Here is a 56838-nt window from a genome sequence, read left to right as displayed (position 1 = left end):
TGGGCTTTAAGAAATTTCCAGAAGGCATACGGAATGCCTGTTGACGGCCTCGCCGGCCCGGGCGTCAAAGCGAAACTCGTCAAAGCGTCAAAATACGATGCGGCATACGTAAAGTCCATGGTTGCAAGCGGGAAAAAATTTACGTATTACGGCGGCACAAAAAAGCAGGCACCGAAAACGGCAGCCAAAAAATCCGCCCAAACCGCAACCAATGTGCCAAACGGCTTTTCGCAAAACGATATCCGCCTTTTGTCGCAAGCGGTTTACGGGGAGGCGCGCGGCGAACCGTATGAAGGGCAGGTGGCCGTGGCGGCTGTGATCTTAAACCGTATTGACAGCCCGTCTTTTCCAAACACCATCTCTGGGGTGATTTTCGAACCGGGTGCGTTTACCTGTGTTTCTGACGGGCAAATCTGGCTTGCGCCGAATGATACGGCAAAAAAAGCCGTCCTCGATGCGATCAACGGCTGGGATCCGTCCGGCAATGCGCTGTATTATTTTAATCCGGCGACCGCAACAAGCAAGTGGATCTGGTCAAGGCCGCAAATCAAACGAATCGGCAAACATATTTTTTGCAAATAAGAGGGGGAAATGAATATGCTGAAACGGGCAATGATTGTTGTGCTTGCCCTCGGGCTTTGCGGGACTGCTGCCTGGGCATATAAAGAGCACCGTGAAAAAGAGGCGGTCTTGTTAAATGCAGAAAGCACGTATCAAAGGGCTTTTCATGACCTTGCATACAGAGTGGACCTTTTGCATGATGAAATTGGAAACACCCTCGCCATGAATTCGCGCAAGTCCCTTTCACCGGCACTGGCTGAAGTGTGGCGCCTGACATCGGAAGCGCATGCGGATGTCGGCCAGCTGCCGTTATCGCTTCTGCCTTTTCATAAAACGGAAGAATTTCTGACTGATATCGGGAATTTCAGCTACCGGACGGCGGTGCGCGATTTGGACAAAGAACCTTTATCCGATAAAGAGTATGCTTCACTGAAAAAACTGTACGGCCAGAGCGCGGATATCCAGGACCAGCTCCGGGGCGTGCAAAATAACGTTTTACAGCACAATCTCCGCTGGATGGACGTGGAACGCGCCCTTGCCCAAGGAAAAGAAACGAAGGATAACACGATCATCGACGGCTTTAAGACGGTCGAAAGGACGGTCAAAGGCTATGACAATGCTGATTTGAACAGCCCGTCTTTTACGAGTTTCCAAAACCGCGATGACCATTATGAGCACCTGGAAGGAAAAATGATCAGCAAAAACCAGGCGGTCGCCACTGTAAAACAATACGCCGGAGTCAAAACGGCCCGAAAGGCGGAAGCCAAGCCAAATCAAAAAGGCGCCCGTTTTTCTTTTTATACTGTCCGTTTAAAAGACAAAAACGGCCATGAAACAACCGCGGATGTTACGCGGAAAGGGGGATACCCGGTCTGGTTTTTCAACAAGCGCCCAGTGGGGAAGCAAAAAATCAGTTTAAACGGGGCCCAAAAGAAAGCGGCGGATTTTTTAAACCGGCATCATTTTGAGAAAATGGACATGTTTGAAAGCACGCAATATGACAATGTCGGTGTTTTTTCTTTCGCTGCGAAACAGGGGAATGTCCGCATTTATCCGGAAACGGTCAAATTAAAAGTGGCGCTTGACAACGGCCAGGTGATCGGGTTTGTGGCAGATGATTTTCTGAAAAGCCATCAAAAAAGGGATATTCCAAAGCCCGCCATCAGTGAAAAAGAAGCAAGAGCCCGTGTGAACCCGAAGCTTGACATTATGGAAAGCCGCCTTGCGATTATGACCGGCGACATGAACCGGGAAGTGCTTTGTTATGAATTTCTCGGCGTGTTGCATGATGAAACGTACCGGATCTATATCAACGCGGAAAACGGCAACGAAGAAAAAGTGGAAAAGCTGAAAAACACGGAAAGAGCATACGGCAAGTCCATATGAGCATTGCCCGGCATACAAGCCGGGCCTTTTGGCAAAAAATGAAATGAAACGCGAAAAAAGAATACAAAACTGCCCAGCCTGTGTCATAATAAGATTGGAATCTATAAAAGGGGTTTGGGAAGATGTTAAAAGTCGGGCTGGAACTCACACTGGAAGATAAAGATACAGGTAAAAGATATAGATGTAAAATTGCGGATATAAAAGAGGATAAAATTTATATTGATTACCCGATCGACCTGGAAACAAACCGGACCGTATTTTTGCTGATTGGCCAGGGGCTGCTCGTTGATTTCGTTTCGGACGGCCAGATTCCTTACCGGTTTTCATCAAAAGTCACCGGCAGGGAACTCGGCAATATCCCGATGCTTATTTTATCCGCACCGGAGCCGGAAGATGTGCGCAAGATCCAGCGGCGGCAATATGTCAGGGTAGATGCCGCGCTCGATATTGCCCTCACCTTTCCGGAATCCAATTTGAAAACAACGGCAGTTACAAAAGACATCAGTTCGGGCGGCTGCGCCGTCTACTTGCCTCGCAATATCCGCCCGGGGGAGCATGAAACAGGAAAAGCGCTTCTTGTCCTGCCACTAAAAGAAGGCTACCAGTACTTGCAGCTTCTTTTTTCCGTCGTCAGGCTGTTTGAAACCGGCGGAAAAACGGGGGCCTCGCTCCAGTTTAAAGATACAAGCGCAAAAGAGAGGCAGTATATCCTGCGTTTTTGCTTCGAGCAGCAGCTTTTGCTCCGTAAAAAGGGGCTTCCCGGATAAAACTTGCATTTCATGGATAGGAGGATTCACCATTTTATGGTACACTATAAAGAGGGTGTATCCTTTTATCTACTCAAAAAACGGGTATATGCAACAAGAGAGAATAGGGTGAAATCGTTGTATGAAAAAAATCAATATTGCCATCGACGGTCCTGCTGCTGCAGGGAAAAGCACGGCGGCGAAAAAAGTTGCCGAGCAGTTGCAATATATTTACATTGATACAGGCGCAATGTACCGGTCGCTTACTTATAAAGCGCTGCAGTACGGAACGGACCTTGAAGACGGCAATGCGCTTGCCAAACTTTTGTACAAGACAAATATCCGCCTGGAGCCGGGGGAAAACGGCCAGATTGTTTTTGTCGACGGTGAAGACGTAACCGGCAAGATCAGGGAAAGGGAAGTGACGAGAGCAGTTTCAGCTGTTTCAAAGCATGCCGTTGTCCGTGAAGAAATGGTCAAGCGGCAGCGGATGCTCGCCCGTGGCGGCGGCGTTGTCATGGACGGCCGGGATATCGGGACAAAAGTATTGCCGGATGCCGAATTGAAGATTTTTTTGCTGGCCAGCGCCGATGAGCGCGCAAAGCGGCGCCATGCCGAAAATGTTGCAAAAGGGATCCCTTCAGACCTCAGCCGTTTAAAACAGGAGATTGAGGAAAGGGACAGGCTGGATTCCGAACGGGAAGTTTCACCGCTCTCTAAAGCGGCGGACGCCGTAGAACTGGACACGACAAGCATGGACATTGATGAAGTTGCCGGAAAGATTCTTGCGATGGCAAAAGAAAAAATCACCCAGCAGCAATCGGCTTCTTTACTTGACAAAAAGTAAAAGATGTTAGAAATTTGATAGGAAAGCGTTTCTTTTTGAATTATACGAATTAATTTGAAAAGAACGGGTATATTCAATGGTAGTTGAAGCGCCGGATAAGGAGGAAGTACATATGCCAGACGAAATGAATGAAATAGAAGTACGGTCCCTTTCTGTAGGGGATAAAGTGAAAGCATCGGTTGTCAAAGTGGAGGAAAAGCAAGTGCTCGTTTCCATTGAAGGCAGCAAAGTGGACGGGATTATTCCGATCAGCGAGCTTTCCAATCTCCATATTGAAACCGCATCAGATGCCGTGAAAGAAGGGGACGAGCTGAATCTCGTCGTTACGAAAGTGGAAGAAGACGCCGTCATTCTTTCCAAACGGAAATATGATGCTGAAAAAGCATGGGATGAGCTGAAGGAAAAATTTGAAAACCAGGAAATCATCGAAGCGGAAGTTAATGAAGTGGTAAAAGGCGGCCTTGTTGTCGATTTGGGCGTCCGCGGCTTTGTCCCTGCATCGCTTGTCGAGGACCACTTTGTTGAAGACTTCTCCGACTATAAAGGGAAAACATTGCCCTTTTTGATCGTTGAACTGGACGAGGACAAAAACCGGTTGATTTTATCACACCGGGCTGTGGTGGAAAAAGAAAAAGAAGAAAAACGCCAGGATATTCTTGACCATCTCGAAGCAGGCCAGGTGCTGGAAGGGACCGTGCAAAGGCTGACGAATTTCGGCGCTTTTGTCGATATCGGCGGAATTGACGGCCTTGTCCATATTTCCCAGCTTGCGCATGAACGGGTGGAAACGCCGTCCGATGTCGTCAAAGAAGGGGAAAAGGTCAAAGTGAAAGTGTTGTCGGTGGACCGGGACAACGGGCGGATTTCCTTGTCCATCAAGGATACACTTCCGGGCCCCTGGGAAGGCATTGAACAGAAAGCACAGAAGGGGACTGTCCTTACCGGGACGGTAAAACGCTTGGTTTCGTTCGGGGCATTTGTGGAAGTATTCCCGGGCGTTGAAGGGCTTGTCCATATTTCACAAATTTCCCATAAGCATGTGTCCACCCCTCATGAAGTGTTAAGGGAAGGTCAGGAAGTGCAGGTGAAAGTGCTCGATGTCAACGAACAGGCGCACCGCTTGTCCTTAAGCATGAAAGAACTGGAACAGGCTGATACAGCAGCTTCTGATTATGACCTTCCAGAAGAAAATACCGGGTTCCAGCTTGGGGATATGATCGGGGACCAGTTGAAGAAATTTAAGCAGTAAAAAAGCCCGTCCGGTTGGAATGAAAAAGCTGAGAGGCGCCCGTGTAGCCGGTGCCGCTCAGCTTTTTTGCGCTTTGTCTTGCCTATTAACCGCTCATTTTACTGCCGTTTGCGTGCTTCATCAGCGCTTTCAAGGCGGGTTGCCCCTCCGTAGTGGAGCGCCTGGTCACGGTCGCTTTCCACACGCCCGCTTTGGCGTAGTTTTTTCTCCTGGCGGTCTTTTCCCATTGCCCATTCACCCCCGTTTGTAGTATGCCTGAAAAAAGCGAAAAACTTGCGGTTAACCCGGTGCAATCTTTCCCATAATGGAGATAAAGGAGGGTGCACCGTGGAAGGAGCATTTTTTTTGGGGGTGATGTGGGCGGTATGGATTTGGGCGACATTTTTGCTGGACAGGCATCACCGTTTACGGTTTCCGGCAGCACTGGTTGCTTTGCTGCTCGTGATCAGCTTTCCGCATCAAGCGGCGGTGGGCCGTCTCGATATCAGTTGGGCGCTCATCGTCATCATGGCTGCCGGTTATGGGTACTTCGGCAAATTTTCGAAATGGGCGCTTTTGGCCCGGCTCGCCGGCGTCTTTATCGTGATGGCAGGCTATGCAGGCCTGTTGTTATTTGAACTGTACGATCCGGTCTGGATGTTTGCCTGGCGTACCATTTGCTACAGCCTGTTTTTGTTTATCCTTGTCCATTTGCTTTTTCGTTCAAAAATGGATGCCGTTGCCGCCGCACTGACCGGTACGGCACAAGGGGAAATTCTGTATGCACTGGTGCTTGCAAAATGGGATTTCCATGTTACGGCAGGCTCTGCGGCATATCTCGATATCGCCGGGCTTTTTCTCCTCTATGCGTACGGCTGGCATATCATGGATGCCGCCTTGAATCTCATATCAGAAAAAGCAGCAAAAAAGGAAAGGCCGGGATGATTTGTGGGATATTGCCTGAACAAGAAAATATTGATAAACTACTAAAGTTGATTTGTTTTGCGAAAACGGAACAGAAAGGGTGAATCGTATGGCAAAACCGGTTGTGGCAATTGTCGGACGCCCGAATGTAGGCAAATCTACCATTTTTAACCGAATTGTAGGAGAGCGGGTTTCTATTGTGGAAGATGTTCCGGGAGTGACAAGAGACCGTATATACAGTCCGGCAGAATGGCTGACACACGAATTTAACGTGATTGATACAGGCGGCATTGATATCGGGGATGAACCGTTTCTCGAGCAGATCCGGCAGCAGGCTGAAATCGCCATCCAGGAAGCGGATGTGATCATTTTTATTACAAGCGGTAGAGAAGGCGTGACTTCTGCGGATGAAATGGTCGCCAAAATATTGTACCGGTCAAAAAAGCCGGTCGTTCTGGCAGTGAACAAGGTTGACAATCCCGAGATGCGCACCCAGATTTATGATTTTTACGCCCTCGGTTTTGGCGATCCTTTCCCGATATCCGGCGCGCACGGCCTCGGCCTTGGCGACCTGCTCGATGCAGTTGTCAAACATTTTCCTGAGAAAGCGGACGAGGAGTACGGGGAAGATGTCATTAAATTTTGTTTTATCGGGAGGCCGAACGTCGGAAAATCTTCCCTGTTCAATGCGATTCTCGGTGAAGAGCGCGTCATTGTCAGTGAAATAGAGGGAACGACGAGAGACGCGGTGGATACCGTCTATACTTATGAAGGCCAAACTTATGTTATGATTGATACAGCAGGGATGCGCAAAAAAGGAAAAGTGTATGAAAACACGGAAAAATACAGTGTGCTGCGCGCATTGAGGGCCATTGAGCGTTCCGATGTCGTCTGTGTTGTTTTAAACGGCGAGGAAGGGATCCGGGAACAGGATAAGCGGATTGCCGGCTACGCCCATGAAGCGGGCCGCGGCGTGATCATTGTGGTAAACAAATGGGATGCCGTTCAAAAAGATGAAAAAACAATGGATCAGTTTACGCAGAAAATCCGGGACCATTTCCAGTTTCTTGATTATGCGCCGGTCATTTACGTGTCGGCAAAAACAAAAAAGAGGCTGGACCAGCTGTTCCCGCTGCTTAAGACGGTCAGCGAGAACCATGCGATGCGCGTGAAGTCCAGCGTGCTGAATGAAGTCATAACAGATGCGGTTGCGATGAATCCGACGCCGACAGACAAAGGGCGGCGGCTGAAAATCTTTTATGCGACGCAAGTCTCCGTCAAACCGCCGACGATCGTTGTGTTTGTCAATGATCCCGAATTGATGCATTTTTCGTACGAACGGTTTTTGGAAAACCGGATCCGTGATGCGTTTGGTTTTACCGGAACGCCGATCCATATCATCGCCCGTGCGCGTAAATAAATATAAAGAGGGTGTTTTATTTGTCCAAAAAAACGATCGCAGTGCTCGGCGCGGGGAGCTGGGGCACTGCCTTGTCGATTGTTTTGGCTGATAACGGCTTTAAGGTCAGGTTGTGGGGAAACAAAAAAGGCCAGATCGATGAAATCAATACATCCCATACAAACGCTTTTTATTTGCCGGGCATCAAGCTGCAACCCGCAATTACCGGCACCTTTTCACTTGAAGAAGCGTTAAACGGCATTGATACCGCTGTACTGGCGGTCCCTACAAAAGCGGTGCGCGATGTATGCAGGCAAGTGAAAGCGGTGCGGAAAAGCCCGCTTTCCATCATCCATGTCACCAAAGGGATTGAACCGGGTTCCCTGATGCGCATTTCGGAAATGATTGAAGAAGAAATTCCGGAATCGTTGCTGCGGGATCTGACGGTTTTATCGGGGCCGAGCCATGCTGAAGAAGTCAGCCTGCGCCACCCGACAACCGTAACCGTTTCATCGAAAAAAATGGCAGCTGCCAAAAAAGCACAGGACATTTTTATGAACTCGAATTTCCGCGTCTATACGAATCCCGACATCATTGGCGTCGAATTGGGCGGTTCCCTGAAAAATATTATTGCACTTGCAGCCGGCATTTCGGACGGCCTCGGCTATGGGGACAATGCGAAAGCCGCTTTAATGACGAGAGGGCTTGCGGAAATCGCCCGGCTCGGCACGAAAATGGGCGCAAATCCGCTGACATTTTTAGGGCTTGCCGGGATTGGCGACCTGATCGTGACTTGCACGAGCGTTCACTCGCGGAACTGGCGGGCCGGCAATATGCTCGGCAAAGGCAAAAAGCTCGATGATGTGCTGGAACAGATGGGAATGGTCGTGGAAGGCGTCCGGACAACAAAGGCGGCGTACCAGCTCTCCAGCCGGTACGAAGTCAAAATGCCGATTACCGATGCCCTTTACCATGTCTTATTTGAAGGACTTGACCCGAAAGAAGCAGTCGACAATTTAATGGGCCGGCTGAAAAAACATGAAATGGAAGGTTTGATGGATGTGCTGGGGGAACAGTACTAGCTTTCCTTGGCAAAAAAGTCCCGGTAGGCTTTCGGATGATACCGGACGGAGGCATGCTGCATAAACTGCAAGGAAAAAGAATTCGCTTTAAACTGCGCAGGCTGGGTATAGTCAACCTTTTCTCCGGGGCAGACGTTTGCCCCGGCCTTTTTTTATGCCGTAAATTGAAACATTTCAAAAGCTTATGATATAATGTCCGAAGTCCGAAAGGTTTACGAATTTTACAAAGGAGAAAGGGGAGATTGTTTTGTCCCGGGGGATGGCGAATATGTGGATTTCGCTTTTCGGCATGGGCCTGCTCTGTTTGGCGATGGTATTGATTCTTGCCAGCAGATATAGGCTGAAACAAAAACTGTTCAAATGGGCGGCTGCTGTGATTGCGTATGCCTGCCTGGCGCTGGGCGGCCTGATTATGGCTTATATCGTGCTGAGCGGGCCGGCAAATTAACCGGAGGGGGAGATCATTTTGCGCTTCAAAAATATGCTGCTGCTTCTGACCGTTTTCTTCTGCATCAGTTTAGGCGGCTGCCTTTATCCGGGGGCACAGGAAAAAGAAAGCAGGCTGCCGGATGACATGCAGCTTCAAATGGTGCAAAAAGCGGTAGATGCATACCGGAAAGACAACGGCGGCCTGCTCCCGATCAAGACAAAGCCGCAAAATACGCCGGTTTACGTAAAATACCCGATTGATTTCAATAAACTGAAAAGCCCGAAAAACTACCTGCCCGATCCGCCGGCAAATGCGTATGACAACGGCGGCACCCTGCAGTATGTGCTGCTTGATCCGGAACATCATCCGGTGGTAAAAGTGTTTGATACGAGAATACCCGATAAAATAAGAGACTTGCAAATCCGGATTGCGTCCCAGGGCTATCCGCCGTTTAAAAAAGAGATTACAAGAAATGTATACGCTTTAGATTTTAAAAAGCTTGGTTACAAAACAGATCCGTACGTGGTGTCACCGTATACCGGCCGGAAACTGCCGCTTGTCATTACCGGCAGAGGCGGCATTTATGTCGATTACCGGGCTGATCTGGCAAAAGCGCTCAAAACGGGCAAGCGGGCGTTTAAACCCGGGGAAGATATCCGCGTGCTGTTAACCGAAGGCTCTCCGTTTGTACCGGCTTATTCCCTTCCCTGTACCGTAAATCAAAAAAATGAACCGGTATTTATGGCAAAATAGTCATAACCCTTTCTCATCCCAATATATTGTTAGAGAAAGGGTTTATTTTTTAGGTCCCGCGTCTCTTCGCAAGGAAAAATTTTGAAAAAATAAACAGGAGGCAAATCCTGTACAGCGACTTTTTGAAAATCTATAAAAAAATCATTTTATAGACATAAGGCGGTCGGACAACATCATACACATATAATGTCTTATCATCAGCGCGAATGATGGTGTCCCGGGAACGAATGTGGGGAGGGAAACAAATTGGAAAAAGTTGATATTTTTAAAGATATTGCAGAACGTACGGGCGGCGATATTTATTTGGGGGTCGTGGGCGCCGTCAGAACGGGGAAATCCACTTTTATTAAAAAATTCATGGAACTCGTTGTGCTTCCGAACATTACAAACGAAGCGGACAGAAACCGGGCGCAGGACGAACTCCCGCAAAGCGCGGCCGGGAAAACGATTATGACGACAGAACCGAAATTTGTGCCGAACCAGGCGGTTGCTGTCCATGTCGATGAAGGGCTTGATGTGAATATCCGGCTTGTCGACTGTGTCGGCTACACGGTTCCGGGCGCGAAAGGATATGAAGATGAAAACGGCCCGCGCATGATCCATACGCCGTGGTATGAAGAACCGATTTCCTTCCACGAAGCGGCGGAAATCGGCACGAGAAAGGTCATTCAGGAACATTCAAGCATCGGGGTTGTGATCACAACAGACGGCACGATCGGCGAAATTCCGCGTGAGGATTACGTGGAAGCGGAGGAAAGGGTTGTTGCCGAGTTAAAAGAAGTCGGAAAACCGTTTATCATTGTTGTCAATTCGGCAAAGCCGCACCATCCGGAGACGGAAATACTGAGGACGGAATTGCAGGAAAAATATGATCTTCCGGTGCTCGCCATGTCAGTGGAAAGCATGCGTGAAGCCGATGTGCTGAATGTGCTGCGTGAAGCGCTGTACGAATTTCCGGTACTGGAAGTCAATGTGAACCTGCCGAGCTGGGTGATGGTGTTAAAAGAAAACCACTGGCTGCGTGAAAATTATCAGGACGCCGTGAAAGAGTCGGTAAAAGACATTAAGCGGCTGCGCGATGTGGACCGCGTTGTCCAGGCTTTTAACGAATATGAGTTTATTGAATCTGCAAGCCTTGCCGGCATTGAAATGGGGCAAGGGGTGGCGGAAATCGACCTCGAGGCGCCGGATGAACTGTACGATCAGGTTTTAAAGGAAATCGTCGGCGTTGAAATCCGCGGCAAGGATCATCTGCTCGAGCTGATGCAGGATTTCGCCCATGCGAAATCGGAATACGATCAAATTTCCGATGCCCTAAAAATGGTGAAACAAACCGGCTATGGGATTGCCTCACCTTCCCTGCAGGATATGAGCCTGGATGAGCCGGAAATCATCCGCCAGGGATCCCGTTTCGGCGTCCGGCTGAAAGCGGTGGCGCCGTCCATCCATATGATCAAAGTCGATGTCGAATCGGAATTTGCCCCGATCATCGGGACGGAAAAGCAGAGCGAGGAGCTTGTGCGGTACCTGATGCAGGATTTTGAAGATGACCCGCTGTCCATCTGGAATTCGGATATTTTCGGGCGCAACTTAAGTTCCATTGTCAGGGAAGGCATCCAGGCAAAATTATCGCTCATGCCGGAAAATGCCCGCTATAAGTTAAAAGAAACGCTCGAACGGATCATTAACGAAGGGTCAGGCGGCCTGATCGCCATTATTTTGTAAGAGGGATACCGCGGTATCCCTTTTTTGTATCCGTGCACCCGCAAAATATGTTTTCCGCAAGTTTGAATTTTTCGGGAAAAGTACTTTAAATCCGAAAAAAAGTTGAAAAGTTTTCCTTTGTTAGCGAATAGTTCTTGCACCTCTCTTGCGATTATGATAATCTTTTAACAGAATTGGTGCTGAAAAGCCTGATTCTATCCGGTTTTAAACGTTTATGATGAGGGAAAACCGTATACACTGAAGAGAAGAAGCTGGAAATGACTTCTATGTTTCTTTTGGAGGAGGTGAATGGAATGAATAAAACGGATTTAATCAATGCAGTGGCAGAAGCTACCGAACTTTCCAAAAAGGATACGACAAAAGCAGTTGACGCTATTTTTGATACAATTCAAAATGCATTGGCAAACGGAGATAAAGTCCAACTGATCGGGTTTGGTAATTTCGAAGTGCGCGAACGCGCTGCCCGTAAAGGAAGAAACCCGCAAACCGGCGAGGAAATCGACATTGCGGCAAGCAAAGTGCCTGCATTCAAGCCGGGGAAAGCGCTTAAAGACGCAGTGAAGTAATTACATATGGTTGGCTTTGAGCGGAAAAAAGGCTGCCTGGGCAGCCTTTTTTTAATACAGCAGGGTCCAAAAAACGGAAAAAGGGAAACGTGCATACGTTTGGCGCCCGTTTTCCCGGTGCAAAAGCCTGCGAAATCCCGGCACAGCCGGGGGGAGCGCCTGAGCGCGGCGTTTCCGGCGCTTTGACTGCAAACGGCGCTGTGGTAAGATGAATATATGAAAAGCTTTTTAAACGAATAAAAAGGAGGCCTGAAAATGAAAGCAGAGGCGCAGGCGGATTATATCGTCGTGAAAGCGTTGCAGGACGGGGTGAGCGTCATTGGGCTGTCAAGGGGTACCGATACGAAGCTGAACCATACGGAAATGCTGGATGATGGCGAAGTGCTGGTCGCACAGTTTACCGAACATACTTCCATGATCAAGATTCGCGGCGAAGCGCAAATCCTGACCGGCATCGGGAATTTGCGCAGCGAAGCGAAAAAATAAACCGGAATCAATTTGTTAACGGCCATTTTACATATGTGATATAATAAACTACAGCTTATTTTTAGGCCAGATCAACGAAGAAACGGGGAAAGGGTTATGTCATACCAGAGGGAGCAGCAAATTGCCGCAATCAAACAGGCGATTGAAGAAGAAGTGGCACACGACTATCTAAATCAGTTTATTGATGCCCCATACATAGATGAAGACCGGATTCTGCTTTTGATAAGCAGCCTTGCGGGGCAGCCTTATACGGAACATGAAGTGAAGCAGTTTGTTGCGACTGCCATGCTGATCCAGATTGCCCTTGACACCCATGAAAAAGTAACCAATGCAAATGAAAATCAAAAAAGCCGCCAGCTTACCGTTCTGGCGGGGGATTATTTCAGCAGCCTTTACTACAAACTGCTTGCGGGCGTGCACAACGTCCGGCTTGTCGGCATACTGGCGGAAGGAATCAAATCCGTAAATGAATATAAAGTGAGGCTTTACCAATTTGACAATTCCGACGCGGAGACGTTCGTTGGGCATTTGAAAAAAACCGAATCCGCGATTATTACAAAATTTATGCAGTTTTTCGGTTCACAGCCGCTCATCCGCTTAAGCGAGGAACTGCTTTTGTTTAACCGGCTGTTAAGGGAAAAGGAGCAGGCCGAAAACGGGAAGCGCTCCATCCTGTTTGAAGCCCTGAACAAAATGGCTTACCCGGGTGACGGGCGCCCTTTTGAGCAGCTGCCGCATGAGAAAAAGCGAAAACTGTTTTATATTTGTGAGAAGTATTTGAAAGAAAGCATCCGTGCGTTGCAGGCTGCGGCCATGTCTTGCGGAAACGAAATGCTTTCAGAGCGGATCCGCCTGCTGATGGGGCGGTATGGTGATACAACGAGATTATATGCGGAGGAAGGGTAACCATGATGCCAAAAGAAGAACGGGTACACGCCATTTTCGAAAAAATTTCGCAAAACTACGATAGGATGAACTCGGTGATCAGCTTCAGCCAGCATAAGCGGTGGCGGAAAGACCTGATGCGGAAAATGGCGGTAAGAGAAGGGAGCAGCGCACTCGATCTGTGCTGCGGGACGGCGGACTGGACAATTGCCCTCGCAGAGGCAGTCGGCGAATCCGGCAGTGTGACAGGGCTCGATTTCAGTGAAAGCATGCTTGAAGTCGGGAAGCGGAAAGTGGACGCGCTCGGCTTGAAAAATGTCTCGCTCCGTTACGGAAATGCAATGGAACTGCCGTTTGAAGATGGAACGTTTGATTATGTGACGGTCGGGTTCGGGCTCAGGAATGTCCCGGACTACAAACAGGTTTTGCAGGAAATGTACAGGGTGCTGAAGCCCGGCGGCATGGCGGCCTGCCTGGAAACCTCCCAGCCGGTCATTCCCGGGTACAGGCAGCTTTATTACTTTTATTTCCGCCGGATCATGCCGCTTCTCGGACAATGGTTGGCAAAAAGCTACCGGGAATATTCCTGGCTTCAGGAATCTGCACTGCAGTTTCCTGGAATGGAAGAACTGGCGGCTGCATTTTCCGATGCGGGTTTTGGCCGGATTTTGTACAAGCCGTTTGCCGGCGGGGCCGCAGCTGCACATATTGCCTTGAAAGAGAAATGATGATCGGATGGAGACGGAATGAAGGTACAAATGCTGTACTCGTTTTTAAAAACGGATATTGAGCTTATTGAACAAGAGCTGGACAACGCTGTCGCATCAAACGCTGCTTTGATACAGCAGGCATCTGAAAGTTTGCTGAAAGCGGGAGGGAAAAGGATTCGCCCTGTATTTGTGCTGCTCGGCGCGAAATTCGGGGATTACGAAATCGAACGTGTCAAAAATGTCGCTGTTGCACTGGAATTGATCCATATGGCGTCGCTCGTGCACGATGATGTCATTGATGATGCCGAACTGCGCAGGGGACAGCCGACCGTAAAAGCCAAGTGGGACAACCGGATTGCCATGTATACAGGCGATTATATTCTCGCAACCGCGCTTGAATACATTACAAAAGTGGAGGATCTCTCCGCCCATCAGATTCTGGCGGATACACTTGTTGAAGTGTGCGTCGGCGAAATCGAGCAAATCAAGGATAAATACCGGTTTAATCAGAATTTGCGCTGTTACTTAAGGCGGATCAAGCGGAAAACGGCTTTGCTGATTGCTGTCAGCTGCCAGCTCGGGGCGATTGCAGCGGGCGCTGACGAAAAAACTCACCGCCAATTATACCGGTTTGGCTACAATGTCGGGATGAGCTATCAAATTATTGATGATATCCTGGATTTTACCGGCACGGAGAAGCAGCTTGGAAAACCGGCAGGCGAAGATTTGCGCCAGGGCAATGTAACGCTTCCGGTGCTTTTTGCAAGGGAAGACCCAAAAATCAGAAAAAAGCTGGAATATGTCCATGAGCACATGCCAAAAGCGGAGCTTGAAGACGTTGTCAGACTGGTCAAACAGTCCGGCGCGATCGAACGGTCCTATGCAGTGAGCAACTGCTATCTAGAGAAAGCGCTCAGTTCGCTTGAGCAGCTTCCGGATACCCGTTTTAAAAAAATGCTGGCAGATTTGGCACGTTATATGGGAAAAAGAAAGTTTTAAAAGAAAGCAGGGCTGCCGGGCAGTGCCCTGCATTGGCGGCCCGGTTTTGAAGCGCTTACTTCAAACATATTGAGATTTTCCCGCCATCATGGTACGATTTTCTATGGCCAAGATGCCTTACATAGTAGAAATGCGAATGGAGTGGATGAAGATGGAAAGGACTTTTTTAATGGTAAAACCGGATGGGGTCAGCCGCCAGCTGATCGGCGAAATCGTTTCCCGCTTTGAAAAGAAAGGGTTTCGGCTTGCGGGGGCAAAATTGATGCAAATTTCAGATGAACTTGCAAAAAAGCATTACGCTGAGCATAAAGAACGCCCTTTTTTCAATGATCTCGTGGCATTTATTACTTCCGGTCCGGTCTTTGCCATGGTTTGGGAAGGCGAAAACATCATCGCCACTGCTCGGCAAATGATGGGCAAAACGAATCCGGCCGAAGCCGCCCCGGGGACGATCCGCGGCGATTACGGCGTGATTGTCAGCAAAAACATTATTCACGGTTCCGACTCACCAGAAAGCGCGAAACGTGAAATTTCCCTGTTTTTCCGGGAAGACGAGCTGATCTCATACAGCCGGCCGCTGGATGCTTCGATTTATTAAATCATGCAAAAAAAAGATTGGCGATCCTCTCCGCGCCAATCTTTTTTTATGTTAAAATAAACGGTATGAACCAACAAATCTGAATAAAAATACGGGGATTGCATAATGAAAACAGAACTGGATGATTACGGCCGGTTCATTGCGCAAGTCAAAAAGAAAACGGGGATTGATTTATCTTTGTATAAAGAAGCGCAAATGAAAAGAAGGCTGACGACATTATATGAAAAAAGAGGATTTTCATCTTTCAGCGAATTTTTTCAAGGACTGGACAAAAACGAACGTTTGCTGGAAGAATTTTTGGACAGAATGACGATTAATGTTTCAGAATTTTTCAGAAATAAGTCGAGATGGGATGTGCTCGAACGGAACATTTTGCCCGGGCTGCTGAAAGAAAAAGGAGAAAAACTGAAAATCTGGAGTGCCGCTTCCTCTACGGGCGAAGAACCGTATACGATGGCCATGATCCTGTCAAAGTATTTGCCGCTTAATAAGATTCAGATCCTGGCGACCGATATTGATCAAAAAGCCCTGCAGAAAGCAGAAGCCGGCGTTTATTCCGAACGTTCGATCCTTGAGGTGCCGCGCGAAATGAAACAAAAATATTTTCAAAAAAGCGGCGGGGGCCCGTTCTATCAAATTGCGGACGAAATCAGGCGGGCGGTGATATTCAAACAACATAATCTGCTGCACGACCCTTATCCAGCAGCGGATCTGATTATTTGCCGGAACGTGCTGATTTACTTTACAGAAGAAGCCAAAGTGTCTGTTTACCGGAATTTCAGCAAAACGCTGTCGGCAAACGGCATATTATTTGTCGGTAGCACGGAACAGATTTTCAATCCGGCCGCGTATGGATTTGAAATTGAAGATACCTTTTTCTATAAAAAAATATAAAGCGCTCCATCTATTCGATTTACAGCGATTGTGGTATAGTGATAGATATGTAATGCTTTAAAGTGATGAAGGGGGATGCAGAATGAGATATTTGACGGCAGGCGAGTCACACGGACCGGCGCTGACCACCATTATTGAAGGCCTTCCGGCGGGCATGCCGCTGACAGCTGAAGAAATTAACACTGACCTTGCCAGAAGGCAGAAAGGTTACGGGCGGGGGCGGAGAATGCAGATAGAAAAAGATAGGGCAATGATTTCTGCCGGCGTCCGCCACGGATTGACGCTCGGTTCGCCGGTTGCGCTCACGGTTGAAAACAGGGACTGGGTGCACTGGAATAAGATCATGGGCATTGAGCCCCTTCCTGAAGATGCGGACGACGTGAAACGGCGTGTGACCCGCCCGCGCCCGGGGCATGCCGATCTTGCCGGCGGGATCAAATACGGGCACAGGGATTTGCGCAATGTGCTCGAACGCTCTTCCGCACGCGAGACCACCGTTCGTGTGGCTGCCGGGGCTGTCGCGAAAAAATTGCTGAAAGAGCTCGGCATCGAAGTGGCCTCGCACGTGCTTGAAATCGGGGGTGTCCGCGCGGAAAAGGTGCCATATGATTCCCTTGCTTCCTTGCAGGAAAAAGCGGACGGTTCACCGGTACGCTGTTTGGATGACGGGGCGGCGCAAAAAATGATGGAAGCCATCGACACGGCAAAGAAAAACGGCGACTCGATCGGCGGCATTGTCGAAGTGATCGCAACCGGGATGCCGGCCGGTGTTGGCAGTTATGTTCATTACGACCGGAAGCTGGATGCCAGGCTCGCGCGCGCCATCATCAGCATCAATGCGTTTAAAGGGGTGGAATTCGGGCTTGGCTTTGAAATGGCACACCGGCCCGGGAGCGAAGTCCATGATGAAATCGCCTGGTCGGAAGAAACGGGCTATACGCGCAAAACAAACCGCCTCGGCGGCTTTGAAGGCGGTATGACAACCGGCATGCCGATTGTCGTAAGAGGCGTAATGAAGCCGATCCCGACATTGTATAAGCCGCTTCAAAGCGTTGATATCGAAACGAAGGAACCTTTTGCAGCGAGCATCGAACGTTCCGACAGCTGTGCGGTGCCGGCAGCAAGCGTCGTCTGTGAGGCCGTTGTCGCCTGGGAGTTGGCGGAAGCGATCACCGACCAGTTTTACAGCGACAGGATGGATGTGCTGAAAAAAACGGTTGCGGAGCAAAGAGAATACGGAAGGTTGTTTTAAATGGAAACGATCATCATTGATACAGAAACAAAACAGTACCCGGTATACATAGCAAGCGGCGCGCTGCAGGAGCTGGGCCCGCTCGTCCGCAAATATACGCGCTGCATGGTCATAACGGATCAAAACGTCCGGCCGCTTCACTTGGACAAACTGCTTTCGCAGCTTCCGGAAAGCGCGGAACAGTGTGTACTGACCGTGCCAGGGGGGGAAGATGCCAAAACGTTTGAAGTCTACCAGGAAGCTTTGACGTTTGCCGTGGAACATCATTTAGACCGGAAATCATGCATTCTTGCCTTTGGAGGGGGCGCGGTCGGCGATCTTGCCGGTTTTGTGGCGGCAACCTATATGCGCGGCATTGCGTTTATTCAAATCCCGACAACCATTTTGGCCCATGACAGCGCGGTCGGCGGCAAAGTGGCGATCAATCACCCGCTTGGAAAAAACCTCGTCGGCGCTTTTTACCAGCCGGAATTTGTATTGTATGACACGGATTTCCTGCGCACGCTCCCCAAAAAGCAGCTGTTAAGCGGATTTGCCGAACTTGTAAAGCATGCGCTTCTTTCGGATGGGGAGTTCCTTAAAGAATTACAAACAAAGATTCCGGACGGCGGGCATCTTTTATCCCCGCATCTTCCGGACTTGTTGAAAAAAGGGATCAAAGTAAAGGCAGATATTGTCCGCAAAGATGAAAAAGAAACGGGTGTGCGTGCCTTTTTGAATTTCGGGCATACGCTTGGGCATGCCCTTGAGGCGCACGGCGGGTTCGGGAAAATCACCCATGGCGAAGCGATCATGACCGGCATCGTTTACGCTCTTTTGATCAGCAGGGAACAGACCGGCCTTCAATTTGATTTGCCGCAATTTCTCAGCTGGATCGAAACGCTCGGCTATGATTGGAAAATTCCGGCTGGCGCAGCATTTGACGAAATCTATGCTTATATGAAACGCGATAAAAAAACAATTGCCGGCAATATTCACTTCGTCCTGCTTGCGTCTGTCGGCAAACCGGTGCTGGCTGAAGTGGACAAAGAACGGCTGAGCCGTCTGTTTCTGCTGCAGCAAAAGGGGGATTTGCATACATGATACGCGGAATACGCGGAGCGACTACGGTCGAGCGCGATCACGAAAGCGAAGTCCTTGCTGCTACTACTGAGCTGATGAATGCCTTGATCGAAAAAAACGGGATCAAGCCGGACCGGGTCGCTTCCCTTTTGTTCTCGGCAACAGCCGATATCCGTTCGGCTTTTCCTTCGAAAGTCATGCGCCAATTCAGCGGCTGGAAGTATGTCCCGATTATGAATATGCAAGAAATTCCGGTTGAAGGGAGCCTTGCCCGCTGCATCCGCATCCTGATCCATGTTGACACGGACCTTGGGCAGGAGGACGTAAAGCACGTGTATTTGCGCCGTGCAGCTGCGCTCCGGCCGGATTTAACAAAATAAAAGAATTTTAACGCGCCACGAACCGAAAGGAGAGAATGCGATCACCCCCCCCCGGCTTGCGCTGTGGAAGCCGGGGACCCTCGCAAAAGATGATGAAATGGAGAACACAAATTACGGATTTAGAAGCATATGTGCCCGGAAAGACCATTGATGAAGTGAAAAAACAATACAGGCTCGATTCAATCGTAAAACTGGCATCCAATGAAAATCCGTTCGGCTATTCCCCGAAAGTGGATAAGGCTTTGAAAAACTTTCAGCCTGCTTTTACCCGTTATCCGGACGGGCACGCCGCACAACTGAGACAGAAAATGGCCGCACATCTCGGCGTTGATCCAACCGAACTGATTTTTACAAACGGGACGGACGAACTGATCCAAATCGTTTCCAGGTCACTCCTCGAACCGGGCAAAAATACGGTGATGGCCGCACCGACATTTTCCCAATACAAACATAATGCCATCATCGAGGGCGCCGAAGTCCGTGAAGTACCCTTAAAAGACGGGCGGCATGACCTGGAGGCGATGCTCGGGCAAATTGATGAAAACACGGCGGTTGTCTGGATTTGCAGCCCGAACAATCCGACGGGGACGTATACGACCGAACAGGAGTTGACCGCTTTTCTTGACCGCGTGCCAGAAGACGTGCTCGTTTTTATCGATGAAGCGTACAGCGAATACGTGGTCGCAAAAGATTACGAACAGGCGCTTGTCTTATTCCGCCGGTATCATCATTTGATTGTCAGCCGGACCTTTTCGAAAATTTACGGACTGGCCGGTTTACGCGTTGGCTACGGGATTGCCGATCGAACGATCATCCAAAAGCTCGAGCCGGTGCGCCCGCCATTTAATACCAATGTCCTTGGCCAGCTGGCTGCACAGGCGGCGTTGGAGGACCAGACGTTTATCCAGAGCTGCCGCGACAAAAACCGGCAGGGGCTCGAACGCTTTTATGCGTTTTGCCGCCGCAACAGCCTTGCATTTTACCCGTCACAGGCAAATTTTATTTTAATCGATTTTCAATGCGATAGTGAGGAAGTTTGCCGGTTTTTGCTTGGCAGGGGATATATCGTCCGCTCCGGGGAAGCACTCGGGATGCCGGGGACGGTCCGGGTTACCATCGGGTCGGAAGAACAAAACCGGCCCGTACTCGAGGCGATCGGGGCTTTTCTGGAAAGCCGCAAATGAACTTGATAACGGCGGGCCTTTTGACAGCAAAAGGCCGCCTTTTTACAAAAAAGAGGTGGCACCTTTGAAAGGAAATGTGTTTGTGATCGGGCTCGGATTAATCGGGGGGTCCATTGCCCTGACCATTAAAAAGGAACATCCGGAAGCAAGGGTCACAGGGTATGATGCCAAATTGGAAGAGATGAAAATGGCAAAAGCCCTGATGGTCGTGGATGATTACGTGGAAACGATCCAAGACGGCGTGCGTGGCGCGGATTTAATTATATTGGCCACGCCGGTGCTTGTAACGGAAAAATTGATCGGGCAGCTCGGGCAAATGGAATTGAAGGAAAATGTGATCATCACCGATACGGGCAGCACGAAAGAAAGCATCATGGCAAAGGCGCAGCGGCTCGCCGGCAACAACACCGTTTTTATCGGCGGGCATCCGATGGCCGGTTCCCATAAAAGCGGCGTTACGGCCGCCAGCCTGTCCCTGTTTGAAAATGCCTTTTATTTGCTTACGCCTTTCCATGAACAAGATCAGCGGACGGAAGAATTGAAACAGTGGCTGAAAGGAACAAAGGCAAATTTCATCACCGTTTCTCCGGAAATGCATGATGAAATGGTTGCAGTCATCAGCCATTTTCCGCATGTTATCGCAGCGTCACTTGTCCATCTTGTGAAAGACGCTGATGCGGAATATCCCCTTTTAAAAAGGCTTGCTGCCGGGGGGTTCCGTGATATTACACGGATTGCCTCCTCAAACCCGCAAATGTGGGCGGACATCTCTTGCGGCAACAGGGAAAACCTGATCAGGCTTTTGGACAGATGGGCGGAAAATCTTCAGGAAGTGAAAAAGGCGCTTGCAGACAACAAGTATGAGCTTCTGCACCGCTTTTATGCGGAAGCGAAACAATACCGCGACTGCCTTCCAATCAGTGGATCGGGCGCAATCCCGTCTTTTTACGATTTATTTGTCGATATTCCGGATGTCCCGGGGGTTGTTTCTCAAATTACCAATAAACTGGCGGAAAAAGGAATTTCTATTACGAATATACGCATTCTTGAGGCGCGGGAAGATATATACGGCGTGCTCCGGATCAGTTTTCGCTCGGAAAACGACCGTGATCTAGCCATGAATCTTTTAAAAAAAGAAACCCCGCATGAAGTCTATATCCAATAGAAGGTGGTGGCTGCAATGGAAAAATTGGCACCCGCGCAAACAGGGTTAAAAGGTACGATTAAAGTTCCGGGGGATAAATCGATTTCCCACCGGTCGGTTATGTTTGCCGCTGTCGCCAGGGGAAAAACGATTGTAAAAAATTTTCTCCCCGGCGCCGACTGTTTGAGCACCATTCATTGTTTTCAGCAAATGGGCGTGCCGATCGAACGGGATGGCACCCGGGTGGTGATTGATGGAAAAGGATGGGACGGTTTGTCGGAGCCGGAAACGGTGCTCGATACCGGAAACTCCGGCACGACGACCCGCCTGATGCTCGGTCTTCTTGCCGGCCGGCCCTTCCATTCGGTCATTGCCGGCGACGAATCGATTGCAAGGCGCCCGATGCAACGCGTCACAAAACCGCTTTGCGAAATGGGCGCGCACATTGACGGAAGAAGGGGCGGCAATTTCACCCCTCTTTCTATAAGGGGCGGGGCGCTTCGGGGAATCGAATACCAGCTGCCTGTAGCAAGCGCGCAGGTAAAATCCGCGCTCCTCTTAGCCGGCCTTCAGGCAGACGGCTCTACAATTGTGCATGAGCCGCAGCCCACCCGCGACCATACTGAACGAATGATCCGGGCATTTGGCGGCGAGGTCAGGACGGAAGGGAGAACGATTTCCGTCCGGGGTGGCGCGGTTTTCCATGGCACGGAGATCGATGTGCCCGGCGATATCTCATCCGCCGCCTTTTTTATGGCTGCTGCTTCGCTTGTGCCCGGAAGTGAAATCGTCTTGCCGGATGTCGGGCTCAATCCGACCCGTGCCGGGATCCTTGATGTTTTAAAGCAAATGGGCGCGGATATGGAAGTGGTCGAAACACATGCCCCATCTGACGGCGAGCAAACAGGCACGTTGGTGATCCGCCCGGCTGCTTTACAAGGGGTGGAAATCGGCGGCGGGCTGATTCCGCGCCTCATTGATGAAATTCCAATCATTGCCCTTCTTGCTACACAGGCGGAAGGCAGGATGGTTATAAAAGATGCCGCAGAACTGAAAGTGAAAGAGACAAACCGGATTGACACGGTTGTCCGGGAATTAAAGAAACTGGGCGCCCAAATTGAGGCGACAGCGGATGGCATGATCATTGAAGGCCCTTGTCGGCTTTCAGGCGGGACGGTGGAAAGCCACGGGGATCACAGAATCGGGATGATGCTTGCCGTTGCATCACTTGTGGCAAAGGATGCTGTCTGCCTGAAAGGGGCGGAAGCAATCGCCGTATCATACCCGCAGTTTTTTGATGATCTGAAATCCGTTCTGTAACGGCTTTAGACGCCTATTGAAAACAGACACCAGCAATCAGCCGGTGCCTGTTTTCAGGATAACAGAGAACAGGCGCCTGATCATGATGTCCGTGGAAAAGCGGGGTGCGGAAATTCAAAATCCCGTGCCCCGCTTTATTTTTGCTGTGAAAAAAAGGGATTTTCATGCACGGCGGAGAAATATTTAAACAGGAAACCCGGAAAGGCAAATGATTTGCCCTGGCCTTCAAAATTCTTTATGATTTAGCCAAGGACACCCACGGCTTTTCCTGCAGGCAAGCGGGCTCCGGGAAAAGGGCCGATTGCCATTTCACCAGGGGACCGGGGGAGCGCTTTTAGCGGCAACCGGGATTTTGGCTTTGCAAAAATCCCGCGGCTCCCGTTGCAAGAGGTTCAGCAAAAGGAAACACATCAAAGATTAAAGGAAGATTTTCATGAGCTTAATGGAACAATTGTTGGATCATTTGGAAGAAGGCCGGCTCGAGGAGGCGAAAAAAACATTTGAAGATTTTCTCGCGCTCGGCACGGACGAAGAGAAATATGCGCTTGCCGGGCAGCTTGAGGGCCTCGGTTTTCTGAATGAAGCACAGCAATTATATAAAGATTTGCTTGCGTCTTATCCGGATGACGGCGAGCTTGTGATCTTAATGGCGGAAACGCTTATTGATATGGACAAGGAAGAAGAAGCCATATTATACCTCGACCGCATTCCGGAGACGGACCCCGATTACCCGCGTGCACTGCTTTTGCTTGCGGATTTGTATCAAATGCAGGGCCTGTATGAGGTCAGCGAAAACAAACTGATGGAAGCTGCATCGCTTTTGCCGGAAGAACCTGTCATCCATTTTGCGCTTGCCGAGTTCTACACTTCCTGTGCCCGATATGCGGAAGCTTCCCGTGAATATGAGTGGCTTTTGGGCAAAGGGATCGATACATTTGCGGATACAAACATCCACGGGCGCCTTGCAGAAGTGCTGAGCGCAGCGGGCGCGTTTGAAGAGGCCTTGCACCAATATGAGCATGCCATGGAAGGCCGCTTTGAGGCGAACACATTATTTGGATATGCCTTAACCGCGTACCAGGCAGGATTTTATGAAAAAGCGATAGAGCTGTTTGAAGAATTGCGGGAAACGGATCCCGGCTACCATCCGCTTTACCTGTATCTTGGCCGTGCATATGAGCACGAACAAATGCCGGAAGAAGCGCTTGCTGCTGCTGAAAAGGGCATAAAAGAAGACGAGTATGATAAAGAACTTTATCATTTTGCTGGAAAAATGGCTACAAAAGCAGGCGATGAGGAAAAAGCGGAAAATTATTTTAAAAAAGCGCTGGAACTGGATCCCGGCTATTTGGATGCGGCCCTTTCCTACAACGAGCTGCTGCTTCAAAAGGAGCGGTACGAAGAAGTCCGTGACCGGGCCCTCAGCATGGAAAAAGAAGGGGATACCGACCCTCGGCTTTACTGGGATCTGGCCATATCGCTTAAGCATTTGGAAGAATATTCTCAGGCATTAAAGTATTATGGATATGCATATAATGATTTACAAAACGACACGGTGTTTCTGGAGGATTACGGTTATTTTCTGATTGAAGAAGGGAGAAGGAAAGAGGCTTACGGCATTTTCCAAAAGCTTTTGCGCGAAGATCCGGCAAATGATGAATGGATTGCACTTCTTGAAAGGCTTGAAGACGGAAATTAATTGCGGCCATCGTTGCCGGACTTTTTCGTAGGCGGTTTAGACGGGAAAAGGTATAATGAAGGTGTAAACCAATGTTTTATCAAAAAAGCTGCCCGCTGTAAACTCGGCCATTCAATTTGCAGAGGAGGGATTACGATGGCTCTCACCCCTGTTTCAATCAACGAGAAAAAGGAGTTTATCCGTTGGTTTTTAAATCATTACCAATTAAAAAGACGGGAGTCAGTCTGGATCTTGAATTATTTAATGAGCCACGACCAGCTGATGGAAAAAGTCCATTTCGTCGAGGAAGCGCATCTTTGCCCGCGCGGCATCATCATGTCGACGCACTGCGTGGACAATGTGCCGTTCCGCTTTTATAAAGATAATATTATGACAACGGATGCGGAAAAGTCTTTCCATGATATCCGGCTGAACCGTGAAGAAGACATTTATATCCAGCTCAATTTCAAAAAATCCCAATTATCGTACCAGTATGCGGCTGTGCTTGAAGAAAACCCGTATATGCCGAAAGATCTCCATATAAACGAGACAGACCGGCAAATGGCGGAAAAATTATTGGAGAAAAGCATGAAAGATTTTAAACGGAATAAACTGCGGGAAGAAATCGACAAAGCGCTCGATGAGAAAGATTACAGCCGTTTTGTCGAATTAAGCGGGGAGATGAAAGAACTGGACGATTAATCATTCCGGTTTCTGCCCGTGGGGAAAATGAAAGGGGTATCATTCGTGCTCTGGCGTGCAAATGACATGGAATTGTACCAACAGGAACGTTACTTTATTGACACGGCAGTCCTGCCGCTTGTCCCGGTTTCATTCGGGGACCGTATCCGGCAGCTCGCTTCCGGATATGAATGGATCCAGATGATCGCAGGCTGCCTTGAGTCACAATTTAAAGGCCGGATTGTTTTGCTGCCCGCTTTCCCATATTTGCAGCAGGCGATCCCGGATAGCGCGGGGCCTGCCATCAAGTCATGGGAAGCCGAATTGGCTGAAAGCGGGTTCCGGCATATTTTTTATTTGACCAGCGATCCCGGCTGGCAAAGGCTCCAGGCCGAACTGAACGGAAATGTGCTCTGGATGCCGGCTGTCCCGCTTGAACATATGGAACAGAAACAGCGGGATGCCATTGTGGATGAACAGGTGAAACAGCTTATCTCCACCATTGTCCGGTCATGGGGGGAAAACTGAAAAAGTTATATTAAAATATCAGTTTATTTCGAGTAGAAAGATATTTGACATAAAATAGACAATATTCATTGACCGGCAAATATCTTTGTTTTATCATAAGAGTGTATTTGCTGCATCTTGAAAATAGTATGAAACCGAGAGTTCTGTAAGGGGGGGGACAGGTTGAGCAAAAAAGATCCGGTGTCAAGGAGGCAGTTTTTGAATTACACGCTGATGGGCGTAGGCGGATTTATGGCTGCGGGTGCGCTGATGCCAATGCTCCGTTTTGCCGTCGACCCGGTGCTCGAGGCGGAAGCAGCCGGCGACTTTCATCCAACCAAATTGAAAGTTTCCGATATTAAAAGCGAACCGGTGCGTGTCGATTTTAAATACGAACAGACAGACGGCTGGTATAAATCGGATGTCACCCAGACGGCCTGGGTGTATAAAGACAGCAAAGGCGATATTGTGGCACTTTCACCGGTTTGCAAACATCTCGGCTGTACCGTGAACTGGAATACGAACAAAGCGCATCCGAATCAGTTTTTTTGCCCCTGCCACGGCGGACGGTATGAGAAAAACGGGAAAAACATACCGGGAACACCACCTTCCGCGCCTTTGGATGCATACCCTGTCAAAACAAAGGGCGGCTATCTGTATCTGGGCAAACCGCAGAAAAATCCATATGTGAAGTGAGGGGGAAGAGATGCTTAGCAAATTGTATGACTGGGTCGACGAGCGCCTTGATATTACGCCGCTTTGGCGGGATATTGCCGACCATGAAGTGCCGGAGCATGTCAACCCGGCGCACCATTTTTCCGCTTTTGTCTATTGTTTTGGGGGGCTCACTTTCTTTATAACAGCCATCCAGATTCTGTCGGGTATGTTTTTAACGATGTACTATGTCCCGGATATTAAAAATGCCTGGCACTCTGTCTATTATTTGCAGCATGATGTGGCATACGGCCAGATTGTGAGAGGAATGCACCACTGGGGGGCAAGCCTCGTCATCGTCATGATGTTTTTACATACGCTGCGGGTGTTTTTCCAGGGCGCATACAAGAAGCCGCGCGAGCTGAACTGGATTGTCGGCGTGCTCATCTTTTTCGTCATGCTCGGGCTCGGCCTCACCGGTTATTTGCTTCCGTGGGATATGAAAGCGCTTTTTGCGACAAAAGTCAGCCTGCAGATTGCGGATTCGGTGCCGTTTATCGGGCCGTATATTAAAACGCTTTTGGCCGGCCATCCGGATATTGTCGGCGCCCAGACGCTGACGCGGTTTTTTGCCATCCATGTCTTTTTCCTGCCGGCGGTGCTGATGCTGCTTTTGGCAGCCCATTTTTTGATGATCCGCAAGCAGGGAATTTCCGGACCGCTGTAATGTATAAGTATCCATAACGGACAAAAGGAGGGGGAAGGATGCATCGCGGAAAAGGAATGAGATTTGTTGGCGATTCCAGAATTAATGCGGACCGCAAACCGAATATTCCAAAGGATTACTCGGAGTATCCCGGTAAAACGGAAGCTTTTTGGCCGAACTTTTTGCTGAAAGAGTGGCTCGTCGGCGCTGTTTTTCTTGTCGGTTTTTTATGCCTCACAGCCGCGCACCCGTCGCCGCTTGAGCGGATTGCGGACCCGACGGACACAAGTTATATTCCGATGCCGGACTGGTATTTTCTATTCCTGTATGAATTATTAAAGTATACTTATTCTTCCGGCCCGTACCAGGTAATCGGGCTCGCGATCCCGGGCGTTGCTTTTCTTGCACTGCTGTTGGCGCCGTTTATTGACCGCGGCCCTAAGCGGCGGCCGCTTGACAGGCCCCTTGCAACCGGGTTTATGCTGCTCGCGGTTTGTGCGATATTCTACCTGACATGGGAAGCGGCAGCCCACCACGATTGGAAAAAAGCGAAAGAGCAGGGGAAAATCGTGAAACAGGTTTCCATTGACAAAAATGCTGAAGGCTATAAAGTATTTGCCAAGCAGACGTGTGTAACGTGCCACGGGGAAAATCTCCAGGGTAGTGCGGCAGCTCCTTCTTTGGTCGGCACAGGCTTAAGTGCGGATGAAATTGCAAAGATTGCCAAAAAAGGCAAAGGGAAAATGCCGCCTAACCAATTTAAAGGCTCGGATCAGGATTTGAAAAAACTGGCGGATTATATCGCCGGGCTAAAATCGAAATAAAAGCAAAAAAAGCCGGCAGAAGCCGGCTTTTTTCGTGCTGTCTGTTTTGTTAAAATGAATCTATCTTTTTTGAAATGGGGGAAAACGATGAATGTACCGGCATTGTATGCGGCGCTGGCAGACAGGCGTGTCCTTTGGCTGCTTTTTTTAGCCAATGCTGCAGGGACCATTTATGGTTACATTTGGTACGGGTGGCAGCTTCGCGATACGCCGCCCGCGTTTTGGCTGTTTGTCCCGGACAGCCCGACCGCAAGCCTGTTCTTTCTGTTTGTGCTGCTTGCCTTTTTATGGCGGAAACACTGGCCGTATGTGGAGGCGTTTGCAATGGTGACGCTTTTTAAATACGGGATTTGGGCGGTTGCGATGAACCTTCTCGTGCTGATCGTAAACGGCTCATTGCCATGGCAGGGATATATGCTGATGGCTTCCCATTTGGCAATGGCGATAGAGGGAATATTGTATGCGCCGTTTTACCAATTCAAATGGAAGCATCTTTTGGTTGCGGCGGTATGGGCTTTGCACAATGATATCATTGACTACGTTTTTATGCAGTTTTCCCGGTACGAAGATGTATACCGGTACATCCGTGAAATCGGCTATTTTACCTTTTGGCTGAGCATCCTGTCTGTTTTGCTTGCATACCGGTTTGCCGTGCACAAAAGGCGGCTCCGCCTCGAACTTTAAATCGCTTTTTCCGCCGGCAGAAAACAGGAATTCCCGAAACGGACGCCAGGCTGTTTTTATGGTCTACTCTTGTCCTTCCCTTCATAAGTTAGTAACAGTATGAGGGGGGACAAGGATGAGGAGAAAAGTAGTGATCCTTCTTTGTGTGTTCATGTTAAGTTTTGCCGGAAAAAGTTTTGCAAAAGGTTCGGATGATGCTTTGGCACATTTAAATGACCTAAGCGACGAGGCATTGCAGCTGGCGAAAAACGGGCAATATGCAGAAGCAAAAAATGTGCTGAATGAATTTTCGAAAACATTTTCCAGGCAATCGTTTAAAAATAAACGTTTAACGATGGATGAATTGAGAGTTTTGACCGTCACTCATGATGAAGCGGTAAAGGCGTTGACGAAAGTAAGCGCAGAGCCTGAGGAGAAAGTGGATGCCTGCACGTCATTCCGGCTCGTGGTGGATGCGATCCAATCGAAGTATCAGCCGCTCTGGACGCAGATGGAAGGGCCGGTGATGTCTTCATTTACAGAGGTGCAAAAAGCAGCCGCAACAGGGAAGCGTGAAACGTACAACGAAAAATTAAACCTGTTCCTCAAACAATATGCAGTGATCGAGCCGAGTTTAAGAGTGGATCTGCCGGTTGAAAAAATACAGCGGCTCGATTCGAAAATCGCTTATATTGACCGTTATCGGGACAAGGTGGCAGGCAGCGGGTCCGGAAAAAAGGAGCTGGAGGCGCTCCGGACAGATTTAAAGCAGCTGTTTGAAGCCATGAAGGAAGATGAAGCCGACCCCTCCCTCTGGTGGATTATGATTTCCACCGGCAGCATCATCATTCTTACTTTATCGTATGTCGGATGGAGAAAATACAAAGGGCAAAAAGAAGAGCGTCACGAGACCGATCATATGGATTGACCTTTTGACCTTATTCGGATACAATAAAAGTAAGATTACCATGGAGGGTAAGGAGGGTGGCAAATGTCGTTTTTGATTTACTATCTCATTTTGGCGATCATTCCGATCTGGGCCCAGCTGAAGGTAAAAAACACATACAGTAAGTATGAAAAGGTCGCAAATGCATCCGGCATGACAGGCGCTGAGGTGGCAAGGATGATCTTGGACGAAAATGGCTTATACCATGTGAAAGTGCTAGAACATAGCGGCTTTCTTAGCGACCATTACAATCCGATTAACAAAACCGTCAATTTGTCGACTGCCAACTACCACGGGCGTTCGATTGCGGGGGCTGCTGTTGCGGCGCACGAATGCGGACACGCCATTCAGGATAAAGTCAATTACGGGCCGCTCCGTTTCCGTCACCGCCTCGTGCCTGTGGCGAATATCGGCAGCAACGCCTCTTGGATTTTTATTTTGATCGGGATGTTCACGCATGCGACAGGCATGTTCCTGCTTGGGATTATTCTGATGGGGCTTGCCGTGTTGTTCCAGCTTGTGACATTGCCGGTTGAATTCAATGCGTCGTCACGTGCGCTTGCCCAGGTCACGTCGCTCGGCATCGTCCGCGGCGGGGAAGAAAGGGAAGCGCGCAAAGTGTTATCGGCTGCCGCGCTGACATATGTAGCTGCCGCGGCGGTTGCGGTCATTGAATTGCTGCGTTTAATCCTCATCTTTACCAACTTAAACGGCAATAACAACAATAATTGACAATACGAAAAGCTTTCCGGGGTGTATCGGCAACCCGGAAAGCTTTTTTTCGTCTTGCTGCATGTGCTGGTTTGCATTATAATGAAGAAGTTTGGTTGTTTCCAACCCGTGGTTCGAAACCATCCCACGTAAAAAAACTAAGGAGAGATGCATTTGAAACTGAAAACACTCGTCGTCAACGGGGTTGTCGCGGCACTGTATATTGCGGTGACATTTTTTATCCAGCCGCTTGCGTTTATGAACGTCCAGTTCCGTGTTTCTGAAATTTTTAACCATCTCGTTGTGTTTAACAAGAAGTATATGATCGGTATTGTGGCAGGCGTTTTTCTCTCAAACTTGTTTTTCTCGCCGATCAAGTATGATATGTTCATCGGTACAGCCCAGTCCGTCCTTGCGCTTGCGATTACCATTTTATCCACACGGTTTATAAAGGGCGTCTGGGGACAGATGATCCTTAATTCCATTGCTTTTACGGCCTCCATGTTTATTATCGCATGGGAAATGCAATGGTTTAACGGCGTGCCTTTCTTTTTCGGCTGGCTGACGGCAGGTGCCGGCGAGCTAGCCGTGATGCTGATTGGAATGCCGGTTATCTACCTGATCAACAAACGCCTGCATTTTGAAAAACAGGTTTAAAAAAGAGCTGCCGCGGCAGCTCTTTTTTAATCTTCAATCGGCTGTTTATTCTCATCAAGCGTAAAGCCTTCCCCGAGCACATCATGGACCACCATCATCGACACGAAAGCATGGGGGTCAACGGAATGGATAATGCCTTTTAAACGGGACACCTCATGTTTTCCGACGACACAGTACAGCACATCCCGGTCCTGTTTCGTGAACATGCCGTGCCCGCGAAAAACGGTAACGCCGCGGTCCATCTGCTTCATGACTTTCTCGGCAATTTCATCATGCTTGTCCGAAATGATAAAAGCGCCTCTAGCCGTATAGGCCCCTTCCTGCAGAAAATCGACAACTCGCGAGCCGACAAAAACGGCAACGAGCGTGTACATCGCTTCCCGGTAATGCAGGTAGGTGATAAGCGACAGCGTAATCACGCATGCGTCGAACATGAACATGGTCCTGCCCATTGCCACGCCTTTATATTTAAATACGAGCCTGGCAATAATATCGACGCCTCCCGATGTCCCCCCGTAGCGGAAAATAATCCCGAGCCCGATGCCGATAAATACCCCGGCAAACAGCGCCGCAAGAAACATATCATCGCGAAGCGGAATATGGAAATGTTTCTTTTCAAATATCCATAAAAAAAGAGAGGAGCCGACCGTCCCGACCAGTGTATAGTAAAACGATTTTTTTCCAAGCAGCTTCCATCCGACAAAAAATACGGGGATATTCAAAATCAGATTGGAGTAAGAGGGGTTGATGTGAAATAAATAGTAAAGCAGCAGCGTAATTCCGGTAAAACCGCCTTCCGCCAGATGGTTCTGGATATTAAAATGGACAATGCCAAAGGCAAAGATGCAAGAGCCGAGCAGGATAAAAAAGATGTTTTTCATTTTCAGCATAATCCGTATCCTCCTTCCCCGGTATATATCCGGCGTTCCCATTATAGCGAAAGCGGTACAAAAGGGCAATCAGGCAGAGAGAAAAGCAAATATATGATTTGTAAAATCTGCCGTTTTTGGCTAACATGGAAGAGGATTACAGGATTGGGGGATGAAAATGGCAGAAAACAAATCGATCCGGCAAATGCAAAAAGAAGTCGATGATTATATCAGCCAGTTTAAAGAAGGGTACTTCAGTCCGCTTGCGCTTACAGCAAGGCTGACGGAAGAACTTGGGGAGCTGGCGCGCGAAATCAATCATTATTACGGGGAAAAACCGAAAAAACCGGATGAGAAGCCGAAAACCGTAGCAGAAGAGCTCGGCGATTTGCTGTTTGTCGTCATTTGCATGGCAAATGCTTTACATATTGATTTACAGGAAGCCCATACAATGGTTTTGCAGAAATTTAACACGCGTGATAAAGACAGATGGACGCGAAAAGAGCAGGAGGAGTAATGAAACATGGATGATATTCGGATTATTGTTGCCGGGGCCCGCGGGAAAATGGGGAGCGAGGCGGTGCGGCTGATCGAGCGGACGGAACATTTTAAACTCGTTGGCGTAGTGGACAGGACTTTTGACGGCAAACTGTTCAATGATGTATCCGATTATAACGGCGAGCCGGTCCGGGTGTATACCGACCCGGAAGCATGCCTTGAAAACTGCCCGGCGGATGTATGGATTGATTTGACGGTGCCGAAAGCAGGGTTCCTCCATGCGAAAACGGCTCTCGCACATGGTGTCCGTCCGGTTGTCGGGACGACCGGGTTTACCGATGCGGAACTGGAAGAACTGAAGGCTGTTTCCGCACAAAAAGGAATCGGCTGTATCATTGCACCGAATTTTGCAATCGGGGCAGTGCTGATGATGAAATTTGCGCAAATGGCGGCGAAATATTTTCCGGATGTGGAAATCATCGAGCTGCACCATGACCGGAAAAAAGATGCCCCGTCCGGTACGAGCGTAAAAACGGCGCAAATGATCTCGGAAGCAAGAAGAAAAAAAACGCAGGGGCATCCGGATGAAAAAGAAACATTACAAGGTGCAAGGGGCGCGGATTTTGAAGGCATGCATATCCACAGCGTCCGCCTGCCCGGCCTTGTCGCCCACCAGGAAGTGCTGTTCGGCGGGGACGGCCAGCTGCTTACGATCCGTCATGACTCGATGGATCGCGCATCTTTCATGTCAGGGGTGAAAGTAGCCGTTGAAACGGTGATGAACCTCAATACATTTGTTTACGGGCTCGAAAATATTTTGGATTAACCGGAAGGAGGAAAGGAAATGGCCGGCAAGGTGGATATTCTCGCTTTCGGGGCCCATGCCGACGATGTCGAAATCGGCATGGCGGCATCCATTGCCAAATGGGCATCGATGGGGAAAAAAATTGCGATATGCGATTTGACAGAAGCGGAGCTGTCTTCGAACGGGACGGTTGAAAACCGCAAAAAAGAGGCACAAAAATCGGCAGCTTGCCTCGGGGTTAGAGAAAGAGTAACGCTGAAATTGCCGGACCGCGGCCTTTTTATGCAAGCGGACGCTATCCGCGCGATTACCGGTGTCATCCGGAAGTTTCAGCCGGATGTCGTGTTTGCGCCTTTTCATGAAGACCGCCATCCCGATCACGGTAACTGCGGCAGGCTTACAGAGGAAGCCTTTTTTTCGGCCGGCATCAGGAAATACCGTTCTGAACCGGATCTTCCTTCCCATAAACCGAAACATCTTTATTTTTATATGGTAAACGGTTTTCATCCGCCCGATTTTGTCGTCGATGTCACCAACTTTATGGACAAAAAACTTGAGAGTCTCCATGCCTATGAAAGCCAGTTTTCGATTCGGGAAAGAAGTGTCCATACCCCGCTTACGGATGGCTATATTGAAGCGGTCACTGCGCGCGAGAGGATGTTCGGGAAAGAGCTCGGGGTGAAATATGCAGAAGGGTTTTTAAGCAAAAAACCGGTTCTTGTGAATTTGGATGTGCTCGACTTATGAAAAAGTTAAAAATCGGGATTACGTGCTATCCGACCGTAGGCGGATCCGGCGTCATTGCAACGGAACTTGGCCAGCTGCTTGCCGAAAACGGCCATGAGATCCATTTTATTACCTCGAGTGTCCCGTTCCGGCTCAATAAAATGTACCCGAATATTTATACCCATCAGGTGGAAGTGAACCAGTACGCCGTCTTTCAATATCCGCCTTATGATATTGCGCTTGCCTCCAAGATCGCGGAAGTGGCGGAAAGGGAACAGCTGGATGTGCTCCATGTCCATTATGCGATTCCACACGCCATCTGCGCCATTCTCGGCAAAATGATGGCCGGTACCCGGATGAAAATCGTGACCACCCTGCACGGCACAGACATCACCGTGCTCGGGTATGACCCGTCGCTTGTCTCCGCCATCCGGTTCGGGATTGAACAGTCGGATGCAGTGACGGCGGTTTCCGATGCACTTGTCCGGCAAACGTATGATTTGATCCGGCCGCAGAAAAACATTTCGACGGTTTATAATTTTGTCGATGAACGCGTATACCAGAAAATGGAGGCAGGCCATTTAAAACAGGATTACGGCATTTCGGAAAAGGAAAAAGTGCTGATTCACGTTTCCAATTTCCGGGCGGTAAAGCGCGTGCCCGATGTCGTCAAGGCTTTTGCGAAAGTGCGGGCACAAATGCCGGCAAAACTGCTCCTTGTCGGCGACGGGCCGGAAATGACCGTCGTCTCCCGGCTCGTTGCCCAATGCGGTATTGAAAAAGATGTCTTGTTTTTAGGAAAGCAGGACCGGCTCGAGGAGCTGTACGCAATCAGCGATTTGATGTTGCTTTTATCGGAAAAGGAAAGTTTCGGCCTTGTTGCGCTTGAAGCGATGGCGTGCGGCGTCCCGTGCATTGGCACCCGGGTCGGCGGGATTCCGGAAGTGATAACAGACGGGATGAACGGCTATTTGTGCGGGCTGGGCGATGTTGAAGCCGTTGCCGGAAAAGCCATCCGGCTGCTTGAGGATCCGGGCCTTTATGCTGCGTTTTCGAAAGCGTGCGAAAAGACGGTAAAAGATAAATTTTATTCCCGCAACATTTTGAAACAATATGAACAAATATATGAACAAACGGTAAATGAGGTTGATGGACATGCTCCCGCCATTTCAGACGGCGCTTCCCATTATCCGGACGCTTGAAGATGCAGGGTTCAAAGCTTTTTTTGTCGGGGGATCGATCCGCGACAGCCTGCTTGGGCGGCCGGTGCACGATGTCGATATTGCCACCTCGGCGAAACCGGAAGAGGTAAAGGCACTTTTTACACATACTGTCGACATCGGCATTGAACATGGAACAGTGCTTGTATTGTATAAAGGAAACCAGTATGAGATCACGACGTTCCGGACCGAGTCGGTATATAAAGATTACCGGCGCCCGGAATCGGTTGAATATGTGGACTCATTGCTTGAAGATTTAAAACGGCGCGACTTCACGATGAATGCGATGGCGATGGATAAAAACGGGAAACTGATTGATCCGTTTGCAGGCAGTGAAGCCATCCGGATGAAGCGGATTGAAACGGTCGGATCCCCTGAAGAAAGATTCCGGGAAGACGCGCTTCGGATGATGCGGGCCGCCCGGTTTACGAGTCAGCTCGGTTTTTGGATTGAAGACGGGACGAAACAGGCCATCAAGCGCCATGCACCGCTTATCCGGCATATTGCCGTTGAGCGGATTACCCAGGAATTTATCAAATTGCTGGAAGGAGAGCATCCGTATGAAGCGTTGCAACTGCTTCAAGAAACCGGGCTGCTCGGGTTTCTGCCCGGTCTTTGCGGCAGGGAAGCGCAGCTTTTTTCTGCCCTGCACCCGGTGTTAAACGAATTGTCAGAACAACAGCTTTGGGTGTACCTTGTTGCCGCCGCAAACCCGGAAGATGCCAACGCTTTTTTGCGAAAATGGAAACTGCCGAATGAAAAACGGAAAGCCATCGTGCGTACGCTCGGCTTTTTCAGGATGCGCGCCGGGCGAAAGTGGGATCCGCTTATGCTCTATGATGCCGGCGAGCAAACGGCAGTGGATGCTGAAGCGGTTTTCTGCGCTTTTCGCCGCGAAAACCCGGCGCCCCGCATTGCCGCCCTCCGGCAGGCTTTCCGGGAATTGCCAGTGAAAAACCGCAGCGAGTTGGCCATCGACGGAAAAAAGCTGATGGCGCTTTTTTCGAAAAAAGGCGGCCCGTGGCTGAAAGAAATGCTTCGTGAGATTGAAAAAGCGCTGATAAACGGCGAAATCGAAAACCAATATGAGGCAATCCGGAGGTGGGTTTTGTGCAAATATCCACAAGAGAAAAAATAATAGAACTGCTGACGGAAGCAGGGGACGGCTTCGTATCGGGAGAAACGCTGGCGAAAAAACTGAACTGCTCGCGGGCGGCAGTTTGGAAGCATATGGAAGAGCTGCGCAAAGAAGGTTTTGAATTGGAAGCGGTCCGGAAAAAAGGGTACCGTGTTAAAGCAACGGGCGATAAAGTGACGGAAAATGAAATCCGGTACGGGCTCGGGACAAAACGGCTTGCAAGAAACATCCATTACCGGGAAACGATCGATTCGACCCAGCGGCTCGCGCACCAGCTCGTACAAAGAGGCTGCCCCGACGGCACGCTTGTTATCGCTGAGCAGCAAACGGGGGGAAGGGGCAGGCTCAGGCGGTCCTGGTACTCCCCTAAATATACCGGTATCTGGATGAGCATTGTCCTGCGGCCGGATCTTCCGCCGCAAATGGCGCCCCCGTTTACGCTCATTGCCGCCGTTGCTGTTGCGCAGGCAATCGAAGAAACGGCAGGGATTGTGCCGGAGATCAAGTGGCCGAATGACCTGTTAATCGGCGAAAAAAAATGCGCAGGGATCCTGACAGAGCTTGAAGCGGACACAGACCGGATCCAGGCCGTGATTACAGGGATCGGGATCAATGTAAACGAAACCGATTTCCCGGAAGCCTTAAAACCGATCGCAACATCCCTTTCCCTTGCCTCGGGCAAAAAGGTAAAACGCGCGCTGCTCGTCCAGCGCATCCTTGAAAAATTGGAAAAATACGAGGAAATTTATCTCAGGGACGGCTTTGCGCCGCTTAAAATTTTATGGGAAAGCTATGCCAATGTGGCAGGGAAAAAAATCACGGCGCATACGTTAAAAGGGGATATTTCAGGGCGTGCGGTCGGCATCACGGATGACGGCGTGCTCCAGCTCGAAGGGGAAGACGGGCAGATGCATGCCATTTATTCCGCAGATATTGAAATCGAACGTTAAAAAATTGACAAAATTTTTGGCCGGATATAGCGCAATCCGGCCATTCCTGTTATAATCAACTTGGGTAGTATCTATTTCGGAACTATACCATTTCAGCTTTTTATACAAAATAGATTCTGCCTTGATCCTTAAACGGACGGGGACAGAGGGCCAAAATGAACAATTGAAAAAACAGGGAGCCCGTCTGTCCAGTGATGGGCTCCTTTTTCCAATTGTTTGTTTCCTCTGCACCGGTCAATCCATGACAGGTGAGGAGTGTTGGAAAATGAAACAAACGACGGATTTTGTGAAGATGAAGGCGCAAGAAGAAAAAATTGCAATGGTGACCGCCTACGATTACCCTTCTGCAAAGCTTGCAGAAGAAGCGGGCGTCGACATGATTCTTGTCGGCGATTCGCTCGGCATGGTCGTGCTCGGCTATGATTCGACCATTCCGGTGACCGTGGCGGATATGGTCCACCATACGAAAGCGGTCAAGCGCGGGGCGAAAAACACCTTTGTCGTCACCGACTTGCCGTTTATGTCGTACCATTTGAGCCGTGAAGAAACATTAAAAAACGGCGCCCGCATTATTCAGGACGGCGGGGCCCATGCCGTAAAACTGGAAGGCGGGAAAGAAGTTGCGGCTCACATTGAAGCGCTTACGGAATCGGGCATCCCGGTGATGGCTCATATCGGGCTGACGCCGCAAAAGGTCGGGATTTTCGGCGGCTATAAAGTCCAGGGAAAAACAGCGGAAGCCGCCAAAAAGCTGCTGGAAGATGCGAAAGCGTGCGAGGAGGCCGGCGCTTTCGCCGTCGTCCTGGAATGCGTCCCGCGGCAGCTTTCGGAAGAAGTGACATCCGCCCTTTCCATTCCAACCATCGGAATCGGGGCCGGGCTTGGCGTAGACGGGCAGGTGCTTGTATTCCATGACCTGGTGAAATACGGAAGCGAAAAAGTGGCAAAATTTGTGAAGCAATTTGCCGATGCGGATGCCGTGATGCACAGCGGGCTCCGCCAATATGTACAGGAAGTAAAAAACCGGGCGTTCCCTGAAGAAAAGCATACGTACACGATGAAAGAAGAAGAGCTGGCAACACTGTACGGGGGGCGTGCAAAATGAAAACCGCACAGGCGATGAGCGTTGCAGAAACGAAGCGGGAAATCCGGACGCTTGTATCCCGGTATAAAAAAGAAGGCAAGTCGATCGGGTTTGTCCCGACGATGGGCTATTTGCATGAAGGCCATCTCGCCTTGGCAAAGCAGGCAAGAAAAGAAAACGATATTGTCATCATGAGCATTTTTGTAAACCCGCTCCAGTTCGGGCCAAATGAAGATTTCGACCGGTATCCGCGCGATGCAAAAGGGGACCGGCATAAAGCGGAAGCAGCCGGCGTTGATGTATTGTTTATCCCGTCTGTTAAAGAAATGTATCCGCGCGCTTTATCGGTTCAAATAAAAGTGACAAAGGGGACGGATGTCCTTTGCGGAAGAAAGCGGCCGGGCCATTTTGACGGCGTGGCGGTAGTCCTTTCAAAACTGTTTCACCTCGTCCAGCCGGACCGCGCTTATTTCGGGCTGAAAGATGCCCAGCAGGCGGCCGTTGTTGAAAATCTTGTCCGCGATCTGGATTTTCCGGTTGACATTGTCCCATGCCCGATTGTGCGCGAACCGGACGGCCTTGCAAAAAGTTCGAGAAACGTCTATTTATCGGAGGCGGAGCGGAAAGAAGCGCCCGAAATATACAAAAGTTTGCAATTGGCAAACAAAGCGGTTGAACAGGGAGAGAGAAACCCGGAAAAAGTGATTTCCCTTGTGAAAGCGCATCTTTCCGCGCATCTGTCCGGGAAAATCGATTACGTGGAATTGTATTCTTATCCTGAACTCGAACCGGTCCAGTCCATAAACGGGCGCTGTATCCTCGCAGTCGCCGTCCAATTTGAAAAAGCGCGGCTCATCGACAATATCATTTTTGCAGGATAAACAACAAGAATAGGGAGGGATTGCTTTGCTACGGACTGTGATGAACGGAAAAATCCACCGGGCAACCGTAACGGAAGCGAATTTAAACTATGTCGGAAGCATCACGATTGATGCGGATTTGCTGGATGCTGCGGGAATGGCGCCCAATGAGAAAGTGCAAATTGTGAACAATTACAACGGGGCGCGATTTGAAACGTACATTATCCCGGGTGAAAGGGGATCCGGTGTCATCTGCCTGAACGGCGCGGCCGCCCGGCTTGCACAACCCGGTGACATTGTGATTATCATTTCGTACGCCCTTTTGACGGAAGAAGAAATGAAAAACCACCATCCGAAAATTGTCCTGCTTGATGCAAAAAACCGGATTGAAAAAATGTTATCGGAAGAACCGGCTTCCACGATTCTGTAGGGGGAAAACCGCACCTGCTTTTTCGGGCAGGGCGGTTTTTCAATTTCTGCAGCCTGGTTGTGGCGAATGATCGATTTTATGTTAAAATAGTACAATATGGAAGAAACGGGGCAATTATTTTTAGTCAGGTGATGTTATGCAGCGCTATGTAGTCGTAGATCTTGAAACAACAGGAAATTCAGCAAAAAAAGGCGATCGCATCATCCAGTTTTCCGCTGTTGTGGTTGAAGGCCGGGAGATCAAAACGCAATTTACAAGCTTCGTCAATCCCGAAAAGCCGGTACCGCCGTTTATTTCGGAATTGACCGGGATCGATAACGGCATGCTTGAAGAAGCACCGGTATTTTCGGAGATCGCCCCGCGCATCATGGAAATTTTGGAAGGCAGCATATTTGTCGCCCACAATGTGCTGTTTGACCTACCGTTTTTGCAGCAGGAATTAAAGGCTGCGGGGTTTCCGCCGTTTCGCGGGCCGAGCCTTGACACCGTTGAATTTTCGAGAATTGCATTTCCAACTTTAAACAGTTATAAACTGGGGGATCTGGCCGATTCTTTGTCCCTTTATCATGAACGGCCGCACCGGGCGGACAGTGATGCTTTTGTTACGGCAAAGCTGCTTCTTGCCTGCATGGAAAAGTGTGCGTCCCTTCCTGTCGTCACACTTGAACAACTCGTGCCGCTTTCTTATTCCTTGAAAAGCGACCTTGCCGGCATTTTGGAGGATATACTGGAAGAGAAACGGCGGTATATCGAGCATTTGCCGCCGGATATGGAAGTATACCGGGGCATCGCATTAAAACGGAAAAGCCTGCCTGCGGATGACGGCCCGCGCGAGATTGGCCGTTATCCGCAGGATGCGGCTGAAAAAGAATCCTGGTTTGCGGCTTCAGGCGCCGGGATGGAAGCGCGCCCCGCCCAATTTGAAATGATGGACCATGTCCGGGAAGCTTTTTCTGCTGAGGAGCATGTCGCATTGGAAGCAGGCACGGGCATCGGCAAATCCCTTGCCTATCTTGTGCCGGCCGCTTTCCAAGCGATTTCGGAACAAAAACCGGTGTTAATCAGCACGTATACGGTTGCGCTTGAGCACCAGCTTTTAAATAAGGAAATCAAAAGGCTTGAACAGATGCTGAAAACCCCGGTCAGGACCGTGTTGCTAAAGGGGAGAAGCCATTACCTGCATTTGTTTAAGTTTGAACAGTCGTTAAAAGAACCGGACCGGCAGTACGACGCCGTATTTGCCAAAATGCAAATCCTGGTCTGGCTTACCGGAACAGAAAGCGGCGATCTTGACGAGCTTCATTTATCCGGCGGCGGAAAACATTTTTGGCAGCGGATTAAACAGGACGGCTGGCATACGGATAAAAAAGATCCGTGGAAATCGCGGGATTTTTATCTTTACGCCAAAGCCTGCGCAGCCTCTGCTGACATCGCCATCACGAACCATGCGATGCTGTGCGCGGAACTTGAAAGGGACCAGTCGGTGTTTGACGGATTTCAATACGTCATCATTGATGAAGCCCACCGCCTTGAACAAGCGGCCCGGGAAACGATCGGGAAACGCGCAAGTTACAACCAAATGAAATATATGATGGCAAGGCTCGGCCTGTATGAGCAAAAACAGCTGTTTTACAAATTGGAAAAAATGATGGAAAAATACGGGCTAAAAGCCGGGCTGCATGCTTTTGAATGCGATGCAATCCTTCAGGGGCTTGATGCCGAGCTCGATGATTTATTCAGCATGCTCGCCCAAAAAGTGATGCGCGCGAAGCGGGAAACAAACGGTTACCAGAAAATCAAATTAAGAATTAAAAAAGAAAACTGGAAACAAAAAGCATGGCAGGCGGTCCTGCTCTGTACGGAACGGGTCAGGGCGTCCATGAAAGAGATTTCGCAGGCATTGGAAGAAAGGCTTTCGCAGTTGCTTTCCGAAAAACAGATGAAAGAACAGACACTCGCTTTTATCGAAGAAATGTACAGCTTTTTGGAAGATTGGCGCCTTTTGCGCGAGAACCTGGCCGTTTTCGCCGGCCAAAACGGCGGGGATGAAAATGTCGTCTGGGTGGAAGGAGATTTGCGCGCCCTCCCGAACAGCCTTGTCATCTATTGCCAGCCGGTGCATGCCGGAGAAACGTTGCAAAAAGCTTTTTTTTCGCAAAAAAAGAGTGTCGTGCTTACTTCCGCGACATTGACCGTTGGCGGAAGCTTCCGCTATTTTCTGGGCGAGACGGGGCTTTCGCACACCACAAAAACGGTCCGCATTCCGTCGCCTTTCCGCTTTGACAGGCAGGTGCAGTTTATTATCCCGAACGACCTTCCTGATATCGGATCCGCCAGTATGGAAGACTTTGCGGAAAAAATGGCAGGTTATCTGCTTGCCGTTGCGGAGGCCACAAAGGGCAGGATGATGATTTTATTTACATCCTTTGATTTGTTGAAAAAGGTGTACCAGCTGATGAAAGAAAGCGGAATGCTTGAAGATTATATGCTCATCGCCCAGGGCATATCAAGCGGCAGCCGGTCGAGGTTAACGAAAAGCTTTCAAAAATTTGACAAAGCGATCCTTCTCGGTTTAAGCAGTTTTTGGGAAGGGGTTGACATCCCTGGCGATGACCTTTCCTGCCTCGTGATGGCCCGCCTCCCGTTTTTGCCCCCGGATGAGCCGGTTATAGAAGCAAAGTCCGATTATTTCAGGGCAAAAGGGAAAAATCCGTTTTCCGCTTATGCGTTGCCCGAAGCCGTGCTCAGGTTCAAACAAGGGTTTGGCAGGCTTATCCGGACGCGCCATGACCGCGGCATTTTTCTTGTCCTGGACAGGAGGATTGAAACGGCCACATACGGGCCGGCGTTCATAAAATCGCTGCCGCCGGTCCGCATCAGGCACCTGGATCTGAACGGGACGCTTGAGGCCATTGAAAGCTGGCTGTAAAAAAAGTGCTGCGACAATGCAGCACAAAACAGGGTGGACCGGAAAAATGATCAAATGCATCATTTTTTCATTCATTTTTGCTGTATAATGATGAAGGAAATGATTCTAAGCTTAGGATGGCCTGCATGGGAACTGATATGAATGACAATATCTGCTTAAAAGGATTTACGCCATGGAAAATGAGGGTTCGGAATGAAAAAAGCACTGATCTCAATTTGCATTTTGGTCATCGCGATAGCCGGATTTGCGGCAGAGACTTATTGGAAAGCACGGAAACCGTATGATGAAGCATACAACAAAGCGGCCGCTGTTGCCAAAAGCAAAGCCGGCATCCGGGCTGCCGATGCATTTTATCTTTACAATGGCAAGAGCACCTATTATGTTGTCGTGGGGAAAGGCAAAGGCGGGAAGAAAAAAGCGGTTTGGATCCCTGAAAAGAAACCGGAACGCGTGACCGTCCTAGACTTGAATACCGGCATCTCAAAACAGGCTGCAGTGAAACAAGTGGTGCAAAAAAGGCGGCCAGATAAAATTTTATCTGTGCGGCTCGGCATGGAAAGCCAGATTCCCATTTGGGAAGTTGCTTATATAAAAGGAAACAGCCTCGGCTATGATGAGGTTCCTTTTTTAAAAAAATCCAATTGATCCGTTTGGAGAGGTGAATCGTATGAAACTGGCATCAAGGGTAAGTGCATTAACGCCGTCATCCACGTTGGCAATTACGGCAAAGGCAAAAGCAATGAAGGCGCAAGGCATCGATGTGATCGGCCTTGGCGCAGGAGAACCTGATTTCAATACACCGAAGGAGATCATTGAAGCCGCGTACCAGTCGATGCTGGACGGCCAGACGAAGTATACCCCGGCCGGCGGAATGGCATCGCTGAAAGAGGCCGTCATTGAAAAATTCCAAAAAGACCAGGGGCTTGGCTTTAAAGCAAATGAAATCATCATCACCAACGGGGCAAAACACGCCTTGTATACATTGTTTCAGGTGCTGCTCGACCAGGGCGATGAAGTGATCATCCCGTCTCCTTACTGGGTAAGCTATCCCGAGCAGGTAAAGCTTGCGGAAGGCGTCCCGGTCTTTGTAGAAGGCAAAGAAGAAAACCAGTATAAAATAACGCCGGAGCAGCTGGAAAAAGCCGTATCACCACGGACAAAAGCGTTTGTACTCAACTCTCCCGGCAATCCGACCGGCATGATGTATACAAGGGAAGAACTTGAAAAACTCGGCGAAGTCTGCCTGAAACACGATATTTTGATCGTGTCGGACGAAATTTACGAAAAATTGGTGTACGGCGGCAGCCGGCATGTCTCGATCGCCACCATTTCACCGGAACTGAAAGCACAGACGGTGATCATTAACGGCGTCTCAAAATCCCATTCCATGACCGGCTGGCGGATCGGCTATGCGGCCGGGAACGGGGAAATCATTAAAGCGATGACAAATCTTGCCAGCCATTCGACTTCCAATCCGGCAACGCCTTCCCAGTTCGCGGCACTCGCCGCATACAGCGGGGACCAGCGCACCGTGGAAGAGATGCGCCAGGCTTTCGAGGCACGGCTCAATGCAGTTTTTAACCGGCTGGTTGAAATTGACGGGATTACCTGCATCAAACCGCAAGGCGCTTTTTATTTATTCCCGAATGTGAAGAAAGCCGCAAAGCTGACCGGTTTTCAAACGGTTGACGCATTTGCGGAGGCTTTGCTCGAGGAAGCGCGCGTTGCCGTTGTCCCGGGTTCAGGCTTCGGCGCGGAAAACAATATCCGGCTTTCTTATGCCACTTCTTTGGAAAATCTCGAAGAAGCGCTCAAGCGGATCAAACAGTTCGTGGAAACACGGAAAAAAGCATGAACCTTTGACTTGTTTCCTTTTTCCGCTTTTGTTTAGTATAATGGATTCCGGTACATATGGGAGACAAGCCGGAAATTGTTTTGGAGGGAAATACCGTGAAAATCACCATTTCAGAAGTACACCAGCATATCGGGGAGGAAGTGACGATCGGGGTCTGGCTGAACAATAAACGTTCAAGCGGCAAAATTGCCTTTCTCGAGCTGCGTGACGGGACAGGCTTTATACAAGGCGTGGTCGTAAAGAACGAAGCCGGGGAAGAGGTCTTTCAAACGGCAAAATCGATGAGCCAGGAAACTTCTTTTTACGTTACCGGCACCGTCCGGGAAGATGCCCGCTCCCCGTTCGGCTACGAGCTCCAGGTGGCTGGCATTCAGATCATCCATGAAGCCGTAGATTACCCGATCACACCAAAAGCGCACGGGACCGAATTTTTAATGGACCACAGGCATTTATGGCTCCGTTCCCGCCGCCAGCACGCTGTCATGAAAATCCGGAACGAAATCATCCGGGCGACGTATGAATTTTTCAATATGAACGGGTTTACGAAAATCGACCCGCCGATTTTAACCGGCAGTGCGCCGGAAGGGACGACCGAGCTGTTCCATACGAAGTACTTTGATGAAGAAGCCTATCTGTCGCAAAGCGGGCAGCTTTACATGGAAGCGGCAGCGATGGCATTCGGAAAAGTATTCTCTTTCGGCCCGACGTTCCGCGCCGAAAAATCGAAAACGCGCCGCCATTTGATCGAGTTTTGGATGATCGAGCCGGAAATGGCTTTTTATGAACATGAAGACAGCCTGAAAGTGCAGGAACAGTATGTTTCCTATATCGTCCGGTCCGTTTTGGAAAACTGCAAACTCGACCTGCACCGGCTTGGCCGCGATACTTCAAAGCTTGAACAAGTGTCGGCGCCGTTTCCGCGGATTACGTATGATGACGCCATTGAATTGCTCCATGAAAAAGGATTTGATGATATTACGTGGGGCGAAGATTTTGGCGCGCCGCATGAAACCGCGATTGCCGAAAGTTTCGACAAGCCGGTCTTCATTACGCATTATCCGGCTGCAATCAAACCGTTTTACATGCAGCCGGACGCTAAGCGCCCGGAAGTCGTGCTGTGCGCCGATTTGATTGCGCCGGAAGGGTACGGGGAAATCATCGGCGGCAGCGAGCGGATCAATGACTATGATTTGTTGCTGAAACGGATCAAAGATTTCAATCTGTCGGAAGAGGCGTACAAATGGTATCTTGATTTACGAAAATACGGTTCTGTTCCGCATTCCGGCTTCGGGCTGGGCCTTGAGCGGACGGTTGCCTGGATTTCGGGCGTTGAGCATGTGCGCGAAACGATCCCGTTCCCGAGGCTTTTGAACCGGATCTATCCGTAATTGAAAAAAACGGCTGCAATAACGGTGTGCAGCCGTTTTTCTTTTCAGATGGTTTTTTCAATTTCCTTGCCGTTTTTAAACTGCTATACTTACATTGAGGTGTCCGACATGGATAAAGATCTTTTGCTTGCCTGGTGGGAAGAAGGGATATTGACCGTCCCCCAGCTCTTATTGAAAAAATACAAACAGCTTGGCCTTAATGAAACGGAACTTGTGCTTTTGCTGCAAGTTTATTCTTTTTTAAAAGAGGGAAATGCGTTTCCGACGCCTGAAGATCTGGCAGGCAGGCTTACCATTCCGGAAAGTATGTGCGTTTCGATTTTGCGGCGTCTAATCCAGCATCAGTTTTTGTCCATTGAAGAAGGGGAAGGGGAAGGCGGCATCCTGTATGAAAAATATTCGATCATGCCGCTGTGGGCGAAACTCGCCGATGAATTTATCTATGAGAAAAAACAGGACGAGCTTGAAAAAAGCGTAAACGAAGAAACCGATTTATACACCACGTTTGAACAGGAGTTTGGCAGGCCGCTGTCGCCGCTCGAATGCGAAACATTGGCGATGTGGATTGACCAGGACGGGCAATCCCCTGATTTGATTAAAGCCGCCCTGCGTGAAGCCGTTATCTCCGGCAAACTGAATTTCCGCTACATAGACCGCATTTTGTTTGAATGGAAAAAGAACGGCATCCGGGCGGTGGATGAAGCACGCGAATATGGAAGGAATTTCCGCAAATCGTCAAAACCGCAAGCAGAAAAACCGAAAACGACCAATCCGGTGCCGTTTTATAACTGGCTTGAACAATAAAAGGTGACGATAATAATTTTATGTAAACTAGTTACGGGAGTTTGAGAGATGCTGACAAAACAACAAATCCGGCATTGCCTTGAGACAATGGGGGAAATGTTTCCGGATGCCCGCTGTGAATTGAATCATTCAAATCCTTTTGAGCTGCTGATCGCGGTAACATTATCCGCCCAGTGCACCGATGCGCTCGTCAATAAAGTGACAAAAAATCTGTTTCAAAAGTATAAATCCCCGGATGACTATATTGCCGTGCCGCTTGAAGAACTGCAGCAGGACATCCGGTCAATCGGGCTTTACCGCAACAAAGCAAAAAACATCCAAAAACTTTGCCGGATGCTCATCGAGGAATACGGGCGGGAAGTGCCGCAAACGCGGGAAGAACTGATGAAACTGCCCGGCGTCGGCAGAAAAACGGCAAACGTTGTCCTGTCGGTTGCTTTTGGCATTCCGGCCATTGCTGTCGATACCCATGTAGAGAGAGTTAGCAAACGGCTCGGCTTTTGCCGCTACAAAGACAGTGTATTGGAAGTGGAACAAACCTTAATGAAAAAAGTGCCGAAAGAGGAATGGTCGATCACGCACCATCGGATGATCTTCTTCGGCCGCTACCATTGTAAGGCCCAGCGCCCGCAATGTGAAATCTGCCCGCTTCTTGACCTGTGCAGGGAAGGGGAGAAACGGATGAAGCAGAAAGAGAACAAGAAATGAGAATACGAAAAAGCATGGAGAATCGTTTCTCCATGCTTTTTTTGATCAGACCGGCGGGGGCGCAGAAAGCCATCCATCATGTGCTTTTTTATTCAGAACCGGTATTATTATTTGCGGACGCGTTGCCCGAACTGTTTTCGCCTTTATTGGGACTGTTCCCGCCGTTCGTATTGGTTCCCTTGGTTCCGTTGGTTCCGTTGGTTCCGTTGGTTCCGTTGGTTCCGTTTGAACCGCTGCTTCCGTTTCCATTCGTGCCTGCTCCATTGTTTGCCGAGCTGCCGTTTCCGCTTGAAGTGCCAGTGCCTGAACTGTTTCCCGGACTGTTGTTGTTATCTTTGCTGCCGTTTCCGCTGTTTTCCGAGCCGTTTCCGTTTGAATTTCCGCTGTTTGTTCTCTTGTCTGAGCCGGTGTTGTCTTTGTTTTCGCCGGACTGATTGGTGTCAGTACCGGGGTTATTGTTTGCATCCGGTTGTTTTTGGGCATTGTCTTCCGGTTGCTTGTTTTGGTTATCATCCGCCTTCGTGTCCGTGCTGCCCCCCGGAACCGTTACACTCGCGGATGCCGCTTTGCTTTTCACGCCATTTACCGTGGCGGTGACATTGAAGACATACGTTGCGCCCGCTTTCGGATTTGCGACGGTGATCGATTTTCCTGAAGTCGAACCGAATGACGCCGCGCTGCCGTTTATTGTACCGGATACGTTAAAGGTCGCACCTGACCCTTTATAATCCCAGGTTACCGTAATTTTATTGCTGTCTGCATCATACGCTGCGTGAACATTTGCTGGCGCATCCTGGGTGACGGATTTTTTATCAATCGCCGTATCGATATAGCCGCGGATATACAATTCGCTGCCTATTCTGACGACACTTTTCGGCATCGTAAAGTCAGGGGTCTCTTTTCCTTCCGATACATAACGCATCAAGTGGCGGTAAATTTGCTGCGCAACCGTTTGATACGGCCTTGTGACGCCGTATTTTTTGCCTTTCTCGCTTTCGTAGCCGGTCCATACTGCTAACGAATATCTTGTCGTGTAGCCTGCAAACCAGGAATCCTGTACGGACGAACTTAGAATCCCGTATTTTGCCAGATCGTTTTTATCAAAATTCGTGGTGCCCGTTTTACCGGCGGCAGGCAATCCTGGAATATGGGCGGTTGTCCCGGTGCCTTTTGTCAGCACATCTTTCAGCACGTCCGTAATCATATAAGCCGTATAGTCGCTCATGGCGATTTTGGACTGGACATGCGGTTTGATTTCCGTGACCCCGTCACGCAGGACAATTTTCCGGATGGCATGCGGCTTGTTGTATATGCCTTCATTGCCGAATGCGGCGTAAGCGGAAGCCATCTGCAGCGGTGAAACTCGCACCCCTCCGCCGATGGATGAAGATTCAACGATTTCTTTGCTGTTTAAATCAAGGCCGAGTTTTTTTGCAAAACGGATGGCCCTTTCCTTGCCGACTTCTTTATATGTTTCATAGGCAGGAATATTCCGTGATAAATACAGTGCCTTGCGCATGCTCATCTTGCCAAGGAACCGGTTATCCCAGTCATTAATCGGCGTTCCGTCCGAATAAGTGGTTGCCACATCGTTCAATCGGTGCCCGGTTGACCAGTGCAAGTACTCAATCGCCGGCCCGTAGTCAAGAATCGGTTTGATTGTTGATCCCGGCGAACGCTTCGTATCAACGGCATAGTTGAAGCCGCGGTCAAGTTTCATATTGCGCCCGCCGCCAAGCGCGCGGATTTCGCCTGTTTTCGTATCGACCAGGGCAATGCCGGCCTGCATTTTTTTATCCGGATAATTGATGATCGAATTGGTGTTTAAGATCTTTTCCGTATATTGCTGTGCGGAAGAATCCAGGGTTGTATAAATGGTTAAACCGTCGGCATATACATTATAGTTCCCGAGTCTCTGCACTTCCTTAATCACTTCATTGACAAAAGCAGGATATTTGTTCGCGTTTGTATTCCGCTCTTTTTCTTTCACCAGTCCGGCCGAAACCGGGGCGGCCTGCGCTTTTTCCATTTCATCCTTTGTTATTTTGTGGTTTTTGTACATCATATAAAGGACAATATCTCTTCTTTTCTTTGTCAGATCCGGATGGTCAAACGGATTATAATTATTCGGGCTTTGCGGCATGCCGGCCAGCACGGCAATTTCCGGCAGTGATAATTTGCTTAAAGATTTGCCATAATAATGTTCAGCAGCTGTCTCAAAGCCGAAAACACCGTCTGACATATAGACTTTATTGACATACATTTCAAGGATCTCATGTTTTGTGTATTTCCGCTCAAGCTGAATCGCAAGCCATGCTTCCTGGGCTTTCCGCTTTAATGTTTTTTCGTTTTTATTGTTCAGCGCCATGGAAATGACCTGCTGCGTCAGGGTGCTGGCCCCCTCGGACCCGAAACCTTTGGTAAAGTTTGCGACCACCGCGCCCCCGAGCCGTATCGGGTCGATCCCGTGATGCTGGTAGAACCGTGTATCTTCCGTCGAAAGAATCGCGTTTTCCATCTGCTTTGGAAGCTCTTCATAATCGATATATTTCCGGTTCTGTGCCCCGAGCGTTGCGACTGTTTTGTTGTTTTTATCCTTGATCACCGATGGAATCGGGTCGGATAACTGCTTCTTCGTCAGTTTCGGGGAGCTGCTTGCGTAATACGCAAAAGTGCTGATGCCCGCAATGACCCCGGCTAGCCCGAGAATAAAGCAGACGAGAATGAGCCGCTTTATAAATGTTAAAAATTTGTTTTTCGGTTTTTTCCTTTTCTTTTTATGTTGATTTGCCTGCATTTGTTTCCGGCGTTCTTCGCGGGATTGGTATTTTTCTGCCATGCTCAGCATTCCTTTCTTCTAAACCTGAAAAAGCCGATTTAGATTCAAAACATATTGTTGCCGGATCCGTCAATCATCCGGCCGGGCAACAACTATAAAGCATACAATTGCTTTAAAATGGCGATGTAATCAATTCTCGGCCGGTATCCGACCGGTATAGGATGCCCGTTTGCTTCAATTTCTTCTTTTTTTATCGATTTTCTCCCTCCGGCAAGCATTCTATCCCAATAAAAAAATAAATGGCGGGATTCCAGCAAAAAAATTTCTTCTCCCTTCGCAAAACGGAGAATGACAAAGCAAATCCCGCCTTGCGCTACCACCTGTTTCATATGGGTGATTTGATGCTCATGGAAGTTATGAAGCGGAAAAGAAGTATGGTTTTGCGTTTCCTTTGCTTCAAAGTCTATATATTTACCGTTCATCACTCCATTGTAATCGGTTGTGGACGGCTGTTTAAAATAGGCTTCTTTAATGACGGCTGTGCTCCGTGACTGGTAATCGACCTGGACAATCTGGATCGGGGTCGGTTTTTTATGGATAACGGCAATGCCTTCCTGCAAATAATAAGCATTGGTTTCATTCAGATCCTCTTCCAGTGTCATCCCCCGGTTGCCGTATAAAATTTGGTTCGCATTTTTCCGTCCGGCTTTGTTTTTTTCCCCTTTATACCTTTTTCCGTTTGGATAACGCAATTCCATGTTTCCTCACCTCATAAGCTAAATTATATCATAGCAGAACAGACAAAGAATATGTAATAAAAAAAACAGTCTTTCGGCCCCTTTGCACCGGCGGGGGACAAGGAACCGGCCTGCCCGGCTTTTTTCGCTAAAAACAGGCAAAACAAAAAGCAAGGAAATGTTTCCTTGCTTTTTGCTTTCATTAGGTGGAAGGGCGGTCAGGGCCGTTCAGCTTCTTATCTCCTTTTGCCAAAGACCCTTTTTGTTCCCGTGCTTTTTTCTGTTGTTGCGCTTTGTTATCATTCGTTTTCATGGAAATCCGCCTCCTGGAATTGGTGTCACCGGATTTTCCGGCATATTTATTGTTTGCAGTTCCGCCTTTTGCATACATGCCGGCACGAAAGTTGGCGCAGCCAGGAAAAATGCGCCCGAAATGCAGACATGCTGTCGAAAGGAAACACAAAATGAAGAAACCCGTTTTCTTTGCCGAATTGCTTCTAGTTTTGTCAGACATGAAGGGACCGGGCCGCCTGGCAGAGAATGAATAGGCATGTTGAAATTCAGGGGGGAAAACAAATGATACCGAAAGCCGCATTTTTAAACGGGCTGGAAAAAATGGAACAGGCGCTGGAAAACATCGGGACAGGGATCCGGCATAAGGTGGAGAAGGAAGCAAGAAAGCAGTCTATAAAGCAGTGGTACCGTTTAAAAAAAACAGAAATGAGGCTGGACCATTTGGAAAAAAGGGCGGAAGCATTCAGAAAAACATACAGGGCGGAAAGCTTGCGGATTGATGAAAACAAAAAAACTTCCTAAAATGAAAGAAGTCTCCCGTGAAGAACCCGGCGAAGGGAGAATATCCGTTTAGAAGGGTGAAGAGAAATGGAAGACGGACAATTACAAGCGTTAAACCGGCAGCTGATTTCGTACACGCATGAGCTTTATGACCTGTACCAGGAAGTAAAGGCAACAGGGGTGGAAAAGGATTTTTTCAGTGAAGTCAAGCCTTTTTGTGATACGTTGCAGGATGCCATTGACAGGTGGCTCCCGGCTGCAAAAGCATGGGTGGAAGCCCGGAGGCCGGCGCATCTTTTTCCATCCCAGCTTGAACATACGGCCGAAAATTTGCAAATGATTGCGGTGCGTGCTTTTTACCCGTCATCCAGCCGCAAAATGATGCTCGATCATTTCCAGTCAGTAAAATATATTCTCCAATGCTTGCAGGAAGCATTGGAGAAATCGTAATCGATATGGACATATCACCAATTGCCGGATGCCACATACATTATTGGTGAAGCAGGCAGGAGGCGATGGCAATGCGCGTTATGCAAGACCCTTACGCAAGCAGGCGCACAAGAAGCACAGGCCGGTATCCTGCAATGCCGGGGGCCGGTCCGTATTACCCGCAGTTTCCATATCCCGGGCAGCATTCCCCGCATGTGTTCGGATACCCCCCGGCGCCGTATCCATACGGCCAGCAACCGGGCGGGTACGGCCATGCCTGGCATATGCACGGACAAAGTGGCCAGCATGCCGGGGAAGAAGCTGCCATGCATTTGTTCGGGAACCCGCTGGAGGCCGCTGAAAAGCCAAACACCCAGCACGGTGCGGCAGGGTTCGCCCATCCGTACCCGCATCAGCCTGTTCCGCTAAAGCCGCCGCAAATGGGGGGATCTTTTTTGAATTCCTTCAAATCCCAGGATGGCTCCATTGATTTTAATAAAATGGTCAATACTGCCGGACAGATGATCAATGCGATTAATCAAGTCTCATCGATGGTCAAAGGGCTCGGGGGCCTGTTTACAAAATAGGCTTCCGGGCCGTTTTGCTTAAAAAGGGCGAAAAACGGAAAAAACCGGGACGCTCCCGGCATACTATTCAATCCTCAGCTTTTTTTTCTTTCCTTTCGGCATTAAAATCACAAGCAGCCCGTTTTCAAATTTTGCCTGAATCTGATCCCCGTCCACCGCGGGCGGCAGGGGCACCGTCCGGCTTATCCGGTGGAATGCGCTTTTCTTTTCGTAAGCTTTTTTCGTTTCATCCAAACTTGAAATGGCTTCCTTATGCCTGGCGCTAATGGTGAGATATTGATCATAAACTTCAATCTCAATCTGGCCTTTTTCATACCCGGGCAGTTTGGCTGTCAATACATAGGCCTCATCTTTTTCTTCGAGGCGTACCGGAATCGTATCAAAAGAAAAAAATTCATCCAGATTCTCAAAAAAATGTTTGACCGGCTTTTCCTGAAAAAATTGGTCCATCGCTTGCATCAGCCCGTAAAAAGGATACTTTTCTTCCGGGCCGGATAAATTGGACATCGGCAGGCTCCTTTCTTGTTGATGATGAAGAAAATGAAATGGTTGCACAGGACTCTTTCACTGTATAATATGAAAACCAAGCGGGAAATGTGAAAGAATGCTTTGAAAACGAACGTCTATTCGCTATAATAGATAGCGGGGTGAGGAAAGATGTTCAGAAAAAAGAATTTGCAGGAAATATTGGAGCAGTTGCAGATGGACCGTTCTTTCCAGGAGCGGATCGTCCATTGGCATACGATTGAAGGAAAGCCGGCTGTAACGGTGCCTTTTCCTGGCAGCATCACACCGGCTGTACTTTCGGCGCTGGAAAAAAGAGGGATTTCGTCATTGTATACCCACCAGGCAGAGGCATATCAGCTTGCCATGGCAGGAAAAGATTTTACGGCCGTTACCCCGACTGCATCAGGCAAAACGCTTTGCTATAATCTGCCCGTGCTCGAGACCATCCTTCAAAACCCGGATGCACGCGCGCTTTATATGTTCCCGACAAAAGCGCTCGCGCAGGACCAGAAAAGTGAAATAAACGAAATCATTGAAGAAGCCGGCGTGCCTGTAAACAGTTATACATATGACGGGGATACGCCTTCAAATATCCGGCAGCGCGTGCGCAAAGCCGGCCATATCGTCATCACCAATCCGGATATGCTGCATTCCGCCATTTTGCCCCACCATACAAAATGGGTGTCGTTTTTTGAAAATCTAAGATTCGTGGTGATCGACGAACTGCATATATACCGCGGCGTGTTCGGCAGCCATGTTGCCAATGTGTTGCGCAGATTAAAGCGGATTTGCCGTTATTACGGGAGCGATCCGGTTTTTATTTGCACGTCCGCGACGATTCAAAACCCGAAAGAGCTGGCGGAAAAGCTAACCGGCAAAAAAATGGAACTGATTGACCAAAACGGCGCGCCGAGCGGAACGAAGCATTTTCTTTTTTACAACCCGCCGCTTGTGAACAAGCCGCTGAACATCCGGAGAAGCGCCACACTTGAAGTCCGGAAAATTGCAGGGGAACTTTTGAAAAACAAAATTCAGACGATTGTTTTTGCAAGAAGCCGTGTGCGCGTCGAAATCATCTTAAAATACTTGCAGGAAATCGTTAAAGACGAACTCGGGGAAAAGTCGATCATGGGCTACAGGGGAGGATACCTTCCAACCGAGCGGCGGAAAATCGAGCAGGGGTTAAGAAACGGGGACATATACGGGATTGTCAGCACGAACGCCCTCGAGCTCGGTGTCGATATCGGCCAGCTCCAGGTCTGTATTATGACCGGCTATCCGGGCACAATTGCGAGCGCCTGGCAGCAGGCCGGGCGCGCAGGAAGAAGGCAGGGGGAATCACTTGTCATCCTTGTTGCCGGCTCAAGCCCGCTTGACCAGTACATCATCCGCAATCCGGGCTTCTTTTTCAACCGGTCCCCGGAGACGGCGCGCATCAACCCCGATAATCTTGTCATTTTAGTGGACCATGTTAAATGTGCGGCATATGAGCTGCCGTTTAAAAAAGGGGAAACGTTTGGCGACGTTGAAATCGAGGACGTGCTCGAGTTTTTAGCGGATGAACGGATCCTCCACCGGCGCGGGGATGCGTGGTACTGGATGAATGATGCTTTTCCGGCCCATAATATCAGCCTTCGTTCCGCATCGCAGGAAAATGTCGTCATTATCGATATGACCAATTCGCCGGATGTGCGCGTGATCGGTGAAATGGACCAGTTCAGCGCGATGACATTGCTCCATGAAGAGGCGATTTATTTGCATCAGGCGGTGCAGTATCAGGTTGAAAAGCTGGACTGGGAAGAGAAAAAAGCCTTTGTCCGTGAAGTCGCTGTTGATTATTACACAGATGCCAATCTGGCGGTGGAGCTGAAAGTGCTGGAACAGGACAGAGAGACCGTTTTGCAAGATGCAAAAATCGGCTATGGGGATGTGATGGTCCGGGCGATGCCGACGATTTTCAAAAAAATTAAATTTAACACGCATGAAAACATTGGCTCGGGGCCGATCCATCTTCCGGAAATGGAACTGCACACGAATGCCGTTTGGTTTTCCATGGGGGAAGATGCGGTGCCAAAACATTTGCTGGAAGGCGCGCTTACCGGCGCTGCGCACGCACTCCAGTCGATTGCGCCGCTTTTTGCCATGTGTGACGCCCATGATATCCAGGCCGTGCCCCAGGTGAAAGCAATCCATGACGAAAAGCCGACAATCTTTTTATATGACCGGTATCCGGGCGGCATCGGCCTGAGTGAAAAAATCTATGGCGGGGCAAGGAAAATTTTGGAATCTGCAAGAGCGATGGTTGTAAACTGCCCTTGCGAAGACGGGTGCCCTTCCTGTACGGGCGCAGAAACGGCTGCCGCGGGCGCAAAGCAGGCCGCCGTCCGGCTGTTTGATTTCTGGCTCGGGGCGATCAAAGGAGGCGAGCATCATGCCGGGATTAAAAGATAAATTAAACCGGATGAAAAACCATATCGTGAGGGACCAGCCGGAGCCTGCCGGACGGGCGGAAGCACTCGGGGCCGATTCTGTCCCTTTCTTTGAAATGTGGGAAAAAGCGGGCGTTTCGCTGTATGATTTGGATGGCGATTACTGCCTCATCCGTGAAGTCCGCTACCCGCTTGAAACAAAGCACGGCAAATATGCTTTTCGCGACTATTTTGATGCCATCAAACTGTGGCAGCAAAAGCCGGTCCGCCACCCTTTATCCGCCAAAGGGTACAGCCCGTCTGATTTATTTTTTTTCGATACCGAAACGACCGGCCTCGGGGGAGGGGCGGGCAACACGATTTTTTTGCTCGGATATGCTTCCTTTACCGAAGAAAATGTTATTTTAAAACAGCATATTCTTCCGGAGCCGGGGCTTGAAGTGCCGCTTTACTACAGCTTCCTGGAAAATATCGATTACACTGCGCTCGTTACTTATAACGGGAAGGCGTTTGACTGGCCCCAGGTGAAGACGCGCCATACGCTGATCCGCGACCATGTGCCGCGTCTGCCTGAATTTGGCCATTTTGATTTGTACCACGCGGCAAAAAGGCTGTGGAAAGATGAACTCGGGTCCGTGAAATTAGCGAATGTGGAGCGCGAAATTCTGGGGGTGGAACGCAAAGAGGATATCCCGGGATACCTGGCGCCGATGATTTATTTTGATTTCGTTGAGCGCAAAAATCCGGAAGGCCTGCTTGGCGTCATCCGCCATAACGAAGAGGACATTTTATCGCTCATTTCTTTGTACACCCACCTTACGTTTCAAATTCTAGAGGCCGACCCGGACCAGACGGCAAAGGAAAAACGGCTTGTCGGGAAATGGTTTGAATATATCGGCGAAGATGATGCCGCGGTGAAACGTTTTGAAGCGGCCGCCGGCGAAAATGATCTGGCTGCCAAACACCGCCTGGCCTTCCAGTATAAAAAACAAAAAGCATACAGAAAAGCCGGAATGCTGTGGGCGGAATTAGCCGAAAATGCGCCGGATACGATAAGAGCCGAAGCATGCATTGAGCTCTCCAAACTGTATGAACACAAGGAAAAAGACCTTTTGCAAGCCGTCCGCTATGCCGAAAAAGGCCTGGAAATTTATCAAAAGTACGGCAGATTCGGTTATGGGAAATGGAAAAAATGCTGTTTGGAAACGGAAAAACGCCTTTTACGGCTGTACCGGAAAGCCCAAATCCCGGCGAGATCCTCTTTCAGCAAGGAAATGCCCGGGAAAAGAACCGGTTTTTAACCGCTATTTCCTGGGCAAGCGCATGATTCGACGGGGAATCCGGAATTTTGAAACGCCCTTTGTTGGGATTTGTCGGTTTCTTTTGGATCAGAGAAAAATGCGCGCCCTTTGTCGATTTCCGTATGTTGTGATTGCAGCCCACCAAAAGTCCCGTTAAAATGGTTTTGATTAAAAAGAAATGTAAAGAGGCCGAGAAAACGATGCACCGGGCTTCGGCTGCTCCCGAAATGGGGATGAGGGCGTGAATTATTGGCAAATTGGGTTTTTTCATTAGTACATGTTTCCTTTCCGGGTCATAGGTTAGTAGTGTAAGAAAAAAGACGTCTGATGATGAAAGGAGATCGGAACATGTTTCACCACCATTGCCCGCCGCGGATCATGCCGGCTGTTGTGCATCCGACAAAATGCTGCGTTACGCACAC

At 49.3% G+C, this 56838-nt stretch carries 61 protein-coding genes and 1 riboswitch (2 of these 62 only partly in view); of the genes, 55 read left to right on the top strand and 6 right to left on the bottom strand.

Features of this window, described 5'->3' with window-relative positions:
* The 5 genes from sleB to rpsA all read left to right on the top strand — a co-directional run.
* Positions 1 to 582: the 3' portion of a spore cortex-lytic enzyme gene (gene sleB, locus NSQ19_RS07785; RefSeq protein ID WP_013859525.1), read on the top strand. It extends 213 nt beyond the left edge of the window; 582 of the gene's 795 nt are visible here — the last part of the coding sequence; its start codon lies beyond the left edge, outside the window; the stop codon is at positions 580 to 582.
* Positions 583 to 597: 15 nt separating this feature from the next.
* Entirely contained in the window at positions 598 to 1947 is a 1350-nt protein-coding gene (gene ypeB / locus NSQ19_RS07780) for a germination protein YpeB (protein ID WP_340702675.1), read from the top strand.
* A 122-nt stretch (positions 1948 to 2069) separates the two neighbouring features.
* Positions 2070 to 2714 carry a flagellar brake protein gene (locus tag NSQ19_RS07775; RefSeq protein ID WP_013859523.1) on the top strand — a complete coding sequence of 215 codons (645 nt, stop codon included), beginning with the start codon at positions 2070 to 2072 and terminating at the stop codon, positions 2712 to 2714.
* 121 nt (positions 2715 to 2835) lie between these two features.
* A complete protein-coding gene (gene cmk / locus NSQ19_RS07770; protein WP_017552425.1) occupies positions 2836 to 3540 on the top strand; it encodes a (d)CMP kinase in 705 nt (234 codons plus the stop codon).
* Positions 3541 to 3652: 112 nt separating this feature from the next.
* Positions 3653 to 4789, top strand: coding sequence for a 30S ribosomal protein S1 (gene rpsA, locus NSQ19_RS07765; RefSeq protein WP_013859521.1), 1137 nt, complete (start codon positions 3653 to 3655; stop codon positions 4787 to 4789).
* Positions 4790 to 4887: 98 nt separating this feature from the next.
* Here rpsA and NSQ19_RS07760 read toward each other — a convergent pair whose 3' ends face one another.
* On the bottom strand, positions 4888 to 5016 hold the full coding sequence (locus NSQ19_RS07760; protein ID WP_013859520.1) for a YpzI family protein: 129 nt from the start codon (positions 5014 to 5016) through the stop codon (positions 4888 to 4890).
* A 100-nt stretch (positions 5017 to 5116) separates the two neighbouring features.
* On the opposite strand from NSQ19_RS07760, the gene NSQ19_RS07755 reads away from it, so the two are divergent.
* The 29 genes from NSQ19_RS07755 to NSQ19_RS07615 all read left to right on the top strand — a co-directional run bounded on the left by NSQ19_RS07755 (position 5117) and on the right by NSQ19_RS07615 (position 30588).
* Positions 5117 to 5713, top strand: a complete 597-nt coding sequence (locus tag NSQ19_RS07755; RefSeq protein ID WP_207368218.1) for a YphA family membrane protein — start codon at positions 5117 to 5119, stop codon at positions 5711 to 5713.
* Between the two features lie 88 nt (positions 5714 to 5801).
* Positions 5802 to 7112 carry a ribosome biogenesis GTPase Der gene (gene der / locus NSQ19_RS07750; protein ID WP_013859518.1) on the top strand — a complete coding sequence of 437 codons (1311 nt, stop codon included), beginning with the start codon at positions 5802 to 5804 and terminating at the stop codon, positions 7110 to 7112.
* A 20-nt stretch (positions 7113 to 7132) separates the two neighbouring features.
* Positions 7133 to 8173: an NAD(P)H-dependent glycerol-3-phosphate dehydrogenase gene (locus tag NSQ19_RS07745; protein ID WP_013859517.1), complete on the top strand. Its 1041-nt coding sequence runs from the start codon at positions 7133 to 7135 to the stop codon at positions 8171 to 8173.
* Positions 8174 to 8432: 259 nt separating this feature from the next.
* Entirely contained in the window at positions 8433 to 8621 is a 189-nt protein-coding gene (locus NSQ19_RS07740) for a DUF2768 domain-containing protein (protein ID WP_235920050.1), read from the top strand.
* 18 nt (positions 8622 to 8639) lie between these two features.
* Positions 8640 to 9356, top strand: coding sequence for a hypothetical protein (locus NSQ19_RS07735; RefSeq protein WP_340702674.1), 717 nt, complete (start codon positions 8640 to 8642; stop codon positions 9354 to 9356).
* A gap of 246 nt (positions 9357 to 9602) precedes the next feature.
* Positions 9603 to 11081: a stage IV sporulation protein A gene (gene spoIVA / locus NSQ19_RS07730; protein WP_013859514.1), complete on the top strand. Its 1479-nt coding sequence runs from the start codon at positions 9603 to 9605 to the stop codon at positions 11079 to 11081.
* 293 nt (positions 11082 to 11374) lie between these two features.
* Positions 11375 to 11647 (top strand): HU family DNA-binding protein, encoded by a 273-nt coding sequence (locus NSQ19_RS07725; protein ID WP_013859513.1) that lies wholly within the window; start codon positions 11375 to 11377, stop codon positions 11645 to 11647.
* A 255-nt stretch (positions 11648 to 11902) separates the two neighbouring features.
* Positions 11903 to 12133: a trp RNA-binding attenuation protein MtrB gene (gene mtrB / locus NSQ19_RS07720; RefSeq protein WP_013859512.1), complete on the top strand. Its 231-nt coding sequence runs from the start codon at positions 11903 to 11905 to the stop codon at positions 12131 to 12133.
* A gap of 96 nt (positions 12134 to 12229) precedes the next feature.
* Entirely contained in the window at positions 12230 to 13039 is an 810-nt protein-coding gene (locus tag NSQ19_RS07715) for a heptaprenyl diphosphate synthase component 1 (RefSeq protein WP_315958419.1), read from the top strand.
* Positions 13040 to 13041: 2 nt separating this feature from the next.
* The gene (locus NSQ19_RS07710; protein ID WP_013859510.1) at positions 13042 to 13746 is read left to right on the top strand and encodes a demethylmenaquinone methyltransferase; all 705 of its coding nucleotides are present in this window, start codon (positions 13042 to 13044) and stop codon (positions 13744 to 13746) included.
* A gap of 18 nt (positions 13747 to 13764) precedes the next feature.
* Complete coding sequence (gene hepT / locus NSQ19_RS07705; protein ID WP_340702673.1) at positions 13765 to 14727, top strand: heptaprenyl diphosphate synthase component II; 963 nt, start codon at positions 13765 to 13767, stop codon at positions 14725 to 14727.
* A gap of 151 nt (positions 14728 to 14878) precedes the next feature.
* The gene (ndk, locus tag NSQ19_RS07700) at positions 14879 to 15325 is read left to right on the top strand and encodes a nucleoside-diphosphate kinase (protein WP_340702672.1); all 447 of its coding nucleotides are present in this window, start codon (positions 14879 to 14881) and stop codon (positions 15323 to 15325) included.
* Between the two features lie 105 nt (positions 15326 to 15430).
* Positions 15431 to 16219 carry a CheR family methyltransferase gene (locus NSQ19_RS07695; protein ID WP_013859507.1) on the top strand — a complete coding sequence of 263 codons (789 nt, stop codon included), beginning with the start codon at positions 15431 to 15433 and terminating at the stop codon, positions 16217 to 16219.
* A gap of 82 nt (positions 16220 to 16301) precedes the next feature.
* Positions 16302 to 17471 (top strand): chorismate synthase, encoded by a 1170-nt coding sequence (aroC, locus tag NSQ19_RS07690; protein WP_061566824.1) that lies wholly within the window; start codon positions 16302 to 16304, stop codon positions 17469 to 17471.
* Positions 17472 to 18554, top strand: coding sequence for a 3-dehydroquinate synthase (gene aroB / locus NSQ19_RS07685; RefSeq protein WP_340702671.1), 1083 nt, complete (start codon positions 17472 to 17474; stop codon positions 18552 to 18554).
* Positions 18551 to 18913, top strand: a complete 363-nt coding sequence (gene aroH, locus NSQ19_RS07680) for a chorismate mutase (RefSeq protein ID WP_061566822.1) — start codon at positions 18551 to 18553, stop codon at positions 18911 to 18913. The genes aroB and aroH overlap by 4 nt, the downstream gene beginning before the upstream one ends.
* Positions 18914 to 19002: 89 nt before the next feature.
* Positions 19003 to 20097, top strand: a complete 1095-nt coding sequence (hisC, locus tag NSQ19_RS07675; RefSeq protein ID WP_340702670.1) for a histidinol-phosphate transaminase — start codon at positions 19003 to 19005, stop codon at positions 20095 to 20097.
* A 64-nt stretch (positions 20098 to 20161) separates the two neighbouring features.
* Positions 20162 to 21262, top strand: a complete 1101-nt coding sequence (locus NSQ19_RS07670; protein WP_013859502.1) for a prephenate dehydrogenase — start codon at positions 20162 to 20164, stop codon at positions 21260 to 21262.
* A 15-nt stretch (positions 21263 to 21277) separates the two neighbouring features.
* Complete coding sequence (gene aroA / locus NSQ19_RS07665) at positions 21278 to 22561, top strand: 3-phosphoshikimate 1-carboxyvinyltransferase (RefSeq protein WP_340702669.1); 1284 nt, start codon at positions 21278 to 21280, stop codon at positions 22559 to 22561.
* 433 nt (positions 22562 to 22994) lie between these two features.
* Positions 22995 to 24260, top strand: coding sequence for a tetratricopeptide repeat protein (locus NSQ19_RS07660; protein WP_017552409.1), 1266 nt, complete (start codon positions 22995 to 22997; stop codon positions 24258 to 24260).
* A 135-nt stretch (positions 24261 to 24395) separates the two neighbouring features.
* On the top strand, positions 24396 to 24941 hold the full coding sequence (locus tag NSQ19_RS07655) for a ReoY family proteolytic degradation factor (RefSeq protein WP_019720942.1): 546 nt from the start codon (positions 24396 to 24398) through the stop codon (positions 24939 to 24941).
* Positions 24942 to 24986: 45 nt separating this feature from the next.
* Complete coding sequence (locus tag NSQ19_RS07650; RefSeq protein WP_017552407.1) at positions 24987 to 25448, top strand: YpiF family protein; 462 nt, start codon at positions 24987 to 24989, stop codon at positions 25446 to 25448.
* A gap of 162 nt (positions 25449 to 25610) precedes the next feature.
* Positions 25611 to 26123, top strand: coding sequence for a QcrA and Rieske domain-containing protein (locus tag NSQ19_RS07645; RefSeq protein ID WP_013859496.1), 513 nt, complete (start codon positions 25611 to 25613; stop codon positions 26121 to 26123).
* A 10-nt stretch (positions 26124 to 26133) separates the two neighbouring features.
* Positions 26134 to 26808 carry a menaquinol-cytochrome c reductase cytochrome b subunit gene (gene qcrB, locus NSQ19_RS07640; protein ID WP_013859495.1) on the top strand — a complete coding sequence of 225 codons (675 nt, stop codon included), beginning with the start codon at positions 26134 to 26136 and terminating at the stop codon, positions 26806 to 26808.
* A gap of 38 nt (positions 26809 to 26846) precedes the next feature.
* Complete coding sequence (locus tag NSQ19_RS07635) at positions 26847 to 27611, top strand: menaquinol-cytochrome c reductase cytochrome b/c subunit (protein ID WP_013859494.1); 765 nt, start codon at positions 26847 to 26849, stop codon at positions 27609 to 27611.
* Positions 27612 to 27698: 87 nt separating this feature from the next.
* The gene (locus tag NSQ19_RS07630; RefSeq protein WP_340702668.1) at positions 27699 to 28295 is read left to right on the top strand and encodes a DUF1405 domain-containing protein; all 597 of its coding nucleotides are present in this window, start codon (positions 27699 to 27701) and stop codon (positions 28293 to 28295) included.
* Between the two features lie 115 nt (positions 28296 to 28410).
* Entirely contained in the window at positions 28411 to 29202 is a 792-nt protein-coding gene (gene ypjB, locus NSQ19_RS07625) for a sporulation protein YpjB (RefSeq protein ID WP_014098173.1), read from the top strand.
* 63 nt (positions 29203 to 29265) lie between these two features.
* Positions 29266 to 29952: a zinc metallopeptidase gene (locus NSQ19_RS07620; RefSeq protein ID WP_013859491.1), complete on the top strand. Its 687-nt coding sequence runs from the start codon at positions 29266 to 29268 to the stop codon at positions 29950 to 29952.
* Positions 29953 to 30054: 102 nt separating this feature from the next.
* A riboswitch (PreQ1 riboswitch) is annotated at positions 30055 to 30099 on the top strand.
* Positions 30100 to 30105: 6 nt separating this feature from the next.
* Positions 30106 to 30588, top strand: coding sequence for a QueT transporter family protein (locus tag NSQ19_RS07615; protein WP_340702667.1), 483 nt, complete (start codon positions 30106 to 30108; stop codon positions 30586 to 30588).
* Between the two features lie 26 nt (positions 30589 to 30614).
* Here NSQ19_RS07615 and NSQ19_RS07610 read toward each other — a convergent pair whose 3' ends face one another.
* The gene (locus tag NSQ19_RS07610) at positions 30615 to 31478 is read right to left on the bottom strand and encodes a YitT family protein (RefSeq protein WP_013859489.1); all 864 of its coding nucleotides are present in this window, start codon (positions 31476 to 31478) and stop codon (positions 30615 to 30617) included.
* Positions 31479 to 31629: 151 nt separating this feature from the next.
* Between NSQ19_RS07610 and NSQ19_RS07605 the strand changes: the two genes are divergently transcribed.
* The 15 genes from NSQ19_RS07605 to nth all read left to right on the top strand — a co-directional run bounded on the left by NSQ19_RS07605 (position 31630) and on the right by nth (position 46852).
* Positions 31630 to 31974 carry a nucleotide pyrophosphohydrolase gene (locus tag NSQ19_RS07605; protein ID WP_017553048.1) on the top strand — a complete coding sequence of 115 codons (345 nt, stop codon included), beginning with the start codon at positions 31630 to 31632 and terminating at the stop codon, positions 31972 to 31974.
* Between the two features lie 6 nt (positions 31975 to 31980).
* Entirely contained in the window at positions 31981 to 32781 is an 801-nt protein-coding gene (dapB, locus tag NSQ19_RS07600; RefSeq protein ID WP_013859487.1) for a 4-hydroxy-tetrahydrodipicolinate reductase, read from the top strand.
* A gap of 18 nt (positions 32782 to 32799) precedes the next feature.
* Positions 32800 to 33507 carry a bacillithiol biosynthesis deacetylase BshB1 gene (gene bshB1, locus NSQ19_RS07595; RefSeq protein ID WP_013859486.1) on the top strand — a complete coding sequence of 236 codons (708 nt, stop codon included), beginning with the start codon at positions 32800 to 32802 and terminating at the stop codon, positions 33505 to 33507.
* Positions 33504 to 34688, top strand: a complete 1185-nt coding sequence (gene bshA / locus NSQ19_RS07590) for an N-acetyl-alpha-D-glucosaminyl L-malate synthase BshA (protein ID WP_340702666.1) — start codon at positions 33504 to 33506, stop codon at positions 34686 to 34688. Before bshB1 ends, bshA begins: the two co-directional genes overlap by 4 nt.
* Positions 34642 to 35844: a CCA tRNA nucleotidyltransferase gene (locus NSQ19_RS07585; protein ID WP_061566815.1), complete on the top strand. Its 1203-nt coding sequence runs from the start codon at positions 34642 to 34644 to the stop codon at positions 35842 to 35844. Before bshA ends, NSQ19_RS07585 begins: the two co-directional genes overlap by 47 nt.
* Positions 35817 to 36794: a biotin--[acetyl-CoA-carboxylase] ligase gene (locus tag NSQ19_RS07580; RefSeq protein ID WP_340702665.1), complete on the top strand. Its 978-nt coding sequence runs from the start codon at positions 35817 to 35819 to the stop codon at positions 36792 to 36794. The genes NSQ19_RS07585 and NSQ19_RS07580 overlap by 28 nt, the downstream gene beginning before the upstream one ends.
* A gap of 265 nt (positions 36795 to 37059) precedes the next feature.
* The gene (gene panB, locus NSQ19_RS07575; protein WP_017553045.1) at positions 37060 to 37899 is read left to right on the top strand and encodes a 3-methyl-2-oxobutanoate hydroxymethyltransferase; all 840 of its coding nucleotides are present in this window, start codon (positions 37060 to 37062) and stop codon (positions 37897 to 37899) included.
* A gap of 14 nt (positions 37900 to 37913) precedes the next feature.
* On the top strand, positions 37914 to 38759 hold the full coding sequence (gene panC / locus NSQ19_RS07570) for a pantoate--beta-alanine ligase (protein WP_340703176.1): 846 nt from the start codon (positions 37914 to 37916) through the stop codon (positions 38757 to 38759).
* A 25-nt stretch (positions 38760 to 38784) separates the two neighbouring features.
* Complete coding sequence (gene panD / locus NSQ19_RS07565; protein WP_014098184.1) at positions 38785 to 39168, top strand: aspartate 1-decarboxylase; 384 nt, start codon at positions 38785 to 38787, stop codon at positions 39166 to 39168.
* A 136-nt stretch (positions 39169 to 39304) separates the two neighbouring features.
* Positions 39305 to 42097 carry an ATP-dependent DNA helicase DinG gene (dinG, locus tag NSQ19_RS07560; protein WP_340702664.1) on the top strand — a complete coding sequence of 931 codons (2793 nt, stop codon included), beginning with the start codon at positions 39305 to 39307 and terminating at the stop codon, positions 42095 to 42097.
* 192 nt (positions 42098 to 42289) lie between these two features.
* Positions 42290 to 42742 (top strand): cell wall elongation regulator TseB-like domain-containing protein, encoded by a 453-nt coding sequence (locus tag NSQ19_RS07555; protein ID WP_340702663.1) that lies wholly within the window; start codon positions 42290 to 42292, stop codon positions 42740 to 42742.
* 22 nt (positions 42743 to 42764) lie between these two features.
* Positions 42765 to 43952, top strand: a complete 1188-nt coding sequence (locus NSQ19_RS07550) for a pyridoxal phosphate-dependent aminotransferase (protein ID WP_340702662.1) — start codon at positions 42765 to 42767, stop codon at positions 43950 to 43952.
* Positions 43953 to 44047: 95 nt separating this feature from the next.
* The gene (asnS, locus tag NSQ19_RS07545; protein WP_026104758.1) at positions 44048 to 45340 is read left to right on the top strand and encodes an asparagine--tRNA ligase; all 1293 of its coding nucleotides are present in this window, start codon (positions 44048 to 44050) and stop codon (positions 45338 to 45340) included.
* Positions 45341 to 45448: 108 nt separating this feature from the next.
* Complete coding sequence (locus NSQ19_RS07540) at positions 45449 to 46144, top strand: DnaD domain-containing protein (protein WP_207368233.1); 696 nt, start codon at positions 45449 to 45451, stop codon at positions 46142 to 46144.
* A gap of 48 nt (positions 46145 to 46192) precedes the next feature.
* Positions 46193 to 46852: an endonuclease III gene (nth, locus tag NSQ19_RS07535; RefSeq protein ID WP_340702661.1), complete on the top strand. Its 660-nt coding sequence runs from the start codon at positions 46193 to 46195 to the stop codon at positions 46850 to 46852.
* A gap of 88 nt (positions 46853 to 46940) precedes the next feature.
* Here the strand turns inward: nth and NSQ19_RS07530 are convergent, their stop codons facing one another.
* From NSQ19_RS07530 to NSQ19_RS07520, 3 genes are all read right to left on the bottom strand, one after another.
* Entirely contained in the window at positions 46941 to 49691 is a 2751-nt protein-coding gene (locus NSQ19_RS07530; RefSeq protein ID WP_340702660.1) for a transglycosylase domain-containing protein, read from the bottom strand.
* 92 nt (positions 49692 to 49783) lie between these two features.
* Positions 49784 to 50389, bottom strand: coding sequence for a Holliday junction resolvase RecU (gene recU / locus NSQ19_RS07525; RefSeq protein WP_013859472.1), 606 nt, complete (start codon positions 50387 to 50389; stop codon positions 49784 to 49786).
* A gap of 181 nt (positions 50390 to 50570) precedes the next feature.
* Complete coding sequence (locus NSQ19_RS07520; RefSeq protein ID WP_014098195.1) at positions 50571 to 50681, bottom strand: hypothetical protein; 111 nt, start codon at positions 50679 to 50681, stop codon at positions 50571 to 50573.
* Positions 50682 to 50944: 263 nt separating this feature from the next.
* Here NSQ19_RS07520 and NSQ19_RS07515 point away from each other — a divergent pair, with 263 nt between their 5' ends.
* From NSQ19_RS07515 to NSQ19_RS07505, 3 genes are all read left to right on the top strand, one after another.
* Positions 50945 to 51184, top strand: a complete 240-nt coding sequence (locus NSQ19_RS07515; protein WP_340702659.1) for a hypothetical protein — start codon at positions 50945 to 50947, stop codon at positions 51182 to 51184.
* Between the two features lie 66 nt (positions 51185 to 51250).
* On the top strand, positions 51251 to 51613 hold the full coding sequence (locus NSQ19_RS07510) for a YppE family protein (protein ID WP_340702658.1): 363 nt from the start codon (positions 51251 to 51253) through the stop codon (positions 51611 to 51613).
* Positions 51614 to 51684: 71 nt separating this feature from the next.
* The gene (locus tag NSQ19_RS07505) at positions 51685 to 52179 is read left to right on the top strand and encodes a YppG family protein (protein ID WP_340702657.1); all 495 of its coding nucleotides are present in this window, start codon (positions 51685 to 51687) and stop codon (positions 52177 to 52179) included.
* A 63-nt stretch (positions 52180 to 52242) separates the two neighbouring features.
* Here the strand turns inward: NSQ19_RS07505 and NSQ19_RS07500 are convergent, their stop codons facing one another.
* Entirely contained in the window at positions 52243 to 52686 is a 444-nt protein-coding gene (locus NSQ19_RS07500) for an Hsp20/alpha crystallin family protein (RefSeq protein ID WP_340702656.1), read from the bottom strand.
* A 150-nt stretch (positions 52687 to 52836) separates the two neighbouring features.
* On the opposite strand from NSQ19_RS07500, the gene NSQ19_RS07495 reads away from it, so the two are divergent.
* From NSQ19_RS07495 to NSQ19_RS07485, 3 genes are all read left to right on the top strand, one after another.
* Positions 52837 to 55137, top strand: a complete 2301-nt coding sequence (locus NSQ19_RS07495; RefSeq protein ID WP_340702655.1) for a DEAD/DEAH box helicase — start codon at positions 52837 to 52839, stop codon at positions 55135 to 55137.
* A complete protein-coding gene (locus NSQ19_RS07490) occupies positions 55118 to 56416 on the top strand; it encodes a ribonuclease H-like domain-containing protein (RefSeq protein WP_340702654.1) in 1299 nt (432 codons plus the stop codon). The genes NSQ19_RS07495 and NSQ19_RS07490 overlap by 20 nt, the downstream gene beginning before the upstream one ends.
* 348 nt (positions 56417 to 56764) lie before the next feature.
* Positions 56765 to 56838 carry the 5' portion of a CotD family spore coat protein gene (locus NSQ19_RS07485; RefSeq protein WP_017553027.1) on the top strand. The gene runs 178 nt beyond the window's last position, so 74 of the gene's 252 nt are visible here — the first part of the coding sequence; its start codon is at positions 56765 to 56767; the stop codon falls past the right edge of the window.

The organism is Weizmannia sp. FSL W8-1119 (assembly GCF_038008605.1).
Lineage (GTDB): Bacteria > Bacillota > Bacilli > Bacillales > Bacillaceae_C > Weizmannia > Weizmannia coagulans.
Note: the sequence above shows the minus strand (reverse complement) of the source record. Positions and strands in the feature narration are given on the sequence as shown.

Coding starts and splice junctions, on each gene's coding strand:
- hisC (WP_340702670.1), top strand. CDS start 19,003: ATGATGAAATGGAGAACACAAATTACGGATTTAGAAGCATATGTGCCC.
- aroC (WP_061566824.1), top strand. CDS start 16,302: ATGAGATATTTGACGGCAGGCGAGTCACACGGACCGGCGCTGACCACC.
- nth (WP_340702661.1), top strand. CDS start 46,193: ATGCTGACAAAACAACAAATCCGGCATTGCCTTGAGACAATGGGGGAA.
- NSQ19_RS07775 (WP_013859523.1), top strand. CDS start 2,070: ATGTTAAAAGTCGGGCTGGAACTCACACTGGAAGATAAAGATACAGGT.
- der (WP_013859518.1), top strand. CDS start 5,802: ATGGCAAAACCGGTTGTGGCAATTGTCGGACGCCCGAATGTAGGCAAA.
- ypeB (WP_340702675.1), top strand. CDS start 598: ATGCTGAAACGGGCAATGATTGTTGTGCTTGCCCTCGGGCTTTGCGGG.
- NSQ19_RS07495 (WP_340702655.1), top strand. CDS start 52,837: ATGTTCAGAAAAAAGAATTTGCAGGAAATATTGGAGCAGTTGCAGATG.
- NSQ19_RS07760 (WP_013859520.1), bottom strand. CDS start 5,016: ATGGGAAAAGACCGCCAGGAGAAAAAACTACGCCAAAGCGGGCGTGTG.
- NSQ19_RS07515 (WP_340702659.1), top strand. CDS start 50,945: ATGATACCGAAAGCCGCATTTTTAAACGGGCTGGAAAAAATGGAACAG.
- NSQ19_RS07740 (WP_235920050.1), top strand. CDS start 8,433: ATGGCGAATATGTGGATTTCGCTTTTCGGCATGGGCCTGCTCTGTTTG.
- NSQ19_RS07500 (WP_340702656.1), bottom strand. CDS start 52,686: ATGTCCAATTTATCCGGCCCGGAAGAAAAGTATCCTTTTTACGGGCTG.
- mtrB (WP_013859512.1), top strand. CDS start 11,903: ATGAAAGCAGAGGCGCAGGCGGATTATATCGTCGTGAAAGCGTTGCAG.
- hepT (WP_340702673.1), top strand. CDS start 13,765: ATGAAGGTACAAATGCTGTACTCGTTTTTAAAAACGGATATTGAGCTT.
- cmk (WP_017552425.1), top strand. CDS start 2,836: ATGAAAAAAATCAATATTGCCATCGACGGTCCTGCTGCTGCAGGGAAA.
- NSQ19_RS07505 (WP_340702657.1), top strand. CDS start 51,685: ATGCGCGTTATGCAAGACCCTTACGCAAGCAGGCGCACAAGAAGCACA.
- dinG (WP_340702664.1), top strand. CDS start 39,305: ATGCAGCGCTATGTAGTCGTAGATCTTGAAACAACAGGAAATTCAGCA.
- NSQ19_RS07550 (WP_340702662.1), top strand. CDS start 42,765: ATGAAACTGGCATCAAGGGTAAGTGCATTAACGCCGTCATCCACGTTG.
- ypjB (WP_014098173.1), top strand. CDS start 28,411: ATGAGGAGAAAAGTAGTGATCCTTCTTTGTGTGTTCATGTTAAGTTTT.
- qcrB (WP_013859495.1), top strand. CDS start 26,134: ATGCTTAGCAAATTGTATGACTGGGTCGACGAGCGCCTTGATATTACG.
- NSQ19_RS07620 (WP_013859491.1), top strand. CDS start 29,266: ATGTCGTTTTTGATTTACTATCTCATTTTGGCGATCATTCCGATCTGG.
- NSQ19_RS07660 (WP_017552409.1), top strand. CDS start 22,995: ATGAGCTTAATGGAACAATTGTTGGATCATTTGGAAGAAGGCCGGCTC.
- NSQ19_RS07725 (WP_013859513.1), top strand. CDS start 11,375: ATGAATAAAACGGATTTAATCAATGCAGTGGCAGAAGCTACCGAACTT.
- ndk (WP_340702672.1), top strand. CDS start 14,879: ATGGAAAGGACTTTTTTAATGGTAAAACCGGATGGGGTCAGCCGCCAG.
- rpsA (WP_013859521.1), top strand. CDS start 3,653: ATGCCAGACGAAATGAATGAAATAGAAGTACGGTCCCTTTCTGTAGGG.
- NSQ19_RS07520 (WP_014098195.1), bottom strand. CDS start 50,681: ATGAAAACGAATGATAACAAAGCGCAACAACAGAAAAAAGCACGGGAA.
- NSQ19_RS07715 (WP_315958419.1), top strand. CDS start 12,230: ATGTCATACCAGAGGGAGCAGCAAATTGCCGCAATCAAACAGGCGATT.
- NSQ19_RS07510 (WP_340702658.1), top strand. CDS start 51,251: ATGGAAGACGGACAATTACAAGCGTTAAACCGGCAGCTGATTTCGTAC.
- NSQ19_RS07630 (WP_340702668.1), top strand. CDS start 27,699: ATGAATGTACCGGCATTGTATGCGGCGCTGGCAGACAGGCGTGTCCTT.
- bshB1 (WP_013859486.1), top strand. CDS start 32,800: ATGGCCGGCAAGGTGGATATTCTCGCTTTCGGGGCCCATGCCGACGAT.
- dapB (WP_013859487.1), top strand. CDS start 31,981: ATGGATGATATTCGGATTATTGTTGCCGGGGCCCGCGGGAAAATGGGG.
- aroH (WP_061566822.1), top strand. CDS start 18,551: ATGATACGCGGAATACGCGGAGCGACTACGGTCGAGCGCGATCACGAA.
- NSQ19_RS07655 (WP_019720942.1), top strand. CDS start 24,396: ATGGCTCTCACCCCTGTTTCAATCAACGAGAAAAAGGAGTTTATCCGT.
- NSQ19_RS07540 (WP_207368233.1), top strand. CDS start 45,449: ATGGATAAAGATCTTTTGCTTGCCTGGTGGGAAGAAGGGATATTGACC.
- NSQ19_RS07635 (WP_013859494.1), top strand. CDS start 26,847: ATGCATCGCGGAAAAGGAATGAGATTTGTTGGCGATTCCAGAATTAAT.
- NSQ19_RS07585 (WP_061566815.1), top strand. CDS start 34,642: ATGCTCCCGCCATTTCAGACGGCGCTTCCCATTATCCGGACGCTTGAA.
- bshA (WP_340702666.1), top strand. CDS start 33,504: ATGAAAAAGTTAAAAATCGGGATTACGTGCTATCCGACCGTAGGCGGA.
- NSQ19_RS07605 (WP_017553048.1), top strand. CDS start 31,630: ATGAAAATGGCAGAAAACAAATCGATCCGGCAAATGCAAAAAGAAGTC.
- panB (WP_017553045.1), top strand. CDS start 37,060: ATGAAACAAACGACGGATTTTGTGAAGATGAAGGCGCAAGAAGAAAAA.
- NSQ19_RS07610 (WP_013859489.1), bottom strand. CDS start 31,478: ATGCTGAAAATGAAAAACATCTTTTTTATCCTGCTCGGCTCTTGCATC.
- recU (WP_013859472.1), bottom strand. CDS start 50,389: ATGGAATTGCGTTATCCAAACGGAAAAAGGTATAAAGGGGAAAAAAAC.
- NSQ19_RS07695 (WP_013859507.1), top strand. CDS start 15,431: ATGAAAACAGAACTGGATGATTACGGCCGGTTCATTGCGCAAGTCAAA.
- NSQ19_RS07490 (WP_340702654.1), top strand. CDS start 55,118: ATGCCGGGATTAAAAGATAAATTAAACCGGATGAAAAACCATATCGTG.
- aroB (WP_340702671.1), top strand. CDS start 17,472: ATGGAAACGATCATCATTGATACAGAAACAAAACAGTACCCGGTATAC.
- aroA (WP_340702669.1), top strand. CDS start 21,278: ATGGAAAAATTGGCACCCGCGCAAACAGGGTTAAAAGGTACGATTAAA.
- NSQ19_RS07530 (WP_340702660.1), bottom strand. CDS start 49,691: ATGGCAGAAAAATACCAATCCCGCGAAGAACGCCGGAAACAAATGCAG.
- NSQ19_RS07710 (WP_013859510.1), top strand. CDS start 13,042: ATGATGCCAAAAGAAGAACGGGTACACGCCATTTTCGAAAAAATTTCG.
- panC (WP_340703176.1), top strand. CDS start 37,914: ATGAGCGTTGCAGAAACGAAGCGGGAAATCCGGACGCTTGTATCCCGG.
- NSQ19_RS07555 (WP_340702663.1), top strand. CDS start 42,290: ATGAAAAAAGCACTGATCTCAATTTGCATTTTGGTCATCGCGATAGCC.